Origin of the sequence: Microcoleus sp. Pol12B3 (assembly GCF_036701355.1) — a bacterium.
GTDB lineage: Bacteria > Cyanobacteriota > Cyanobacteriia > Cyanobacteriales > Microcoleaceae > Microcoleus.
Genome location: NZ_JAUBQS010000017.1, coordinates 57,672 through 115,342 on the forward strand (window position 1 = coordinate 57,672; position 57,671 = coordinate 115,342).

At 45.4% G+C, this 57,671-nt stretch carries 38 protein-coding genes, 1 tRNA gene and 1 pseudogene (2 of these 40 cut by a window edge); 17 read left to right on the forward strand and 23 right to left on the reverse strand.

What is annotated here, in order from left to right; translation table 11 throughout:
* Positions 1-81, forward strand: partial view of a peptidoglycan-binding protein gene (locus tag QUA53_RS11160; protein ID WP_333097121.1) — the 3' end only. The gene continues 822 nt to the left of window position 1, outside the view; only the last 81 of its 903 coding nucleotides appear in the window; its start codon lies off the left edge, out of view; its stop codon occupies positions 79-81.
* Positions 82-155: 74 nt separating this feature from the next.
* Here the strand turns inward: QUA53_RS11160 and QUA53_RS11165 are convergent, their stop codons facing one another.
* Positions 156-635 (reverse strand): hypothetical protein, encoded by a 480-nt coding sequence (locus QUA53_RS11165; RefSeq protein ID WP_333097120.1) that lies wholly within the window; start codon positions 633-635, stop codon positions 156-158.
* A gap of 454 nt (positions 636-1,089) precedes the next feature.
* On the opposite strand from QUA53_RS11165, the gene QUA53_RS11170 reads away from it, so the two are divergent.
* Both QUA53_RS11170 and QUA53_RS11175 read left to right on the forward strand, forming a co-directional pair.
* Positions 1,090-5,055, forward strand: coding sequence for an nSTAND1 domain-containing NTPase (locus QUA53_RS11170; protein WP_333248848.1), 3,966 nt, complete (start codon positions 1,090-1,092; stop codon positions 5,053-5,055).
* 88 nt (positions 5,056-5,143) lie between these two features.
* On the forward strand, positions 5,144-7,249 hold the full coding sequence (locus QUA53_RS11175; protein WP_333097118.1) for a caspase family protein: 2,106 nt from the start codon (positions 5,144-5,146) through the stop codon (positions 7,247-7,249).
* Between the two features lie 31 nt (positions 7,250-7,280).
* Here the strand turns inward: QUA53_RS11175 and QUA53_RS11180 are convergent, their stop codons facing one another.
* The 4 genes from QUA53_RS11180 to QUA53_RS11195 all read right to left on the reverse strand — a co-directional run bounded on the left by QUA53_RS11180 (position 7,281) and on the right by QUA53_RS11195 (position 13,916).
* Positions 7,281-10,829: a WD40 domain-containing protein gene (locus tag QUA53_RS11180; protein WP_333097117.1), complete on the reverse strand. Its 3,549-nt coding sequence runs from the start codon at positions 10,827-10,829 to the stop codon at positions 7,281-7,283.
* On the reverse strand, positions 10,829-12,547 hold the full coding sequence (locus QUA53_RS11185; RefSeq protein ID WP_333097115.1) for an AAA-like domain-containing protein: 1,719 nt from the start codon (positions 12,545-12,547) through the stop codon (positions 10,829-10,831). Before QUA53_RS11185 ends, QUA53_RS11180 begins: the two co-directional genes overlap by 1 nt.
* 292 nt (positions 12,548-12,839) lie before the next feature.
* Positions 12,840-13,571 carry a WecB/TagA/CpsF family glycosyltransferase gene (locus tag QUA53_RS11190; protein WP_333097113.1) on the reverse strand — a complete coding sequence of 244 codons (732 nt, stop codon included), beginning with the start codon at positions 13,569-13,571 and terminating at the stop codon, positions 12,840-12,842.
* Positions 13,572-13,778: 207 nt separating this feature from the next.
* Positions 13,779-13,916: a hypothetical protein gene (locus QUA53_RS11195; protein WP_190657693.1), complete on the reverse strand. Its 138-nt coding sequence runs from the start codon at positions 13,914-13,916 to the stop codon at positions 13,779-13,781.
* 111 nt (positions 13,917-14,027) lie between these two features.
* On the opposite strand from QUA53_RS11195, the gene QUA53_RS11200 reads away from it, so the two are divergent.
* On the forward strand, positions 14,028-17,237 hold the full coding sequence (locus tag QUA53_RS11200) for a glycoside hydrolase family 15 protein (protein WP_333097111.1): 3,210 nt from the start codon (positions 14,028-14,030) through the stop codon (positions 17,235-17,237).
* 289 nt (positions 17,238-17,526) lie between these two features.
* Here the strand turns inward: QUA53_RS11200 and QUA53_RS11205 are convergent, their stop codons facing one another.
* Positions 17,527-17,709: a hypothetical protein gene (locus QUA53_RS11205; protein WP_333097110.1), complete on the reverse strand. Its 183-nt coding sequence runs from the start codon at positions 17,707-17,709 to the stop codon at positions 17,527-17,529.
* Positions 17,710-17,756: 47 nt separating this feature from the next.
* On the opposite strand from QUA53_RS11205, the gene QUA53_RS11210 reads away from it, so the two are divergent.
* The 3 genes from QUA53_RS11210 (at position 17,757) to QUA53_RS11220 (ending at position 26,425) form a co-directional block, all read left to right on the forward strand.
* Positions 17,757-18,239, forward strand: a complete 483-nt coding sequence (locus tag QUA53_RS11210) for an Hsp20/alpha crystallin family protein (protein ID WP_333097109.1) — start codon at positions 17,757-17,759, stop codon at positions 18,237-18,239.
* Between the two features lie 632 nt (positions 18,240-18,871).
* Positions 18,872-24,916: an AAA family ATPase gene (locus QUA53_RS11215; RefSeq protein WP_333097106.1), complete on the forward strand. Its 6,045-nt coding sequence runs from the start codon at positions 18,872-18,874 to the stop codon at positions 24,914-24,916.
* A gap of 9 nt (positions 24,917-24,925) precedes the next feature.
* On the forward strand, positions 24,926-26,425 hold the full coding sequence (locus QUA53_RS11220; RefSeq protein ID WP_333097104.1) for a response regulator: 1,500 nt from the start codon (positions 24,926-24,928) through the stop codon (positions 26,423-26,425).
* Positions 26,426-27,046: 621 nt separating this feature from the next.
* On the opposite strand, the gene QUA53_RS11225 is transcribed toward QUA53_RS11220, so the two are convergent.
* The 3 genes from QUA53_RS11225 to holA all read right to left on the reverse strand — a co-directional run bounded on the left by QUA53_RS11225 (position 27,047) and on the right by holA (position 30,288).
* Complete coding sequence (locus tag QUA53_RS11225) at positions 27,047-27,307, reverse strand: hypothetical protein (RefSeq protein WP_333097102.1); 261 nt, start codon at positions 27,305-27,307, stop codon at positions 27,047-27,049.
* A gap of 784 nt (positions 27,308-28,091) precedes the next feature.
* A complete protein-coding gene (locus tag QUA53_RS11230) occupies positions 28,092-29,081 on the reverse strand; it encodes a hypothetical protein (protein WP_333097100.1) in 990 nt (329 codons plus the stop codon).
* A 229-nt stretch (positions 29,082-29,310) separates the two neighbouring features.
* Entirely contained in the window at positions 29,311-30,288 is a 978-nt protein-coding gene (gene holA / locus QUA53_RS11235; protein WP_333097098.1) for a DNA polymerase III subunit delta, read from the reverse strand.
* Between the two features lie 176 nt (positions 30,289-30,464).
* Here holA and QUA53_RS11240 point away from each other — a divergent pair, with 176 nt between their 5' ends.
* Both QUA53_RS11240 and cbiE read left to right on the forward strand, forming a co-directional pair.
* Positions 30,465-31,205 (forward strand): DUF1868 domain-containing protein, encoded by a 741-nt coding sequence (locus tag QUA53_RS11240; RefSeq protein ID WP_333097180.1) that lies wholly within the window; start codon positions 30,465-30,467, stop codon positions 31,203-31,205.
* Positions 31,206-31,479: 274 nt separating this feature from the next.
* Positions 31,480-32,784, forward strand: coding sequence for a precorrin-6y C5,15-methyltransferase (decarboxylating) subunit CbiE (gene cbiE, locus QUA53_RS11245; RefSeq protein WP_333097096.1), 1,305 nt, complete (start codon positions 31,480-31,482; stop codon positions 32,782-32,784).
* Between the two features lie 31 nt (positions 32,785-32,815).
* Here the strand turns inward: cbiE and QUA53_RS11250 are convergent, their stop codons facing one another.
* On the reverse strand, positions 32,816-33,700 hold the full coding sequence (locus tag QUA53_RS11250; protein ID WP_333097094.1) for a CPBP family glutamic-type intramembrane protease: 885 nt from the start codon (positions 33,698-33,700) through the stop codon (positions 32,816-32,818).
* 293 nt (positions 33,701-33,993) lie between these two features.
* Between QUA53_RS11250 and QUA53_RS11255 the strand changes: the two genes are divergently transcribed.
* Positions 33,994-35,343 carry a P-loop NTPase fold protein gene (locus tag QUA53_RS11255; RefSeq protein WP_333097093.1) on the forward strand — a complete coding sequence of 450 codons (1,350 nt, stop codon included), beginning with the start codon at positions 33,994-33,996 and terminating at the stop codon, positions 35,341-35,343.
* Entirely contained in the window at positions 35,340-41,408 is a 6,069-nt protein-coding gene (locus QUA53_RS11260) for a WD40 domain-containing protein (protein WP_333097092.1), read from the forward strand. The genes QUA53_RS11255 and QUA53_RS11260 overlap by 4 nt, the downstream gene beginning before the upstream one ends.
* 277 nt (positions 41,409-41,685) lie before the next feature.
* Here the strand turns inward: QUA53_RS11260 and lpxD are convergent, their stop codons facing one another.
* The 5 genes and pseudogenes from lpxD to rlmD all read right to left on the reverse strand — a co-directional run bounded on the left by lpxD (position 41,686) and on the right by rlmD (position 46,422).
* A complete protein-coding gene (gene lpxD / locus QUA53_RS11265) occupies positions 41,686-42,726 on the reverse strand; it encodes a UDP-3-O-(3-hydroxymyristoyl)glucosamine N-acyltransferase (protein ID WP_333097090.1) in 1,041 nt (346 codons plus the stop codon).
* A gap of 143 nt (positions 42,727-42,869) precedes the next feature.
* On the reverse strand, positions 42,870-43,187 hold the full coding sequence (locus QUA53_RS11270) for a YkvA family protein (RefSeq protein ID WP_333097089.1): 318 nt from the start codon (positions 43,185-43,187) through the stop codon (positions 42,870-42,872).
* A gap of 248 nt (positions 43,188-43,435) precedes the next feature.
* On the reverse strand, positions 43,436-44,551 hold the full coding sequence (locus tag QUA53_RS11275; RefSeq protein WP_333097087.1) for an SPFH domain-containing protein: 1,116 nt from the start codon (positions 44,549-44,551) through the stop codon (positions 43,436-43,438).
* 89 nt (positions 44,552-44,640) lie between these two features.
* Positions 44,641-44,835, reverse strand: a pseudogene (locus QUA53_RS29185) (GNAT family N-acetyltransferase); the annotation flags it as partial.
* A gap of 174 nt (positions 44,836-45,009) precedes the next feature.
* Positions 45,010-46,422, reverse strand: a complete 1,413-nt coding sequence (rlmD, locus tag QUA53_RS11280; RefSeq protein ID WP_333097086.1) for a 23S rRNA (uracil(1939)-C(5))-methyltransferase RlmD — start codon at positions 46,420-46,422, stop codon at positions 45,010-45,012.
* Between the two features lie 8 nt (positions 46,423-46,430).
* On the opposite strand from rlmD, the gene QUA53_RS11285 reads away from it, so the two are divergent.
* Both QUA53_RS11285 and QUA53_RS11290 read left to right on the forward strand, forming a co-directional pair.
* A complete protein-coding gene (locus QUA53_RS11285; protein WP_333222927.1) occupies positions 46,431-46,808 on the forward strand; it encodes a hypothetical protein in 378 nt (125 codons plus the stop codon).
* 83 nt (positions 46,809-46,891) lie between these two features.
* Entirely contained in the window at positions 46,892-47,377 is a 486-nt protein-coding gene (locus tag QUA53_RS11290; RefSeq protein WP_293336342.1) for an allophycocyanin subunit alpha-B, read from the forward strand.
* Positions 47,378-47,504: 127 nt separating this feature from the next.
* Here the strand turns inward: QUA53_RS11290 and QUA53_RS11295 are convergent, their stop codons facing one another.
* Complete coding sequence (locus tag QUA53_RS11295) at positions 47,505-47,888, reverse strand: hypothetical protein (protein WP_333097085.1); 384 nt, start codon at positions 47,886-47,888, stop codon at positions 47,505-47,507.
* Between the two features lie 180 nt (positions 47,889-48,068).
* Between QUA53_RS11295 and QUA53_RS11300 the strand changes: the two genes are divergently transcribed.
* Positions 48,069-48,470 (forward strand): helix-turn-helix transcriptional regulator, encoded by a 402-nt coding sequence (locus QUA53_RS11300; RefSeq protein WP_333097083.1) that lies wholly within the window; start codon positions 48,069-48,071, stop codon positions 48,468-48,470.
* Between the two features lie 129 nt (positions 48,471-48,599).
* On the opposite strand, the gene mazG is transcribed toward QUA53_RS11300, so the two are convergent.
* Both mazG and QUA53_RS11310 read right to left on the reverse strand, forming a co-directional pair.
* Complete coding sequence (gene mazG / locus QUA53_RS11305) at positions 48,600-49,427, reverse strand: nucleoside triphosphate pyrophosphohydrolase (protein ID WP_333097082.1); 828 nt, start codon at positions 49,425-49,427, stop codon at positions 48,600-48,602.
* 6 nt (positions 49,428-49,433) lie between these two features.
* The gene (locus QUA53_RS11310; protein ID WP_333097080.1) at positions 49,434-50,024 is read right to left on the reverse strand and encodes a metal-binding protein; all 591 of its coding nucleotides are present in this window, start codon (positions 50,022-50,024) and stop codon (positions 49,434-49,436) included.
* 72 nt (positions 50,025-50,096) lie between these two features.
* Here QUA53_RS11310 and QUA53_RS11315 point away from each other — a divergent pair.
* Positions 50,097-50,168, forward strand: a tRNA-Val gene (locus QUA53_RS11315).
* Between the two features lie 270 nt (positions 50,169-50,438).
* Here QUA53_RS11315 and QUA53_RS11320 read toward each other — a convergent pair.
* Positions 50,439-50,696: a hypothetical protein gene (locus QUA53_RS11320; RefSeq protein ID WP_333097079.1), complete on the reverse strand. Its 258-nt coding sequence runs from the start codon at positions 50,694-50,696 to the stop codon at positions 50,439-50,441.
* 25 nt (positions 50,697-50,721) lie between these two features.
* On the opposite strand from QUA53_RS11320, the gene QUA53_RS11325 reads away from it, so the two are divergent.
* Positions 50,722-50,958, forward strand: a complete 237-nt coding sequence (locus QUA53_RS11325; protein WP_333097078.1) for a hypothetical protein — start codon at positions 50,722-50,724, stop codon at positions 50,956-50,958.
* Positions 50,959-51,020: 62 nt separating this feature from the next.
* Here the strand turns inward: QUA53_RS11325 and QUA53_RS11330 are convergent, their stop codons facing one another.
* The 4 genes from QUA53_RS11330 to QUA53_RS11345 all read right to left on the reverse strand — a co-directional run bounded on the left by QUA53_RS11330 (position 51,021) and on the right by QUA53_RS11345 (position 56,982).
* Positions 51,021-51,302 carry a flagellar alpha dynein gene (locus QUA53_RS11330; protein ID WP_333097077.1) on the reverse strand — a complete coding sequence of 94 codons (282 nt, stop codon included), beginning with the start codon at positions 51,300-51,302 and terminating at the stop codon, positions 51,021-51,023.
* Positions 51,303-51,340: 38 nt separating this feature from the next.
* On the reverse strand, positions 51,341-51,667 hold the full coding sequence (locus QUA53_RS11335) for a hypothetical protein (RefSeq protein ID WP_333097076.1): 327 nt from the start codon (positions 51,665-51,667) through the stop codon (positions 51,341-51,343).
* A 495-nt stretch (positions 51,668-52,162) separates the two neighbouring features.
* Entirely contained in the window at positions 52,163-54,853 is a 2,691-nt protein-coding gene (locus QUA53_RS11340; RefSeq protein ID WP_333097075.1) for a phage/plasmid primase, P4 family, read from the reverse strand.
* Between the two features lie 725 nt (positions 54,854-55,578).
* A complete protein-coding gene (locus QUA53_RS11345; protein WP_333097074.1) occupies positions 55,579-56,982 on the reverse strand; it encodes a hypothetical protein in 1,404 nt (467 codons plus the stop codon).
* A 309-nt stretch (positions 56,983-57,291) separates the two neighbouring features.
* Here QUA53_RS11345 and QUA53_RS11350 point away from each other — a divergent pair, with 309 nt between their 5' ends.
* On the forward strand, positions 57,292-57,671 hold the 5' portion of the coding sequence (locus QUA53_RS11350; RefSeq protein ID WP_333080559.1) for a hypothetical protein. It continues 4 nt past the right edge of the window; only the first 380 of its 384 coding nucleotides appear in the window; it begins with the start codon at positions 57,292-57,294; its stop codon lies beyond the right edge, outside the window.

Sequence of the window (57,671 nt, forward strand, 5' to 3'; positions counted from 1 at the left end):
GCCGTCAAGGAATTTCAGCAGAAAAAAGGTTTGAAGCCCGACGGAATAGTCGCTCTCAAAACCCGCGAACAAATGGCTTGAGGTGTTAGCGCGATCGAGTTCACCAAACCTGGAACAGAACTTCCTCCGCCTTCGGTGGAAGTTCCGTTTATAGCTCAGCTTGTGGGTTTGGGCAGGTTTTGCTTCCAATTGTCACAAATTGCAGTAGCGCTATAATTGGCAATCTTTTTGATAATCAACGTAGCGAGGAGAGTAGCAATAGCAGGAGCAAGTCCCAGTCCAGAGATTAGAAGAGGAGTTAACATCCCAGCAGCTTTAGTGTAATTCTGGCCGATCGCTTCATCCAGGATTTTCTGAGTCTGTGGATCGTTTCCGAGGGGTTTGCACATCAGGTCGTAAACTAAGGGGTTTACGCGATCGAACAGCCGCTGGCCAGCTTCTTGGAGCCTGGGATCGATCGATGCTCTAGCGGCAACATTCACATCAATAGAATCCAGGGAAGCTGGGTCTATCCCTCTGGTTCCAAGTCCAGCCGCATCATCCCCTATGGCTTGAGCGCGATCGCCAATTTGTGCTGCTAGCTGATCCTCATCAAGTTCCCACAAACTTTCTACAAGAACTTCAATTTCTGCCATGATTACTTGTCTCCCGACTATGGTTAACTAGAATATTGCTGATTATCCTTTGCTTGCGAAGCTGATGAGTAAAAACCCGTCAATATAGCTTAACGAATGCCTAGCTACACATCGGCAATCTTAACCATTCTTTAAAAAAGTGCGCTCGTCCCATCAAACTGCTGCTAAGTATGTAACATTTAAATCGCTAGAAAGTTACTATCGAACCGGAAATAAAGCAAACACAGTTAAATTTGTTGAAGAACTCAAGCAAATCAATCCCACTGGTTATAATAGCTTTACATTCTGTGACAGTGTAAACTTACTTAACGCGCAGCAAAAATTTTATTGCCAGCTTGGTATACTAAGACTGAACCGTATAGAAATACAAAGACCTTTATCAGTTTAACTAAAAGAACTCTCCTTAAGCAAACAGAAGTAAAAGCTCCAGAAAACCCGAGCAATTCCCGAGCTCATGACTAACAACAACCCAGTCAAAACAATTCTGATTCTGGCAGCCAATCCCACCAATACCGCTCCCTTGCGATTGGAGCAAGAGATCCGGGAAATTGATGAAGGATTGCGACGAGCAAATAAGCGAGATCAGTATAAATTAGAACAAAAATGGGCCGTGCGTTCCCGTGACTTTTACCGAGCTATTTTAGATTATCAACCCAACATAGTCCACTTTTGCGGACATGGTGCCGGTCAAGATGGAATTGTCCTAGAAGACGATACCGGAAAAATGGCGCTGGTGCAGACAAACGCCCTCGCCAGTATGTTTAAATTGTTTGCCAAAAAAGGTGTAGATTGTGTAATTCTCAATGCTTGTTATTCCGAAGTACAGGCCGAGGCAATTAGCCAATATGTTAATTATGTCATTGGCATGAATCGAGCCGTGGGAGATCGAGCAGCCCTTGCCTTTGCTGTAGGGTTTTATGATGCGATCGCTGCTGGCTACGAATTGGAAGAAGCCTACGAGTTAGGTTGTTCGCAGATGATGAGTTCCCGAGAGCAGGAAACACCTGTTTTCAAGACAAAACCGTTAATTCATTCAGAACTTGAGGATGTTTTAATCGCTGATGAAAATGTGATTCCGCCCAATCCTTACCAAGGATTGTCTGCCTTTGGGGAAGAAGATGCAGACTTCTTTTTTGGACAGGAAAAATTTGTCAGTAACTTAGTGGAAGTAACGCACAAACAACATTTGGTAGCAGTGGTTGGGCCAAGTGGCAGCGGTAAATCTTCTGTAGTATATGCGGGATTAATTCCCCAATTGCGAAAAGAGGGAAACTGGTTAATTGAATCTTTCCGTCCGGGCAAAGAACCGTTTGTGCAGTTAGCTTTTGCCTTGGTGCGGCAATTAGAACCCGAAGCAGGTGAAACTCAACAACTGCGGTCAGCGGTGGGATTGGCAAGTGATATGCTGCAAGGTAAAATCACCTTACAGCAAGTAATATCTCGCATTTTAGAGCGCAACCAAGGTAAACGGTTATTGTTAGTTGCAGACCAATTTGAGGAACTGTATACCCTTTGTCAGGTGCAGGAAGAACAGGAACGTTTTGCAGATGAGTTGCTAACGGCGATCGCCAAAGAAAATCTTACATTGGTTTTAACTTTACGGGCGGATTTTTACGGCTATGTACTTTCTTATCGTCCGTTGCGGGATGCCTTGCAGGAATTTACACCCCAGTTACTCAGTTCCATGAAACGGGAGGAATTACAACAAGCGATTGAATTACCTGCCCAAAAGTTGGAAGTACAATTAGAGGCACACTTAACCCAACACATTCTCGATGATGTGGGGTCAGAACCGGGTAATTTGCCATTATTAGAATTTGCCCTAACTCGTTTGTGGGAAAAGCAGCAAAACCGAGAGTTAACTCACCAAGCTTACGAAGAAATTGGCGGAGTGAAAAAAGCCATTGCCAATCATGCCGAACAAGTGTACCAACAACTGAGCGAAACCGAGAAAAAACAGGCACAACGTATCTTTGTGCAATTAGTGCGTCCGGGGGAAGGAACAGAAGACACCAGGCGTGTTGCTAGCCGTGCAGAAGTAGGGGAAGATAACTGGAATTTGGTGAGTTATTTAGCGGGATATCAAGCAAGATTGGTGGTAACGGGACGGCAAGAACCGGAGGATACCGTAGAGGTAGTGCATGAAGCGCTGATTCGGGAATGGGGAACTTTGCGCGAGTGGATGAATGCTAACCGTCAGTTTCGGACTTGGCAAGAACGGCTGAAGGTGGCATTACGCGAGTGGAAAAATAACAACCATGACTCTGGGGCAATGTTGCGGGGTGCGCCGTTGACTGTGGCGGAAGATTGGTTGCGTCAACGTGCCGATGAAATGACGCAGGAGGAACGAGATTTTATTCAGGTTAGCGCCAAAGAACGGGATAGGGAGAAACAGCAACAGGAACGCGGACGGCGACTGCAAATTATCGGGCTAAGTAGCTTTTCGATGATAGCTTTGGCTTTAGCAGGACTAGCTGGTGTTGGTTGGTGGAGTGCTGCTATCAATCAAATTAATTCTCTGGCTCAATATTCCGATGTGCTTTTAAATTTAGATGGGCCAAAAGCTGTCAAAACAAGTTTAAAAGCGGTTGTGCAAATGCGACGTACACCTTTGATAAATGCTTATACCCGCAACCAGGTAGAACTGTCATTATTAAAGACAGTTTCCAATGTGTTAGTACCAAACACTTTGGGCGGGCATACAAAATCGGTTAATAGTGTCAGTTTCAGCCGTAATGGCAAGCTGCTGGCCACTGGCAGTGATGACAACACCGTAAAACTATGGGATACCACCACCGGCAAGGAAATTACAACCCTCATCGGGCATACAGACTCTGTTAATACTGTCAGTTTCAGCCCCAAGGGCAAGCTGCTGGCAACTGCCAGTACGGACAACACCGTGAAACTGTGGGATATCACCACCGGCAATGTAATTAAAACCCTCAGCGGGCATACAAGCTCGGTTTGGGGTGTCAGTTTCAGCCCCAATGGCAAGCTGCTGGCAACTGGCAGTCGTGACAAGACCGTGAAACTGTGGGATACCAACACCGGCAAGCAAATTAAAACCCTCAGCGGGCATACAAGCTCGGTTTGGGGTGTCAGTTTCAGCCCCAATGGCAAGCTGCTGGCCACTGGCAGTGATGACAACACCGTAAAACTATGGGATACCAACACCGGCAAGCAAATTAAAACCCTCATCGGGCATACAGACTCAGTTAATGCTGTCAGTTTCAGCCCCGATGGCAAGTGGCTGGCAACTGGCAGTCGTGACAAGACCGTGAAACTGTGGGATACCACCACAGGCAAGCAAATTAAAACCCTCAGCCTGCATACAAACTGGTTTAAGGGTGTCAGTTTCAGTTCCGATGGCAAGTGGCTGGCAACTGGCAGTGAAGACTACACCGTGAAACTGTGGGATACCACCACAGGCAAGGAAATTAAAACCCTCATCGGGCATACAGACTCGGTTCAGACTGTCAGTTTCAGCTCCGATGGCAAGCTGCTGGCCACTGGCAGTGCTGACAAGATCGTGAAACTGTGGGATACCACCACAGGCAAGGAAATTAAAACCCTCACCGGGCGGCATACAGACTCGGTTTGGGGTGTCAGTTTCAGCCCCGATGGCAAGCGGCTGGCCACTGGCAGTTTTGACAAGACCGTGAAACTGTGGGATACCACCACAGGCAAGCAAATTAAAATCCTCACTGGGCATACAAAATCGATTAATGCTGTCAGTTTCAGCCCCGATGGCAAGCGGCTGGCAACTGGCAGTACGGACAAGACCGTGAAACTGTGGGATACCACCACCGGCAAGGAAGTTAAAACCCTCACCGGGCATACAGACTCGGTTTGGGGTGTCAGTTTCAGCCCCGATGGCAAGTGGCTGGCAACTGGCAGTTTTGACAAGACCGTGAAACTGTGGGATACCACCACCGGCAAGCAAATTAAAACCCTCACCGGGCATACAAACTCGGTTTTGGGTGTCAGTTTCAGCCCCGATGGCAAGCTGCTGGCGACTGGCAGTTTTGACAAGACCGTGAAACTGTGGGATACCACCACAGGCAAGCAAATTAAAACCCTCACCGGGCATACAAAATCGGTTTTGGGTGTCAGTTTTAGCCCCGATGGCAAGCGGCTGGCCACTGGCAGTGAAGACTACACCGTGAAACTGTGGGATACCAACACCGGCAAGGAAATTCAAACCCTCACCGGGCATACAAGCTGGGTTTGGGGTGTCAGTTTCAGCCCCGATGGCAAGCTGCTGGCAACTGCCAGTGATGACAAGACCGTGAAACTGTGGCGTTTAGATTTTAATTATTTACTCAAGGAAGGCTGTAATTTCATAGAAAATTACCTCATACCTAATCCTGATGATGCAGATGCCAGTGAAATTGAACGGGACTTGTGCAAAAAGCTTTGATAATTTTAGATTGAAAACTGCATAGAAACCCCTACTTCACTCCCCTACAAAAATCCAACTTTTCCCAAACCCTTACCCCCCAACAACCATGACTAACCAAACCCCCAACTTCTACGCCCTCCTCATCGGTATCAATTTCTACTTCCCCCATCGTTTACCAGAAGGTAACTACTACAAAAACTTGCGGGGATGCGTTCCAGATATCAACCACGTCGAAACCTATTTAAAAGAAACCTTCAACCTCACACCAGACCAAATTATTAAACTCACTGCGACTGCTTCCGACAATCCCAACCAACCCCAAGAACCCCCAGAACTCTTACCTACTTATGAAAATATCGTCACCAAATTCAAAGAACTAACCGCCAAAGCCCAACCTCAAGACCGAGTATATATTCACTACTCCGGGCACGGCGGACGGGCGAAAACAATTTTTGAAAGCCTCAAGGGTTCTATGGGTTTAGATGAAGCCTTAGTTCCCTGCGATATCGGTCAACCAAACTCACGCTATTTGCGAGATTTGGAATTTGCCCAACTCCTGGAAGAAATGGTGGCAAAAGAGTTAGTTGTAACGCTCGTACTCGATAGCTGTCATTCTGGGGGGGCAACGAGAGAAATCAGCGGAGATGACCGAATTCGTGGTGGCGGGTTTATTGACACCACTCCCCGACCAACTGATAGTTTAGTTGCACCGCTTCAGGAATTAGCACAAAATTGGCAAGCTTCAACAGAAAATAGCCGCAATATTACCGTTGTCAATGGTTTGTTACCCGAACCCAAAGGTTATACCTTAATAGCAGCTTGTAGGGATCAGGAATTCGCTTATGAAAAGGTTTTTGAAGGGACGGAACGCAACGGCGCTTTAACTTATTATTTACTAAAAGCTTTGGGAGAATACGGGACAGAGATTCCTGTTAACAACTTATACGATCGCATTTCTAATCTAGTTCACAATGACTTTCCACGACAAACACCGATGTTGATTGGCGAGACAAATCGCTCTTTTTTGGGCGCTCAATCTGTCGTTGCTAGCCGTAACTCTCCGGTGATGAAAGTAGATATTACCAAAAACCGAGTCCAATTGCAAATGGGTGAAGCTAGCGGTATTAAAAAAGGGGCAGAATTCGATATTTTTCGATTCGGGACGAGGGATTTTGAGGATAGTGAACAGCGAATTGCTACGGTTAAAGTAGTAGAACTGGGAGCATCCGACTGTTGGGCAGAAGTAACACAGCTATTTGGTTTCAGAACAATCAATCATAAATTAGCAGAAGGAATGATTGAAATTGGTTCCCCTGCTGTCTATTTGAGTCCAGGGTTGAAACAAATTCGGAAAGTTCGGGTTATTCTGCCTGACCCGTTACCGCAAATTTCTGGTGTCAATGTGGAAATGCTCCCAGATATCCTCAAAGCAAAAAAAGAGCAAGTTGAAGGTCATCGCTGGATAGAATTCTGTTCGGAAACAGAGAAAGATGAGAATGTGGATTATTTTGTTTCCCTGAATTCTGAAGGAGAATATTGGATTTTGGATGCGAATAAAGAACGTATCAAAAATCTTCTGTTTCCGCTCAAAGTCGATGAACCTGAAGCTACCAAAAAGCTAATCGATCGCTTAATCCATGTTGCCAGATATGAGACTATTTTGGATCTGGATAATGAGGATTATTCTGCTCCTTTGAATGGCAAACTTAAGGTGGAAGTGATTAAATCAGTCAAACGACAAGAGGTAGTTTTGAATGCTGATGGTCAGGTGCCGGTGTTGGAATCCGATGAAAAAATTACCCTGCGAATTCACAATGAATCTAAGCAAGTTTTAAATATTTCGGCTTTGATGCTCCAGGTCGATTTAGGTATTGTCAAATTCTACCCTAAAAGTCTTGGTGGTGAACCTGTAGACCCCGAATCATCCAAAGACTATACGTTTCACATGGAATTACCAGAAAATTATGAGGAAGGGGTAGATGTTATTAAAGTGTTTGCGACGGTGGATGCAACGAATTTTGAGTTATTAGAGTTGCCACCCTTAGACCAACGTCGTCCAGGAATTGGTGATAAAAATCCTACTACTGTGTTGGGAGAATTATTGGCGGCGGTTGTGGATGAAGATAACCCGCAGCGCAATATTAGGGTGGTGACTGATGCGAGTGAGGAATGGACGACGGAAAAGGTGGAAGTGGTGGTGAAAAAAATGTAGTGCGAGCATCTTGCTGGCTGGCTGTTTTTGCCTAGTCCTTTTTGATTGACTTTTGGTTGAGGTAATCAGAACAGATCGGTTTGTATTCTTCTGCCACTTCAGGGTGTGTTCTGAGATAATCACTTATTGACTCGCAGCCTAATGCCATCAGTTTATCAAAATCCCAAGTCCATAGTCTGATGGTCTTGTCGGCGCTTGCAGAAGCCAAGGTTTTGCCATCTGGACTAAAGGCGAGACTTCTGACTGCATCGCTATGCCCGGTGAGGGTGGCGATGGGTTTTTGGGTTTGCAGGTTCCACAGTTTGATGGTGTTGTCATGGCTTGCAGAAGCCAATATCTTGCGATCGGGACTCCATGCGACGCTATTAACCGAATTGCTATGCCCGGTGAGGGTCGGGATCTCTTTTTGGGTTTGCAGGTTCCATAGTTTGATGGTGTTGTCAGCGCTAGCAGAAGCCAATGTCAAGCCATCGGGACTAAAGGCAACGCTATTGACCCGATCGCTATGCCCGGTCAGGGTTTTGATGGGTTGTTGAGTTTGCAGGTTCCAGAGTTTGATGGTCTTGTCATCGCTAACAGAAGCCAATGTCAAGCCATCGGGACTAAAGGCAACGCTATTGACCGAATAGCTATGCCCGGTGAGGGTTTTGATGTTTTTTTGGGTTTGCAGGTTCCACAGTTTGATGGTGTTGTCACTGCTAGCAGAAGCCAAGGTCAAGCCATCGGGACTCCATGCGACGCTATTGACAAAACTGCTATGCCCGGTGAGAGTGGCAATGGCTTCTTTGGTTTGCAGGTTCCAGAGTTTGATAGTCTTGTCAGCGCTGGCAGAAGCCAAGGTGTTGCGATCGGGACTAAAGGCAATGCTATTGACAAAACTCCTATGCCCAGTGAGGGTCGCAATGGCTTCTTTGGTTTGCAAGTTCCACAGTTTGATGGTCTTGTCAGCACTAGCAACAGCCAAGGTCAAGCCATCTGGACTAATTGCGACGCTATTGACCGCACTGGTATACCTAGTCAGGGTTTTGATGTTTTTTTGGGTTTGCAGGTTCCACAGTTTGATCGTGTTGTCACCGCTTCCAGAAGCTAAGGTTTTGCGATCGGGACTCCATGCGACGCTGTTGACAAAACTGCTATGCCCGGTGAGAGTGGCAATGGCTTCTTTGGTTTGCAGGTTCCAGAGTTTGATAGTCTTGTCAGCGCCAGCAGAAGCTAAGGTCAAGCCATCTGGACTCCATGCGACGCTGTTGACAAAACTGCGATGCCCAATGAGGGTGGCCAGAGGCTTTTGAGTTTGCAGGTTCCAGAGTTTGATAGTCTTGTCAGCGCCAGCAGAAGCTAAGGTCAAGCCATCGGGACTAAAGGCGACGCTGTTGACAAAACTGCGATGCCCAGTGAGGGTGGCCAGAGGCTTTTGAGTTTGCAAGTTCCAGAGTTTGATGGTCTTGTCAGCGCCAGCAGAAGCTAAGGTCAAGCCATCTGGACTAAAGGCGACGCCATTGACCGTACTGCTATGTTCGGTGAGGGTTTTGATCGGTTTTTGAGTTTGCAAGTTCCACAGCTTGATGGTCTTGTCAGCGCTACCAGAAGCCAATGTTTTGCCATCTGGACTTATGGCGACGCTAATAACCGGATTGCTATGCCCAGTGAGGGTAGCGATGGGTTTTCCGGTTTGCGGGTTCCACAGTTTGATGGTGTGGTCATCGCTAGCAGAAGCCAATGTTTTGCCATCTAGACTTATGGCGACGCTACTAACCGGATTGCTATGTCCAGTGAGGGTAGCGATGGGTTTTTCGGTTTGCAGGTTCCACAATTTGATGGTGTTGTCACCGCTAGCAGAAGCCAAGGTCTTGCCATCTCGACTAAAGGCGACGCTAAAGACCGAACTGCTATACCCTTCCAAACTATTGCGCTCTTTTACTTCGGAAACTGCTTGTTGCAGCGAACCCATCACTTGTACTTGGATGTCTTTTGTCGTGTCGGCTGAAGCATCTAGTTTTTTTAATGTTGTTCCGGCTTTCAATGCTTCCAGCAGTGCTTGAAATGTCTGTCCAGAAATAAATGATTGATTGGAAAAAGCACTTTCCTGGATGGTATTTGATAAATTATTAGCTTGAGTGACTTGCTTCCCGGCCAAAAAAGTTGCCCCACCTGCCACAACCAAAGCCACTATAGCAAAAACTGAAGTTCCAATTGTAATTTTTCGTGCCTTTTGCTGTGCCTTGGTTAGGGTCTGATTCGCTTCAGTCAAAATTTGATTAGCTTGTCTCTGAGCTTCTAAATCTCGTTCAACTTCCCGTTGTTGTAATTCCCGACTGGCATTTAAAAAATGATAATCTAAATCGCTCAAGCTTTTGCCTGCCGCCCAAGTTTGAGCCTCTTGCAATGCCTGACCCCGCAACAGTCGCGATTCATCTTGGCAATCAGAATCTTGCCAAGCTTTAAAAGTTTCGCTGTAGGGGCGGAGATTTGCTAATTGTTTTTCTACCCAATCAGCAGTAAAAACAGATTGATAAATTCGGTTATAAACTTTAAGTTTACCAGATTGCTGAACTACCAAACCTGTTAAACGGAGTTCCATTTGTTCGGCAGTATCATCAGCCCCTATCTCATTTTGTTGCAGAATTTGCTGATATATTCCCAGCAACCTACTTGCACGTTGTTTGCTGCTTAAAATGCGGTCTCTAATCGTCTTTAAATGCTCAGGCTCATCCTGTCCTTCCCAATTCTCAATCACCTTTTTTTTGACTAAATTCTCTACCCTATCTGGAGAGTTTTCGATAGACTCTAAATCTTGATAAAGCCGGAGTAATTTACAAACTTTTTGCGTTAAAAATGGCTGCCCACCAGTCCAAGATAATATCGCTTCTAACACTGCTTGAGAATTTTCTGCTTGAGTTCCTAGTCCTACTGCTAAAGGTTGTGCTTCTGCTAATTGAAAACCAGTTAACTCAATGGCACGACCAATATTAAACGGGGTGCGAAGCTGATTGCTTATCAAATCGGAAGGCGTGGCGACCCCAATTAAAGCAAAGGTTAAACGGTTATATTCAGGCTTGTCTGCACGCTGGTTAAAACAATCACGAATCACTGCAAAAAAATCATCAATATTAAATGGCAAAGCCAATAAACTGTCAATCTCATCAACAAAAATAACGATACTTGTCTCAATCCAATTCAGCAATTCTTCTCCGATAAACTTGCTGAAACGTTGGATTGGAGACACCAGTTCGTGACTCGTCCACCATTCATATGAATCGAACTTATTGTAGAGTTCCAAACTATTAACTAGCGAGTCAATAATTCCAAAATACCACTCTTTAGGAGTAATATTTGCAGTACCAATTGCTGTAATATCAACGGCAGCACAGGCAAATCCTTCGTGCTGCAATCTAGCCATTGTTTGCACGCGCAAGCTAGATTTACCCATCTGTCGCGAGTTGAGAACGTAACAAAATTCTCCGGCTTTTAATCCGTCATAAAAATCTTGGTCAGCTTGTCTCCTAACATAAGTTGGTGCATCTACAGGTAGGCTACCACCTACTTGATATTCGTAATCTAAATCAGGTTTGTCATTCATTAATGAACTCCCAATCGATCTTTAAAATAAAGGCGGCAGAGATTGGACAGAGGAATCACATCATTACCTAGCAGCTTCACTAAACCCCTACTGCGAAGTTTAAACGCTAGATTGGCTTCTAATCGTACCGGAACCGAACTAGCAATTACTTGTTTCATTGCTGCTTCCAAATTTGGATCGGCAGTGAGATTAATTAAATGATAGCGTAAATGATCGCCGTAAATTCCTTCTTCAGTAGGCGCAGTCTGTAAAAATTCCTCTAAGGTTAAATAACCGCGAGCAATTTCATAAAGGGCTTTTCTTAACAGGTAAGGATGCCCATCTACCATTTCAATCAATTGTTCTATTTTGCGATCGGGCCAATTCAGTTGATGTTTTTGTACTAACTCAACAATTTCTTGATAGTTAAATTCTGGTAAATCAATTGGTAAACCTACATTAAAAGGCGACTGGTTGATATTCAAGGGAATATAAACTTCTTTGGAATGGGAAATTACTAAACGCAGTTTTTTCCAAGCTGGTTCGTTTTTTCCTTTTTCGTGCCACGCCCGCAGTAAACCAAAGAATTCCTGCGCTACTTGGGGATAAGGAAAAATTCGATCGACTTCATCTAATCCTAAAGTTAATGGTGTGGTAATTGTTGCTAACAGGTAGCGCTGAAAATAGTTGCCGCATTTTTGTTTGCTACCCATGCCTTGTTTCCAGTAGTCTATTACTCGGTCTTCTAAATTTAATTCATTGGTAATCTCACCACAAAACCATTGCAACAAATGATCGAGATTACTAAGAAAATTACCATCAGCAGATTGAAAGTTTAAATAGGCAGTTTGATAACCCTGTTCTCTTGAATGGTGTAAAATGCGCTGTAATAAAGAAGTTTTACCCATTTTACGGGGTGATTTAATTCGGATCAAAGCTCCTGGTTTGGCAATAGTTTGGTAGCATTCCGATTCAATGGGAGGACGAGCGATATATAGGGGTGAATCTAAACTAACAGAACCTTCTGGGTTATCTAAATTGAGGAGAGGAACAGGTGGTGAGGGGAGCGAGCGCGCATTTGCTAACGCAGAGGAAGACTCCTCAAGTATATTGTCAATAGCAGGAAAGATCTCTTGTTCTGCTGTCTCCTGGTCTGAATTTTCTGGCTTCTTCTTTAAAACCGGCGTGAGTTCTTCTGGAATGCCGGCCATTGTGATGCTGACGCAACCTGACTTATAAGCAAACTCGATAGATTCTCCGGCTGCCAGCGCATCATAAAATCCTATGGCGAATTCCCTCGCAGCATTATCTCCTACCGCTTGCTTCATACCAATAACATAGGGAATATGATGTGCGATCGCAGCCGCTTGTACGTCCGAATAGCAGGCGTTGAGTACCACGCATTCTACCCGATCCATAAACAGCTCGAACAAACGTGCTAAAGCTTTTGCATTTACCAGTTTAATCTGTCCCGTCTCATCCTCTAGAGCTAAACCCTCCTCTCCCACACCATGGCCGGAAAAATGGACAATCTCTGGTTTATAATCAAGTACAGCTCGCTGCATATCTCGTGGCGTTACCGCCCACTGTTGCTCAAGTTGAAATTTTTCACGCTTTTTAGAGCGTTGCAACCCATCGGCAATTTCCTTAACCTCTTCACCTAAACGCAAAACCGTAGAGTTCTTAGGGTTCGCTGCTAAAAACAAGATGGTTTTTTTCTTTCTTGAGGAACTACTCATAAATGGGACTTTGACTAAAGGTGATTCGCTATTACTCCCTTTGGACCCCAAGAAGATCTAGTGAAGAGGACAAGGCTTTGCTGCGGGCTTTTATAGATATTGGCTCGCGATCGCCCATACAAGATATTATTGTTTTTTCATGCCGATCTACTTACTAGATTAAGTTTAGCAGCTCTACGGGAATATACTGTATCCTGTCAGGTAAATTAACCACAATTATTGTAGCGGCGGGTTCACGCGCGATCGGCAATATCAGCCATAACTCCCGTAAACCCGATTGTAGTGGGAACTTTTACCCTCGAAAATCTCCCAAAGCTTTCAATGCAAACTGTGGCAAAGCTAACATCCTGCGCCAGCGCCAAGGTTCTTGATAAAGTCGGTACAACCATTCTAAATGATTGTCGCAAAACCAAGCCGGCGCGCGGTCTTTTGTTCCCGCCCAAATATCAAAACTACCGCCTACTCCCACCCAAATCGAATTAGGGCAAAGGTGTCGGTGTTCGGCAATCCAAAATTCTTGGCGCGGCACTCCCAATCCTACAAAAATTAGTTTGGGCTGCATTTTTTTGAGGCTTTCACGGAAGTCTTTCTCTTCATCTGGGGAAAGATAACCGTGTTGAGAAGCAATTGACAATCCGTTAACTTTTTGCTGCCAATTTTTGGCCGCAGCAGCCGCCACTCCTGGGGAACCTCCAAAGAAAAATAGTGGTTCCGAATCAGGCAATTTTCCGGCTTGTTGCAGCAGCGATTCTGCTAATTCAATCCCCGGATAGCGCTGTGCCGGTTTGCCACGCAGCCGCAAGTACAGCACCACTCCCGAACCGTCGGGAATCACCAGTTCCGCTTTGCAGATTACATCCGCTAAGGCCTGATTTTGCTCGGCTTGCATGGCCATTTCAGCATTCAGCGTCACGACGTGACTTCCTAACCCTTGATGCAGGCGCTCCATCAGCCAACCTGCATAATCATCTAATATGTGAACTGGTAGTCCCAGCACTGAAAATTGCGGGCGCGATCCATCCATATTTTTTTCTTTGAAATTCCTACACACCTAGTTATTTAAATTAGCTTAGATTGGCGATCGACGCTAGACCAGTCTTGGTCGCAAAAAAGCCGGTTTGTGCCACCAACAGTCTGTTAAGTCATCGTTCGGTGGCCCAGAAACCGGTTTTTTTGTAAGCGACGGGTCGCGCAAGTTCATTAGAGTTTGCCAGCCAAGTGCGATCGAGCATTAGTGTTCGATTTTTTTGACAGAGCCGTCTGCGTACCATTCCATCGGTACTAGCTCAATTTTACCATTAATTTTCACTGTAGAGTAGACAACTTTCACGAAAGGAACGCTGTTGTTATTGTGGTTTTTGGTAGACATGGCAATTACCTTTTTGTGTTTGGATAACTTGAGAAACGATCTAATATCTGATATATTTAAAAGTCTATTCACCGCAAATCTACTCGCATCAGGAAAAAGAAGGAAAACGAAATGGCGATCGCAAAAACCCAGCGGCAAACCAGGTTGGATTATTACTACCAGCAAATCAAAAACATCATCCTCAAGCGCCAAAATCCTATTACTGGTTTGCTGCCGGCGAGTACCGCCGTTAACGCCCACGGCGACTACACCGATGCCTGGGTGCGCGACAACGTGTACAGCATTCTCGCGGTTTGGGGTTTGGGTTTAGCTTACCGCAAAATTGATGGAGATCAGGGCAGGACATTTGAACTCGAACACAGCACAGTCAAACTGATGCGCGGCTTGCTGTTTGCGATGATGCAGCAATCGAGCAAAGTAGAACATTTTAAAAATACTCAGTCGCCCCTAGATGCCCTGCACGCTAAATACAATACTCAAACTGGAAGTATTGTTGTCGGTGATGATAAGTGGGGACATTTACAGTTAGATGCTACATCTATATTCTTATTAATTCTTGCTCAAATGACGGCTTCCGGGCTGCACGTAATTTTTACAATAGATGAAGTCAATTTCGTGCAAAATTTAGTTTACTACATCGGTAGAGCCTATCGCACGCCGGATTACGGAATTTGGGAAAGAGGACATAAAATCAATCGCGGCAATGCAGAATTGAACGCCAGTTCAGTTGGCATGGCAAAAGCAGCGCTGGAAGCAATAAATGGGTTGGATTTGTTCGGTATTCAAGGTTCTCAAGCGTCAGTTATTCACGTTTTGCCCGACGAAATTGCCAGAAGTCGCATAACTTTGGAATCCCTTTTGCCTCGCGAATCTAGTTCAAAAGAAGTAGATGCCGCTTTATTGAGCGTGATTAGTTTTCCGGCTTTTGCTGTCGAAGACCGAGAATTAATAGAACGGACTAGAAATAAGATTATTGACAAATTGCAAGGAAAATACGGCTGCAAGCGGTTTCTGCGGGACGGACACCAAACAGTTTTGGAAGATGCTGATCGCCTGCACTACGAACCCACAGAATTAAGGCAGTTTGAGCACATTGAATGCGAGTGGCCACTATTTTTCACTTATTTATTTTTGGACGCCCTATTTCAGGGAAATCAAGCTCAAGTGCAAGAGTACCAGCAGCGTTTGGAATCTCTAGCAGTCGATCGCTCTGGTGTGCCACTACTACCAGAATTGTACTACGTCCCCGCCGAAAATATAGAAGCAGAAAAGCTAAATCCCCGCAGCCAGCAGCGCTTACCCAATGAAAATATTCCCCTAGTTTGGGCGCAAAGTCTGTATTTTCTCGGTCAATTGCTGAACGAAGGATTAATCGCAGTTGGCGACATCGACCCGCTGGGAAGGCACCTGTCAGTGGGCCAACACAGAGAACCTTTAGTGCAAATTGCACTGTTAGCTGAAGACGAAGATTTGCAAGCAGAATTAGCCGCTAACAGCATTGCGGCACAAACCCCAAAACAGGTAGAACCAATTCAAGTCCGCCAGACTAAAGAATTATCAGCTATTTACACGCAAATTGGACGAAATGACCAATTAGGCTTAAGTGGCCGCCCCGTTCGCCGTTTGCGGAGTTTAACAACTTCTCGGGTGTTTAAAGTTCGCGAAGAGGCGATCGTATTTCTCCCCTCATTTTTGAACAGACAAGAGTTTTACTTAACTTTAGATTACCATTATTTAGTAGCTCAAATCAAGAGTGAAATAGCTCACATTCACCGCCACTGGTATCAGTTAGGACGCCCTACGGTAACGCTGATGCTGACTCACACAATGCTGGAAACCGGCCGGGAAGCGTTGTTAGAATTAATGAAGGAATTCCGGGATGGATATTGTAAAAACACGCCCGTCAAACTCGGAAATCTTAAGCAGTTTATGCTGACTGCTGGGACTGAAAGAATTGATTTAATGCACGATTTTGAATTTACTGAATCTCCGGTGACAGGTGCAGTAGAAACGCGCCGATATCTAACTTACAATCCTGAAAAAACTTGGCCTTTGGGTCACACGCAAGAATTTAAATTAGAGTGCGAAACTAATACTCAATTCTTGCTAACTAGCCTGCGAGATTCAGAAAATTTGTACGAACAAATTGAGTTGCTGCACACGTTGGTTCGCCTCAAAGGATTAAATTTTGATACAGGATTTGGAGGTACGGAAGAAATAGTTAAAGTTGTGGACTTGCTCAACGAAGTTTATACAAAAGCTGGAGAAAGTTCGCAGTCAAAAATCCAATGGGCAGTCATCCGCCATGCCGCAGGTTTGCTGGATAAAGTTGATATCAGCTTGTCCGATGCAGTGACAGATATTTTGGTGCGACAAAAACAGATTGCTGTGGGGAAAGCTTACAGCGAAGATTCGATAATTTCGAGACCGGGTTCTTACACGGAAGTGATGGACAAAATTCGCCAATTCTGCGGAGAAGATATTCGCGATCGAGTTCTCACCCAAGAAATTCTAATTTACCTCAGCGTTCTAATTAAAGCAGAACCGCAATTATTTAAAGGTCTGCTCACACTGAGAGTTAGCTACTTTATTCTGCTGTTAACAAGCGAATTAGCTCGCGAATTGGGAGTGACGCAAAATGAAGCTTACGAACATTTAATGCAGCTAAGTCCCTTTGAAATCAAAAATCGCCTGCGCCAAGTGTTGACAGAATACGAGGAAATGAATCAAATCCTCAAACAACAAGAATCCCTGCGCGTCAAACAGCCGGAAAAAGATATTGAATGGGTAGTAGCGCCAGTTTCCGAAGAACCGCAAATGCCTGCGGGAGGATGGCGCCGGAAGCGGCAAATGGAAGGTGGAGTCAATCGCGTACCGAAGGATTTTTATCCGAGTGTTTGGGGACTGCTGCGGCACTGCAAAGGCTTGATAATTGGCGACAAATTAGAGCGACGCAATCGGTTAGATAGCCATATCATTTTATCGGAAATGACCCCAGGTGAAAAGAATTTTGCGCTACAAATCGAGCATTTGCTGAATAAAATTGTGGCGCCGGAATACCGACAAGTGAATATTGAGGCGCTGATGGAGTTGGCAGCAATTGCCCAGCGCAATCCTGAATTGCAGGTAGAAGAATACATCGTTTTAGATGTATTAGTCGGTCACGCAGTGCGGCTGAATTGGCTAGGAAAACACCAGGAAAGAGCGGATAAATACGACGAAGATAAAGCGGCGGCTTGGCAAGCTTTTTACAATACTTCGCCTTACGTTTGCGCGAGTCATGTACTCGATGCTTTCCGATTCTTGACGAAATTTGGATAGATTGAGTGGTTAATACAAGCTACCCCCTCGATAGTTCGGCGGTTGAAACCGCAACTACATAAACTAACTCCGCCTCTGCGGACTCAGAAATAAGGGAGATATTTAAGCTCGATCGCGATTATGCGAAATCCTTCATACAGCGAGCGATGGCTATGGGAAAGAGCGATTACCTGCACGTCCTTACGCGTCTGCTACACATCATCACCCGAACCGCATTTTTGGTGCGGTTTGCAACACCGGCAATACTTCCGGCAACGCTCGTGCCGTGCAGAGTTCTGAGGCTGGAGCATCATGGCGTTGCCACAGTATTGTCGGTTTCTAGGAATAGCTTTGTACGGTTTTCTTCACTGCCAATAAATTCTGCTTCTTTCGTACTTATTCTAGCAAATACGACTAACTGAGTAGGGTTTTCCTGACTGTTCCTCCCACGCCCGGAAGCGGCATCATAATAACTGTAAGCAATGAGCTTCAACCCAAACTTTCGTTATAAAGTCTTACCAATCTTTGAGGTGACAGATTATGTTGATGCGCTATTGGCAACCATTCACAGAAATTGAAACGCTCCGCCAGCAACTCGATAAAGTTTTTGACCAACAGGCAACAACGAGAGATAACTCAGAAGCCACTTGGATGCCCGCTGTGGAATTTGCTGATGCTGGGGACAATTTCGTATTAAAAGCGCAACTGCCTGGAATTGACCCCAAAGACATTGACGTTCAAGTCACTCGCGAAGCAATTTCTATCTCTGGCGAACGCCGCTACGAAAACACAGACGAAAAATCTGGCTACGTCCGCTCTGAATTCCGCTATGGCAAATTCCACCGGGTGCTTCCCTTGCCCGCACACATTCAAAATGACTCTGTGCAAGCTGAATACAAAGATGGCATTCTAACGCTAACCCTGCCCAAAGTAACTGAGGCCCGCAATAAAGTCGTCAAGATTAATTTGGCCGAAATTGCTGGAACTCCAGCAAATCCCGCTTTGGAACAGGCTAACCAATAACATCGGCTGTGCTTAATCGAGTGAGGCAAATTTTCCCAAATTGAGCCTAATTGGATTTACTTAACAACAACGGAACTGGAAAAGTTGATACCGGGAGCTACACTTGCTCTCGGTATTCTTTATTAGGGAAAACCGAGCGAAAAACCACCTACAACTGTCCTGCACCCGCAGTGAATTCAGTAACGCTTACAAGGCAGGCTTCTAGTAAATGCAGCAGAGAGCTAGACGAGCAGAATACCCAATCGCGATCCCAGGCTTGGAAATCCCTTAGTCTTCCGTCCCACCCATTTCTGTGGCGAATAAAGAAACTTGGGCTATGTTAGACCACAGGGCGCTTTTACGGTCATCAAAAACTCTGGGGAAAAACGCTTGCGGCTATTGCATCTAATATATCTTGCAGCCGTTATGCTTCCCGCCTCATAGTGCTACAGCCTCCTCCAAAATGCGATCGCGAATGCGTTCTTTCAACATATCCACGCTCGGCGCTCTCATGAGGCCACGATTGCCAGAAGCGAAACATGAGCTCACTTTTGTTGAGTAAATTACTATGTTACGATCAGCTCCTATAATAATTAAGTTTTAAAACCGGCCTTAACCTTACGCTCCATTCCCTTGCGATCGCTAGAATAACAATGACTATCAACTTAGCTGGCTATCAATTCGTTGAAACCCTCCACAGCGGAATAAGAACTTCAGTCGATCGCGCTCGGAAGGATTCGGACTTTTCCAGCGTGATCGTCAAAACGCTAAAGGCTGAGTATCCCACTCTTTCTGACATCACCCGCTTGCGGCACGAATATCAAATTCTGCACAGCTTGAACGTAGAAGCGATCGTCAAACCCATTAGTTTAGAAAGCTATAAAAACGGTTTAGCACTGATATTAGAAGATTCAGGCTCCGAGTCTCTCAAAGATTGGATGAAGGGTAAGAAACTCACAATCATTCAATTTCTTTCTTTGGGATTCCAGCTTGTCTCTGCCTTAGCAGAAATCCATAAACATAACATTATTCATAAAGATGTAAAGCCACACAATATTATCATCAACCCAGCCACTGAAAAAGTTAAAATTATTGATTTCAGCATCGCTTCGCGTCTGGAGCGAGAAAATTCGACGCTCAGCCATCCAGATTTGCTCGAAGGCACACTCGCCTATATGTCGCCAGAACAAACTGGGCGGATGAATCGGTCAATTGACTACCGCACTGATTTTTATTCACTAGGCGTTACCTTCTATGAAATGCTCACAGGCGAGTTGCCCTTTAATTCCACAGACCCGCTGGAATTGGTACACAGCCATATTGCCAAAACTCCCATTCCCCCTCAGCAGCTAAATCCTGAAATCCCACCACAAATTTCAGCGATTGCAATGAAGTTATTAGCTAAAAATGCTGAAGACCGCTACCAAAGCGCTGAGGGAATAAAATTTGACTTAGAAACTTGCTTGATCAAGCTACAGGCTAGCGGATATATTTCCAACTTTGTTGTTGGAAGTGCGGATAAAGCAGGGCAATTAAATATACCGCAAAAGCTCTACGGTCGCGACAAAGAAATTGAAAAAATTCTAGAAACTTTCGATCGCGTTGCCAGTGGCACCACCGAATTAATGCTAGTTTCCGGTTATTCCGGGATAGGCAAAACAGTGTTGGTCAATGAAGTCCACAAACCCATTGTGCGCCAACGAGGCTATTTTATTGCAGGTAAATTTGACCAGTTCAAGCGCAATATTCCTTATGCTTCCCTAATTCAAGCATTCCAATCCTTAACTCAGCAACTTCTAACCGAAGGAGAAGTAGAAATCCAAACTTGGAAAGAAAAACTGTTATCCGCTTTAGGCGATAACGGACAAGTCATCATTGATGTTATCCCTCAAGTCGAATTAATTATTGGCAAACAGCCACCCGTACCTGAGCTAGGGGCAACTGAAGCTCAAAACCGTTTCAGTCGCGTCTTTAAACAATTCATTGGCGTATTTACGACTATTGACCATCCGTTAGTTCTCTTCCTCGATGACTTGCAGTGGGCGGATTCTGCCTCGTTGAAATTAATTCAATTGCTAATAACTGATTCTGATAGCAAGTATTTATTGCTGATTGGGGCATATCGAGATAACGAAGTTTCTCCAACTCATCCGACGATTCAAACAATTGACAAGATTCGCCAAACTGGTGCGACGGTGAATAATATTGTCCTTCAACCATTACACCTGGTTCATGTCGAAGAATTAATTGCGGATACTTTAAATGAATCTGGCGGTTCGGAATCCCTGTCTGTAAAGACGCGATATTTCGCGTCTCTACTTTTTAATAAAACCCAGGGCAATCCTTTCTTCTTAAGTCAACTCCTCAAAACTCTCTATCAAGAAGATTTGTTGACTTATGATTTATATTCTGGCGTCTGGCAATGGAATATCGAGCAAATTCAAGCGATCGGCATCACCGATTACAATGTTGTAGAACTGATTGCTAGAAATATACGCAAATTGCCAGAAGATACACAAAAAGTATTAAAATTAGCTGCTTGTATTGGCAACACTTTTAACTTAGAAGTGTTGGCGATTGTCAATCAGGAATCATCCTTAGTCACGGCAGCGCAATTGTGGGCAGCACTTCAAGCTGGGTTGATTTTACCTTTGAGCAATGAATACAAAATTCCCCTCGTATTTAGTCAGGAAGAATCCGGCGGTTTTACCTTAACTGATGTGAAGGTTGACTACAAGTTTTTACATGACAGAGTGCAGCAAGCTGCCTATTCTTTGATTCCCGATGAGCAGAAAAAAGAGACCCACTTAAAAATTGGTCAACTGCTGCTGCAAAGTACAACGCCCGAAAACCGAAAAGAAAATATTTTCGCTTTAGTTAACCAACTCAATTATGGTACTGACTTACTTACCAGTGAATCCCAAAAATATGAACTAGCCCAATTGAATCTGATTGCAGGTCAGAAAGCGAAAGCTGCTACAGCCCACGATTCCGCCGTCAAATATTTGCAAGTAGGTTTATCTCTGCTAGCCGTAGATAGTTGGGACAATCGGTATGAATTGGCATTAATGCTGCATGAGGAAGCAGCAGAGTCAGCATATTTGAGTGGTGATTTTGACGGAATGCAGAGATTCGTTGAGATAGTACAAAACTGCGCCAAAACACTATTGGACATAGTAAAAGTGTACAAAGTCCAGATTCAAGCTTATATGGCGCAGAACAAGCTGCTGGAAGCATTGAATACGGGGCTGCAAGTCTTAAAGCAGTTGGAGGTAGAGTTTCCCGACTCGCCAAACCCATCTGATATTGGGCAGGCGCTGGGGGAAACTGCGGCAATTTTGAGTGGCACCCGAATTGAGGACTTAATCGAACTCCCTGAAATGACCGATCGTTATCAATTAGCAGCGATCGGGATTTTGTCAAGTATATTTTCTGCTTGCTATTCTGGGATGCCCGTACTGGTGCCTTTAACAGTATGCAAACAGGTCAATTTATCCGTTCAATACGGCAATGCTTCTGTGTCTCCCTTTGCATATGCGGTATATAGTCTTCTTCTTTGCGGGGCGGTAGGAGATATTGAGGGGGGCTATGAGTTGGGCCAATTAGCTTTACGTCTAGTCTCAAAGTTAAATGCCAAAGAAATCGAAGTCAAGACTTGCCACTTAGTGTATGCTGCAGTTCAACATTGGAAAGAACACGTCCGAAATACCTTAGAACCTTTCCTGGCAGCTTTCTCTACTGGGCTGGAAACTGGAGATTTAGAATATGCTGGCTATGCCGTCATGGTGTGGAGTCATTACTCGTTTTTTGTTGGCAAGCAACTAATGCAGCTCGAACGAGAGATAGCAACTTATACAGATGCCCTTCATAAAATTAGCCAAGAAACAGCGCTTAATAATACAAAAATCTGTTGGCAAGCCGTCTTAAACATGATGGGAAGAAGCGAAAACCTCTGCGAGTTAAAGGGGGAAGCCTACGACGAAGAGAAAATGCTGCCGCTATACCAGCAAACCAACAATCAACTGGCAATTCATTACTTATACTTGCACAAACTTGCGCTTTGTTATGTGTTTGAGAATTACGCGGAAGCTTTAAAAAATATCCCTCAAGTAGAAAGTTCTTTCGGATCGTCTACAGGCCAGCTAACTGTTGTTATATTCTATTTCTACGATTCTCTAGTACGGTTAGCTGTGTATCCTGAAACTTCGCAGTCCGACCAACAGGACATTCTTAACCGAGTACAAGCTAATCAAGATAAATTGCAAAAATGGGCGCATTATGCCCCAATGAATCATCTGCATAAATTCTATTTAGTAGAGGCCGAAAAACATCGTGTTTTAGGCGAAAAACTAGAAGCGGTCGAGATGTACGACAAAGCGATCGCTCTTGCTAAAGAAAACGAGTATATCAACGAAGAAGCACTAGCTGACGAACTCGCTGCTAAATTCTATTTTTCCTGGGGTAAAGAAAAGATTGCCCGCACCTACATGACCGATGCTTATTATGCCTATATGCGCTGGGGGTCTGTAGCTAAAGTTAAACATCTAGAAGGAAAATACCCGCAATTAATAGGGCGATCGCCTGCGGTCATGGGAACGCCTTTCGACCCTACGATGACAATTGATCCTTTGACCATTACAGGCGCTCAACCAGAGTTGCTAGACTTGGCAACTGTAATGAAAGCATCTCTTGCCATTTCTAGTGAAATTGTTCTACCTAACTTGCTCACGAAGTTAATGAAAATTTTGATAGAAAACGCAGGCGCTGAAACTGGAGCGCTTATTCTATCAAAAGATGGTCAACTTGTTATAGAAGCGGCGGGGACTAAAGATCGAGTCCGAGTGCTGGAATCTTTACCAGTATCAACTTCTGGGCTAGTGCCTATCTCGGTACTTAATTACGTCACCAGAACTCAGAAAGATGTCGTTTTAAATGATTCGGGCCGCGAGGAAATCTTTAACGCCGACCCCTACATTACCCAACATAAACCCAAATCAATTTTGTGTGCGCCTATCCTATCTCAAGGTAAGTTAAGTGCCATCCTGTACTTAGAAAACAACGTGATTGCTGGCGCTTTCACACCGAAGCGGGTAGAAGTGTTGCGGATGCTATCGGGACAAGCGGCGATCGCCTTAGAAAATGCCAACCTCTATCACACTTTAGAAGTCAAAGTAGAAGAGCGAACCGAGGAATTAAAAGCCAAAAATACGAGCCTAGAAGTGGAAATTCAAGAGCGACAGCGAGCCGAGCAAGTGGCCGAAGCCGCAAACCGCGCCAAGAGCCAATTTCTCGCCAACATGAGCCACGAACTTCGCACACCCCTCAACGGCATTTTAGGTTATACCCAAATCCTCAAACGAGACACAGGTTTAACCAGTCAGCAAAATTCTGGTATTAACATCATTCATCAGTGTGGCGAACACCTCCTAACTCTGATCAATGACGTTCTAGACCTGTCCAAAATCGAAGCCGGAAAAATGGAACTCTACCTCACCGAGTTTCACCTGTCAGACTTTCTCCAAGGCATCACTGAAATCTGCCAGATTCGCGCCCACCAGAAGGGAATCTCTTTGATTTACGAACCGCTAACTCCACTTCCCACTTGCGTCCAAGCCGATGAAAAAAGATTGCGGCAAATTCTCATCAACTTACTCGGTAATGCCATAAAATTCACCGAAAAAGGAGGCGTTACTTTCAAAGTAGACAGACTGGAGACTCAGCAATCTTTGTCATCACCAATCGCCAATCCCCAATCCCTAACAGCGAAATTTATTTTCCAAGTAGAAGATACAGGCATTGGCATCGCGCCGGAGGAACTATCAAAAATATTTTTGCCCTTCGAGCAAGCCAGCGGTTCAGTTAGCCAGATAGAGGGAACAGGATTAGGGCTGCCAATTAGTCGCCAATTAGTGGAGATGATGGGTGGCGAACTGAAAGTACAAAGCTCTTTAGGTAAAGGCAGTATTTTCTGGTTTGAGTTAGAGTTGCCTATTACCGAAAGCTGGGAAGGGTATAAAAAAGAACCTGAAAAAATTATTAGGAGTTTCTCAGGCGATCGGCGGAAAATTTTAGTCGTTGACGATCGCTGGCAAAATCGCTCTGTTCTAGTTAATCTTTTAGCTCCCATTGGGTTTGAATTGATGGAGGCAACGGACGGTCAAGACTGCGTGAATAAAGCGCTGTTATTTCAACCGGACTGTATTATAATTGACTTGGTAATGCCAGTCATGGACGGCTTTGAAGCGGTGAGGCGGATCAGAAAAATCCCTCCATTGAAGGATGTAATCGCGATCGCAACTTCTGCTAGCATTTTATCCGGCGATCCCCAAAGCATTTTCCAGGCTGGTTGCAACGCTTTTCTCCTCAAACCTATTCGAGCAGAAAAGTTATTAGAATGCTTGGGCAACCATTTAGGTTTAGAATGGATTTATGAGGAGCGAACAACTTTCAGTTCAGAAGGTATCTTCACCGAACTCCCTTCCCAAATCCAAGACCAACAACTGATTGCTCCCCCTTCGGAAGAAGTTGCAGTCCTGTTCGATTTAGCGATGAAAGGTGAACTCCTCAGTATTGAGAAGCGAGCCAGCAAGCTGAAGGCAATAGATATGCGTTATGCACCTTTTGTCAATCAGTTGCTTGAATTAACCAAAAACTTTGAAGAAGACAAATTAGTAGAATTTGTTCAACAGTTTAGATGAGGACTAAAAATGACTAGCGAATCTTTAGACAGAGGAACCATTTTAATTGTGGATGATACGCCCACTAATCTGGGTTCAGTATTGGATTTTTTGAGCGCATCTGGCTTCACTGTTTGGGTAGCTCGCAGCGGGTCTAGCGCTATCAAAAAAGTGCAATATTCTCAACCCGATTTAATTTTGTTGGATGTTCTGATGCCAGAGATGGACGGGTTTAAAACCTGTCAACATCTAAAAGCAAATGACTTAACTAAAGATATCCCAGTCATTTTTATGACCGCGCTGGACGATACAGAGAGCAAAGTCAAAGGCTTTAATGTGGGGGGAGTTGATTATATCACTAAGCCCCTTCAACAGGAAGAAGTTTTAGCTCGGGCTATCACACACCTGAATCTGCGAAATCTAACTAAAAAGCTTCAGGCGCAAATTGTCGAGCGCGAGCGAGCGCAAGCCGACCTACAAGTTTTGACGCAAGAACTAGAGACGCGAGTAGAACAGCGCACCGCTGAACTTTCCAAAACGAACGAACGCCTCAAGCAGGAGGCTGCTGAACGCAAGCTTGCACAAGTAGCTTTGCAAGCATCGGAAGCGCGAGAGCGACACAAAGCCCTACAGCTCGAAAATTCCCTGCACGAACTCAAGCAGGTGCAAAGTCAGCTCATTCAAAGCGAAAAAATGTCGGGGCTAGGTCAACTCGTAGCTGGTGTAGCTCATGAAATCAATAATCCAATTAATTTTATTTATGGAAATCTTTCCTATGCTATGGAATATTCAAAAGCTTTGGTCACTATCATTGACCTGTACCAAAAGCACTATCCTAACCCGGCTCCAGATATACAAGCAGAAATCGCAGCAAGCGAGCTAGATTATCTCAAAGACGACTTGCCTAAAATGTTCAAATCGATGTACTTAGGAGCCGATCGCATCCGCGAAATCGTTTTATCTTTGCGCCTCTTCGCACGGCAAGAAGGATATGAAATGAGATCGGTCAACCTTCACGAAGGTATCGACAGCACGCTGATGATTTTACAGAGCCGATTAAAATTTAAGTCAGACCGCCCCTCGATTGAAGTGGTGCGGGACTATTGCCCAAACCTGCCCGAAGTGGAGTGTTATGGGGGAGAAATGAATCAGGTATTTATGAATGTACTTGCAAATGCGATCGATGCTATTGATGAGTGGAACAAGCAGAGATCGCTAGAAGAAATTAAAGCGAATCCTAGCGTGATTCGGATTAGCACAGAAATAACAAGCAGCAATTGCGTAGCTGTCCGAATTGTGGACAATGGGCCGGGGATATCGGAAGATGTTCGTCGCCATGTATTTAACCCGTTTTTTACGACAAAACCCCCCGGTAAGGGCACAGGGATTGGGTTATCGATTAGCTGGCAAATTGTAGTGGAAAAACACCGGGGAAGCTTGGGGTGTATTTCTGCACCAGGCAGAGGAACAGAGTTTACTATTGAGATTCCGATTCGGCAGGAATCTCCTGTCTTGTCGCTGTCAGCTTGATGTTCTGCAAAAAAGTTAGTGAATTCATAGGGTTAATTTTTAAACTACTCCCCAATCTAGCAAGCTTAACAAAAGTTGTGTGGCCGCTGCTTGTCAAGTTTCCTCACCAACGATCGTCATCCCAGGGCTCACAAACTAAAAAACCCAGGGGTCGCCGGGACTGTGTGCGATCGCTGAAGGGGTAACAAGAGAGCTACGACGTAGAGCGCATAATGGTTCCCACCCTTATACCTCTCTGATAAAAGCGGCGTTTATGGGGGGATTTACTGGTTAATTCGGCAGTCCATTGGTGATATTGTTCCCAGTTTTTAACGCACTTTTCTCCATTTAAATCCACACAAAATGTACTGCATCTTCAGTAAATTCTCCCGGATTCTTTGAGACAACAGACATATTTTTTTCCTGATGTCAGTTGATTTCATCTCCTGGCAGTGTTGACTTTAAATAAGCCAGAGACATCACCAAAATCCTTGAGTTCAATCGGTTTTCTCTTAATCCACTGCCTCCTAGATTATAGCCCCCACGTTTACAGTCTCGGAACATTGCTTCAATCCCAATTCTTTTTTTATACGCTTCAATGGCGACGATTAAACTTCCCCGATCAGTCAAGATATACCAAGGCTATTTTGTGTTTTGATTGCGGTAGTTTATTTTCCATTTAGCTGCCACGACAAAATCCTGAAAATGGCCGATTTTACCGATTTTATTCCCTTGATAATATAAGGCAACTCCCGGTTTAATTGGTAACTCATCTAATCGCTGCAAAATTTTATTTTTTACTTCTATAAAAATCGTTTTTTTAAAGCTTAAACAACATCTGACATTCCTTGTCTGGAGCGAGGTGGCTAAATCTAGGGAACAAAACTCGCGGTCTCCTAGCACCACTATTTGATAATCTTTGAATATTGCTAAAACTGAAGAGAGTACACTTTCTTGTTCCTCCTAGTTACTATTTCCTATGTGCGGCAGTAATATCCAGGCTAAGGGAATGGCTTTTCTTGACCAAATCACACGGACCATTAGTAAATTGAGATTTTTTCCCTGGCTGCGGTCAATCGCTAGGTATAACTTATGTTTCGACTTTTTGGGTACCGATTTCTCTAGGCAATAACTGATGATAAGCCACAATAACCTACTAATCGTTAAGCTACGTAAATCCAAGAATCTTTGTAAATTTCTGCCTCTTCCTTCACAAGTTATCCAGATTGGAAAGACTCTTGCTATTGTTTCTAGTTTGACTTTTTTTTCGGTTTGAATCAAGTTGAGCCAGAAGCAGCAACATCAGGAAGTGGGCGCAGCCCAATTTTTTTTCTAGATGCTCGTGACTAAATTCCATTAGTATTTTTTTGATTTGTGGGTTTACTTGTCACTATAGTAGACCCATCTTGTTTGGGGAACCCAGCTCTCATCCCTTCTGTCTCAAGGTTTTAGCTCCCTTGTTAACCCCCAGAAATTGTCTGTTAAAAAGCAATCAAACAATAATTGGGGTCGGCGTCCCGCCCGCGGAGAATATGCAATTTAAATGCGCGACAGCTTAAATGAAATTTTAATAAAATTGAAAAAAGTCAAAAGTAAGAAAGCTTTCAGTAAAAACAAGTTTTTTTACTTTTGGCTTTTGACTTTTGACTTTTAGCACATCGAGTATTCCACTCAAACCTCAAAACTCTTAAGGCGCTGCTGCTGCCCTGCGGTTGGCAACAATCAGATTAGCCTGATACTCTGCGGCTTTTTGCTGAGCCTTTTGGTAGTTCGGGCTGGTTGACGGTACGGCTCTCATGAGCTTAACCGCTTGCTGCCACTCGCTTGCTACTGCGATCCACTCATTTTGAGACTGAGCCTTCTGGGCCGAAATTGCTGCCTTCTGAGCTGTGTTAACGGCTTCCCTCCAAGAGTCAGGCTTGGGCGCAGCGGCTTTTGGTGCAGGAGAAGCTGAAGCTGGGCTTGCTGGCGCAGCAGCAGTAGGAGCGGGTTTTGGTGCAGGGGAGGCTGCCTGTGGGGTGCCTGGAGATGCGGCTGGAGAGGATACAGCGGCTTTAGAAGGGGGAGATGAGGGTTGGGGGGAGGGGGAAGCAGCTTCGGGGGCGATGGGTTCTGGGTTAGAGTTGCCGAAGGGGAAAGTTTTAGTAAAGAAAAGCCCTGCGATCGCCGCCAGAGGTACTAAGATACCCACAGGTATTACCCATTTGGGAAATTGTTTTTTCGGAGGCGGGGCTTGATCTTCGTCTTCGTCTTCGTCTTCCTCGTCGTCATCTCGATCGAATTCTCCTTCTTGATAATAGTCTCCGCCTTCGGGTTCGACATCATCTAAACCTACAGAGTCGTCAGGCATTCCACTATCCAAGGGGTAAGGCATGGAACCTGCAGGCATCAGATCAATTTCATCTTCCCACGCAGGCGATCCGTCACCTGTTCGACGCCCGTAAACCTTTACAGTGTGAATTGATTCGAGTCCCAGCTTCGTCATGCCGGTGCGGATGAAATCGACCAATACCATTTGATCCGGTACTTTGTCTGCCTCCAGAATTATGTGGAGGCAGCCGTTGTCGCGCGTCACATCGGCGTTGATGCCTTTGGGTTTGAGTGTACGGTTGATGCTAGATGCGATCGCTTTTGGATCGCCTTGCTTGAGCAGTTCCCGCGGGTTCTGTTGTGTCATGGGTAGCGCTCTTTTTTTGGGGGGGGTGGAGAGCCGGCAAATAATATTAACCGATCGGCGTTCGGCGGACAATATTTATTTACCACATTAACTTCTACTTTGCCATTCTGAGAGTATTTCTAGTATCTATTGACCTTTTGACCCGTGATCCGGCATCAAGCACATAGCCTCTATCGAAATTTGTTGTAAAAATTTACAGTAAGGGGCCGATCCTGTGCGCTGTCGCGCATCAGCGAAACAAGCTAGAAAGTTCTATAACTTTGGTTTGCAGGGTTGAGATTTCTTCCCGGCCCCGCTTTAAAGAAGCTTCTAACTCTAGCAGCAAAGGCAAACTTTTTTGCAGTTTTTCTAAGCTGGCGTTCTTGACTTCTTGACGAAAATAGTATACTCGTTTCGGATTGCCGAGATCTAGCGCTTGAGCAATTTTATCATCGCGATCGCCCGCTTGGATCATTGCCTTTACCCACAGCCAAATCCGAAACTTACCAGTCAAGCCAGCCGTAATCCTCAAACCAGGTTCGCTGCGGCCAGTTAAGCCGGCCAATAAATCCAAAGCGGCGGAGGTATTGCCCTCGCGAATCGCATCGGCTAGCTGGAAAGTATTCTGGGCGTGACAGTGTACCAGTGCCGCAACTTCTTCCGGGTTCAGAGGTTGGCTGCGGTTGCCCGCAAACAGCAACAATTTTTCGAGTTCGCTGTATAGCTGGCGGGTATCGCTACCAATGGATTGGGCCAAAAGTTCGATCGCTGTGGCGGTCAATTTTACGTTCATTTCGCCGGCGACTTGGCGCACCCGCTGGACTAATTCTTTGTCATTCCAAGGTGGAATCGGCGAAAATTCCCGCACTTGGGCGGACTGGACAAGTAACTTGGTAGATTTGAGCCGGCTGTCGGGTTTTTTGACGGATGTCAGCAGCAGCACGGTGGTAGGGGGAATCACTGGCAGTGTTCGTTCCAATTGCGCTAACAGTTCTGGAGAACACTGCTGCGTAACAGTCGTATTTGCCAGCCAGACAAAACGGCTGCCGGTACCGAAGGGGGGCGTTAAGGCTCGATCGAGCCCTTCGACCACAGTGTCGGGTCGATCGGCAATAATCTTGTCATAGTTAAAACTAGCCCAGTTGGGGTCGAGGACTGTTTGGCGCAAACTTGTCACAGCCTGCGCCATCGCAAAGTCGTCTTCCCCCCAAAACAGGTAAATTTGCATGAAAAACGCTCACTAGCCCAAAAAATCAGAGTTGCACGCGAGGCTTGTCCAACATATCCTGAATTGGGCTGTTGGAAGCCCGCGCCATAATATAAAATTTGGTGTGGGAGTATGTCACCGCGAGGAAATCAAGATTGGATGATACTTATCAAGCTTACGTAAATCGGGTGGCGCGAATGACGCTGCTGGAGTCTTACAAGTCCCAGGTGGAACACATTCAGGAATCTCCAAAATTTAAGCCGGACGAAGCTGGTCACAGAGATCCTGTACCTTTTCCGGGTTATTCGGTGATTACGCCGCCGGCTGGGGAAGATGCAGAAAATGCTGCACTTTATAGTAATTTGCACTCGATCCAACAACGGCTATTGCATGAAATAGCGGACGGTGCGATCGTGGCACTGCCTCCTGATAGCTTCCATTTAACCGTAGCCGATTTGATTTGGAGCAGCGCTTTTCGAGATGCCTCTGATAAAAATCCCGAATTTGAGGAGCAACTGCGCTCGCGCATGGCCGATCGTTTTGCCGCCTGCAAACCCTTGGCGGGGGGCCCTCCCATTCGCTGGATAGTGCTGGGGTTGATGGTGATGACTAGAGCTGTGGGTGTTTGTTTAGCACCGACGGACGAAAACTCTTACAAGCAAATTCTGGAGTTTCGCCGATCGATCTATCAAAATCCCGATTTAATGGCTTTGGGAATCGAACAGCAATATCATTTTACGGCCCACATTACTCTGGCTTATTTTGGGGACGTTGGGCCGAACCTTGACCGCGATCGCTTGTGCGCTTTGCTGTCAGAGTTAAACGAGCAATGGCTGGACACGCCGCAAGAACTGTCTGTACACCGAGTGGAACTGCGGAAGTTTGACGACATGACCACCTACCTCCGGCAACCGGACTGGCCTGTGTTTGAGTTTTAACGAAGGAAGAAGGAAGAGGGAAGAGGGAAGAAGGAAGAGGGAAGAGGGAAGAAGGAATATTTTTTCCCATCTCCCACTCTCCCCATCTCCCACTCTCCCACTCTCCCACTCTCTCGCCCCCCTCTCCCCCTCTCCCCCTCTCGCTTGTGACAATAGTCAGGATATTGGCTATTAAATGCTTTAATTATTTTTGTTTGACAGTAAAGTCAAGGAAAAAATTTATGAAAAACCAGGAAAAATCAGTAATTCTGGTTTTTTACTTTTTGCTTAAAAAGTGACAGTACACGTTGTTGGTATCGGTTTAGATGGAGCTGCTGGGCTGAGCGAATCGGCGCGGCAGGTTGTAGAAATGGCCGCTCTGCTAATAGGGAGCGATCGCCATTTGAGCTATTTTCCCCAGCACGATGGAGAGCGCTGGGCGTTGGAAGATTTGACCGAAGCAATTCTGGAAATTCGGCGGTGGTGGGCGACTGAACCCGAATTAGAACCCTCAGCAGGGACGGTGGAACCCCGCGATCGACCGATCGTAATTTTAGTGGCCGGCGACCCGCTGTTCTACGGCTGGGGAAAGTTGTTAATTGCCCAATTGCCGCCAGAAAAATTAACTTTTCATCCCCATGTCACTTCGGTGCAGTTGGCTTTTAATCGCTTGAAAATCCCTTGGCAAGATGCTCATTGTGTAGGCTCTCAAGGACGCTATTTTGAGGAGCTGACGGCGAAGCTGAAGCTCGGTGTGGAGAAGATTGCGGTGCTGGCGGACGAAGCTCACACTCCGGCTGTACTGGCAAGTTTGGTGAAAGCTCTAGATTTGCCGACACGCTACGAGTTTTGGGTTTGCGAAAACTTGGGGGCGGCCCAGGAACGGGTAAGCCGCAAGTCTCTGGAAGCTTTGCTGAGAGAGTCTTTTGCACCGCTGAGCGTGGTTGTGATGCTGCGGGAGTCCCCGCCGAGGGCAGAACCTTTGGATCTGGAAAAGTTGCCTTTGTTGGGAATACCGGATGCAGCTTTTATCGGTTGTGGCGACAAGCCGCGTTTGACGGTTGAACGGGAAGTGCGGGTGTTGGTGCTGGGACAATTGGCTTTGCAACCGGGACAAGTTGTCTGGGATGTGGGTGCTGGTAACGGTTCTGTGTCCATCGAGATTGCTCGTTTATTCCCGCAGTCTGAGGTTTACGCGATCGAACAAACGGTTTCTGGTACTTCTGCGATCGAGTTCAACTATGGCCGTTTTGAGCTGCAAAATGTGTTCTCGATTCACGGAACCGCCCCGGAAATCTTGCACCGCTTGCGTCCTCCGCACCGGATTTTTATTGGCGGTAGTGGCGGAGGGTTGACTAAAATTTTGGGCGTTTGCGCGCTGCGGCTGCTCCCTGGAGGCTCGATCGTGCTGGCGTTGGATACTTTTGAGGATATTGCTACTGTTTTTAGCTGGATGGGCGATCGGGTGCGCCGGGAACCGCACTGGAGTTACCGAATCGTGCAAGTGCAGTTATCGCGTTCAGTAAATGCGGGCAATTTGACTCGTTTTGACTCGCTGAATCCGGTTTCGATTGTGACGATCGATCGACACTTGAATTAATGTCGGAATTTTTATCGCTGATTTAAGCTGATTAGCGCTGATTAACGCTGATTTGAGTCAAAAAGAGTAAGGTTGCGGTTGCTAGTAGCAATAAAATGCCGGCTGCACCTGCTAGCGGTTTTGCTGCTATTCCTGTAATCCATTCTGGTGCCCGGCCTGTCGGATTAATTGCGCCCTCTGTATCTACGGTAGTTATACCCCAAATCCAAGCTGCGTGAATGCCGATCGCCAATCCTAAACTGCCATTGTCTGCGATGCGGGCTAATGTTAAAACCATCCCCATCAGCCACAATCCGGGCAGTTGCGGTAGAGTTTCTTTGGCTGCCCAAATTAGATGGGCGATCGCAAAAATGAAACTGGCGATCGCTGCTGCGATTAGCGCTGAGTAATCTTGCTGGAGGATTGTTTGCAAGCAGCCGCGAAAGATTAACTCTTCTGTGGCGCTAATCCACAGTCCTAATAACAGAGTCAGCAGACTAGCAGGGTTAAAAATTAAATCCCAAAAATTAATTTTTTTTTCGCCTGTTTCGGTGGAAGTCTCGCTTTTTTTTAGATCGAGCCAGCCTGCTGTTAATTGCAGACCGAATAAAATTACTAAGCTGATTATTCCTAATCCTAACCCCCGCATTAATGACATCAAAACTGCCGGTTGCCAATCCCAACCCCAGTTGGCAAAAGATGTGTTTTCGATCGAAGTTGTCGCCCATAAAATGAAGGGGACAATCGCATAAAGGGAAGCTAGTAAAGGTAGTTTTTTGTTTCCCAGTGGTTGGGGCGGATGCCATTTGAGGGCGATCGCCAGCACAATCGCTGCGGGAAGCCACACAACAATCCAAGTTGAGAAAAACAAGATTATTTTGACAATTGCTGGTATTGACGGCGACAGCAGTCGCAGGTTGTTTATGCTATTCCACATTTAACGGGTTGAGATCGGTACGCTTCTAATCAGTTATAAACTAGACATTACTGGACAAATGGCAATAAAAGTAACCATCAAAATGGTGAAGGGGCGTGGCAGGGTTTCCAACGAATACTCTGCAAGCATACCTTTTCCACCGTCAAATCAAAAGCACCCGCTTTCCTGACGGTAACTTTCGACACTTGGAGTTGGAGGGGTGTAAGTGTCCCCACAGAGCCAGCAGGGAGCCAGTGACTGCTGAGAACCTAAATGCAGAATATAATCGAGCATAATATATAAGTGAGGGTTTGATGGCACTAGATTTACACAGATTTTTTAAAGCATCCAATCCCAGCCGGACTCTTGATATCAGCCAACCTGAAGATAGACAGTATTACATCGATTTTTCAGCAGTGCGAGGGAGCAATCTGATCAAAGAACTGGGTCGTGCTATAATCTTCTCCCAAGATGAGCCAACTTGTCAGTTATTCACCGGACATATCGGTTGCGGGAAATCCACTGAATTATCGCGACTAAAAGCAGAGTTAGAACAAAAAAGTTTCCACGTAGTTTATTTTGAGTCTTCTCAAGACTTCGATATGGGAGATGTGGATATCAGCGATATCTTACTGGCGATCGCCCGTCAAGTGAGCCAGAGTTTGGAGGCAGCTCAAATCCCACTCCAACCAACCCGTTTCCAGAATTTACTCCAAGGAGCTGCCAACCTTTTAAACTCAGAAATCACGGGAATCAAAGCTAAAGTTCCTGTCGTGGGCGATATCGGCATAAATGCAGAACCAGGAAAGTTTTCCCTAGCAGTAGGAATAGGAGAAATCACCACCAAAGCAAAGGATAGTAAAGATATTCGCTCTCTGTTAAGACAACACTTAGAGCCGCGAGTCAATAATATCTTAGAAGCCATTAATCAGGAACTAATTGAACCCGCCCAAAAGCAGCTCAAGCAGCAAGGCAAAGCCGGAATGGTTGTGATTGTTGACAATCTAGACCGGATTGATAGCAAGCCAAGGTCATCAGGAAGAACTCAACCTGAGTACCTTTTTGTAGACCGAGGAGAACAACTCAACAAACTCAAGTGCCACGTTGTCTACACCGTCCCCTTAGTTCTAGCTTTCTCCAATGACAAAGAAAATTTGACTAATCGCTTTGGCTCAGATCCTCAACTGTTGCCGATGGTGCGAGTGCATGAACGAGATGGCAGTCAATGCTCTGAAGGCATTGCTTTGCTCCGAAAAATGATTCTAGCAAGAGCATTCCCTAATGTAGATTCAGAGCAACGCATCAACTTAATCTCAGAAGTGTTTGACGCATCAGAAACGTTAGATTACCTCTGTCAAGTCAGCGGCGGTCATGTGCGAAACTTGTTAGTGCTGCTTAATAGCTGTATGAAAAAAGACGACCCGCCTTTTTCCCGCGATTTGGTAGAGCGAGTCATTAGTCAGCGGCGCAGCGAACTGAGTAAAGCAATCACGCCCCACGAATGGGAACTGCTACGGCTGGTAGCGCAACAAAAAACTGTCAGAGGTGAGGAAGAATATCAAACTTTACTGCGGAGTTTGTTTGTCTTTGAGTATCGCGATGCAGATGAAAGTTGGTTTGATATCAACCCTATTTTAGCAGAGGCAAAGGAGTTGCAATTATGAATGATTCGTCACCCGAGTTAATACAGATTAATCAAGAGTCTTTGAAAACCCTGATCCGGGGAATTACTTGCTTTCAAGAAGAGTTTTCCTTAATTTTAGCGGTTTGCAACTACAGAACATTGCGGGAACAAATTGTGCAGCAGTTGCGGGAACAATGTCCGGTTCAGATGCGGGAATTGGTGCTAGAAAAGTCCGTTCAAACTCTCTACACCAGGATTACAGAAGAACTGGGTACAGAACAACCTAATGCACTAATGATAGTTGGTCTGGAGTCAGCGCGCGAACTCGACCCGGTTTTGACGGCGACCAATCAGATTCGAGAGGAGTTTCGCAACTTTAACTTTCCTGTAGTGCTGTGGGTGACAGATGCGATCCTGTGCAAGCTGATTCGGTTGATTCCAGATTTCCACAGTTGGGCAACGACGGTGGAGTTTCTAATGACCGTGGACGAGTTGATTCAATTCATTCGGCAAACTGTTGATGAGGTGTTTGCTAAGGTTTTAAATTCTCGCGAGAACGTATTTTTAGATAATGCTGCACTAGATCTTGAAAATGGTTCTCCGCGTTGTGCTGAGCTCAAGTCAGCTCGTGAAGAATTGCAAGGTCGAGAGGTAATGTTAGATCCAGAGCTGGAGGCTGGTTTGGAATTTATCCTGGGTCGAGTCGCTGATAATTCCCATGTTGCATCTCGCGAGCATTACGAACAGAGTTTGGCTTTGTGGCAGCAAACAGGCGATCGCGCTCGTTGTGGACTTTTACTATTTTATATTGGACTGTGGTGGCGTAATTATGCAGCACGACATCGCGTGGAGTATCAGCAAGCTGCTGAGCGCGCCCGAGACTATTTTCAGCAGTCAATAGAGGCTTTTGAACAAGCTGATCGCTCCGACTTAGCGGCTAAATTTATCAATTTCTTGGCAGAGGTGCTGCATCGGCTGAAGCATTGGCGCGAACTAGAGCTCGTGGCGAAAAAAGCCTTAGTTCTCCATCAAACCTATTACGACCAATTCAGACAAGCCCGAGTTTATGGCTTTCTCGCTGAAGTGGCGTTGTCTAAATCCTTCTGGATTGAGGCAAAACAAGCGGCCGGGCAGGCTCTGTTTCTACTAAATGATGCTACAGAGACTATATCAAATCCATCCCCGGAACAAAGTGTTTTATTGGATTTAGAACTTTCTTTTCATCAGGGTTGGTATTTATTTTCGCTAGCGCAAGCACAACAGCAACTCGGTCAGGTATCGGAGGCAATCGCCACTTTAGAAACTGCCAGAAGTCAAACCAAAGCTCAATACGATCCTGAGCTTTACATCCAGATTTTGATAAATTTGCGAGAATACTATTTCCAACAAGGACAATACCTCAATGCCTTTCATATTAAACAAGAGCGACAGGCGATCGAAAGTCAGTTTGGTTTTCGAGCTTTTATCGGTGCAGGGAGGTTACAGCCAAAACAACAGATTGCCAACCCAGCGTTACCCTCTGCTGAACCGCAAGACGAAGTTGCCCTGGAAATCGCCTCTTCGGGACGGTTGCACAGTGTCGAACGCTTGCTGGAACGGATCGAGCGAGATGACTGCAAACTGACGATCATCCACGGGGAATCAGGGGTTGGTAAAAGTTCAATTGAACAGGCTGGACTAATCCCTGCTTTAAAACAAAAGCCGATAAATGCCCGCAGTGTTCTGCCAGTTTTACAGCAGGTTTATGCAGATTGGGCTGATGAACTGGCTAAGTGTTTGAAAAAGGAACTGGTCAGTATTCAAAAAGGATTTTCTTTAACCCTTTTTAGTGTCGAAGAAAGAGAAGAGCGCGAATCTGATTTTGGGCTTAACTCTCCTACCTTGAGTTTAACAGAGTCTCTGCTCGCTCAGTTACGGGAAAATGCGGAGCATAATCTGTTAACTATTCTGATTTTTGACCAATTTGAAGAATTTTTCTTTATTTGTAAAGACAGCGTAGACAGAAAAAAGTTTTATGATTTTTTACGCGCTTGTTTAGATATCCCTTATATCAAAGTAATTCTTTCCCTTCGAGAAGATTACCTGCATTATTTATTAGAGTGTACGCGATTTACCAGATTTGATGTAATTCATGATAATATTTTGGATAAAAATATTATTTTTTACTTAGGTAACTTTAAGCCAGATGAGGCAAAGTTAGTTATTCAAAATTTAACTGAAAGAACTCAGTTTGAGTTAGAACCGGCTTTGATTGACGAACTTGTCAAAGATTTAGCAGGAGAAGTTAACGAGGTGCGTCCAGTCGAACTGCAAATTGTGGGCGCCCAATTACAATCTGAGAATATTACCACCCTAGCCCAATATCAAAAAAAAGGGCCGAAAGCAGCACTGGTAGCGAGATTTTTAGAAGAAGTTATTAAAGACTGCGGTTCAGAAAATAAGCAGCTTGCTGAACTTGTTTTGTGGCTGCTAACAGATGAAAATAGCACTCGTCCCCTCAGAACTCGTGATGATTTAAAAAAAGGTTTAGAAGACTTACTAACAGAGATCAGTAACTTAGAGTTAGTTCTAGAAATTTTTGTAAAGTCGGGGTTGGTATTGCTGTTACCTAGTTTTCCAGACAATCGCTATCAACTGGTTCACGATTATCTGGCTGATTTCGTGCGTCGCCAAAAAAATAATGAACTGATTGAAGAATTGGAAAAAGAAAGAGCGCAAAGAAAGCGCAGTGAAGCTGAGTTAAATCGGGTGCTAAAACGACAATTAAAACTGGCAATGGCCGGCGGGGCTATCATGGCAGTTCTCGCAGTTCTCGCAGGTGTATTTGGAGTTGAGGCGAAAATCGGTCAAACTAATGCTGAACTCAAGCAAATTAGTGCTAATTCCGAATCTTTATTGGCTTCAGATAAAGAGTTAGAGGCGCTGGTAGAAGGTTTAAAAGCTGGAAAGAAGCTCAAACACGGATGGAGAATAGAACCGAATACTAGGAATCAAGTGGTGTCGAGATTGCAGGAGGTTGTTTATAGCGTAAAAGAGCGCAACCGATTGGAGGGTCATACCGATACTATCAGAGATATTAGTTTTAGCCCTGATGGCAAATTTATTGCTTCTAGTAGTAAAGATAAAACGGTGAAACTTTGGAACCGCGACGGTAGCGAGAAAAAACCTGCTTTACAAGGAAAATATAGGAATGAATTCACTAGCGTTGCCTTTAGCCCAGATAGTCAAATCATTGCTGCTGGAAACAAGGATAATAAAATCTACTTGTGGCGTCTTAATGGCACATTAATTACAACTTTAGAAGGACATCGCGACTGGGTGACAAATATTCGATTTAGTCCTGACGGTAAGACAATTGTTTCTGCTAGCCGGGACAATAGTGTAAGACTTTGGAAAATTGATGGCACTCCCATTAAAACGCTGGCAGGGCATAATTCTACTGTTAACATCGTGCGTTTTAGCCCGGACGGTCAAAGGATTGCTTCAGCTAGTGAGGATGGTACTATCAAACTGTGGAGTTCAGATGGAAAGCAACTTCAAACTATTAATAGTCCTGGCGTTCTTGACCTGGCATTCAGTCGAGATAGCCAAACTCTGAGTGTAGCTAGTAGGGACAATACCCTCAAAATCTGGAAAATTGATGATCGTATTTTACTCACAACATTTAATAATATAGCAGATTTTTTTATTCCTGTTTTCGCTTGTTTCAGTTCTGATGGTAAGTGGCTGGCTGCTGTTAACAAATGGAATATAGCGAGTCTTTGGAAAATAGAAGGTAGTAAAATTGAACAGTTGAAAGATTTAAGCCTTCCCAATTCGACAATTGGCAGCTTCAGTCCTAACGCTAAAACTATTGCCGTAGCTAGTAAGGACAATGTAGTGAAACTTGTGAGGCTTAATTCAGAGACTTTTGATAGCCATGAAAATCGAATGAAGAGAACCAAAATTGTCGGCTTCAGCCCTGACAATTTTCCCGTTTCTATTGATGATAACCAGTTGAATTTTTGGAACAGCGACGGAACCGTAAAAAATTCCATAGAACTTGCCGATCGCATGGAAAACGCAAGTTTCAGTCCCGACGGTAAGGTAATTGCTTTAATGGGTACTCAGGCGACGACAAAACTCTGGAACAGTACAAACAAATTACTGAATACCTTCGAGCTGAATTCGTCATTTCCCGAAGTCAGTCCTGATGGTAAGCTCATGGTTACTGTAGAGAGAAATAATACAGCCAAGCTGTGGAGATCGGATGGCCAGCTAATTGGAAATCTGCCCGGTCACGAAGCACGCATTACGAAGGTAATTTTTAGTCCTGACAGTCGGCTGATTGCTACTGTCAGCCAAGACAATATAGTAAAGCTGTGGAACCAAGATGGCAAGTTCATAGGCACTTTGCAAGGCCATACAAAAAAGATTTCAGAAGTTATTTTTAGTGGTGACAGTCAGCTTATTGCTACTGTGAGTTGGGATAACACAGTGAAGCTGTGGAATCGCGACGGTTTACTGATTCAAACAATTGAAAAGTCGAGTGGCAGCTTAAATCGGAGGATTTCTTCCGATAACAGTCAAGTAAGATTTAGCCCCGACAGTCAGAGGTTATTTGTCCCTAGCAATTACAATGAGGTGCAACTCTGGGGTCGGAATGGAAAAGTGATTCAAACTCTCAAGGGGCATGATGGGCTAGTTTATAGCGCGATTTTCAGCCCCAACAGTCAGATCATTGCTACCACGAGTTCCGATAGCAAAGTAAGACTTTGGATGCACAAGCGGACTTTGATTACCACTTTACCGGAAGAGTTCTATAAAGCTGATGTCAGTTTTAGCCCTGACAGCCGATTGCTTGTCTCGGTTAATTATAATAATGTCAAACTTTGGGGTAGTGATGGCAAAAAAATCACGACTCTCGCAGCCAATAGCGAGGATTCCCCTAAAATTAGTTTCAGTCCTGACAGCGCAACCATTATATTGATAGCTGAGGATAACGTCAAACTTTACAACAGAGAAGGTCGGGTAATTAGAACTATTAAGAATGACGGCGATGACGTTCCTAAAATTAGTGTTAGTCCAGATGGAAGACTAATTGCTTCTGTCGAGCGGAATAATGTAGTAAACCTTTGGAGCAGTAATGGCAAGCTTATTCAATCTCTCAAGGGACATCGCAGTAAAATTACTTTAGTCAATTTTAGTCCAAATAGTAAGATGCTTGCCACTGCGGACGAAGATAATACTGTCAAGCTCTGGCAGAGCGACGGTACGCTCATTCTAAATCTTAAGGGACACGGGAACCGGGTTGAAAGTGTGCACTTTGGAGCGGATGGCAAGACATTTGCTGTTTCCGGTGTTGAAGATGTGGTGCAACTCTGGAACAGCGATTACAAAAAGATAGTTGCTACTTTAAAAGGACACCGCGATCGCATCAATAGTGTCAGTTTTAGTCCTAGCAGTCAAATCCTTGCCTCTGCCAGCGATGATAAAACAGTGAGACTGTGGGATTTTGATGGTAATGCACTGCATATTTTAGAAAAGCATATAGATAAAGTGAATCGCGTCCGTTTTAGTCCAAACGGTAAGATACTTGCATCTGCCAGTGATGACAAAACCGTAAAACTTTGCAACTTAAAAGGTGGATTGATTAAAACTCTTGAACAACATAAAAGTCCTGTTCGGGATGTAATTTTCAATCCGAATAGTTCAAAGATCGCCTCAGCTAGCGATGATAGCACTGTTATCCTCTGGGATTATCAAAGTGGCAAGCTTGAGCATCGCCTATCAGGACACAGTGCGTCTGTTAAAAGTCTTAGTTTCAGCCCAAATGGTGAGATGCTTGCCTCGGCTGATGATAGTGGTGCAGTTAAAATTTGGAGCCGTGATGGGATAATGCTAAAAAGCTTTAAACAGGATAGTTTTGCTGGTGATAACATCAGCTTCAACTCTGATGGGCAGCAGATTTTTGCCTGGATTCGGGACAAAGAGAATTACTATTACGGTAAACCCTTGCTTTGGAGTATGAATCTCGATGATCTTTTAGGTATCGGTTGTCAGAAAGCAGGGGATTATCTGAAGAATAACCCGAATTTACAGGACGATCGCTCTCTTTGCGACTAGCTCTGAAATGGATAGTCAATAATTTCGGTATACTGAATTAAGTGTACCCTGTCAGGCGCGCGTGAATAAGACCCTCAAACCGTCGAAAAATCCTTGCGGGCGATCGTTAAATCTTCTTTTTTTAACAGGTGATATCATGTACGGTTGATGCGTCCTTATATGGGGGGCGGCTCGATCGAGCTATGGGCATTAAAATTAACAATACTCGTGAATCCGCCCCTACACAACTTGACATTATACAAGAATGAATCAAGATGCTTAAGTATATAACTAATGACTACCGATCGAGCTTGCGCTGAATTTGCCTCAAAGATTGGTACATTTCCGGCAAGCGGTTGTAGACGGCTGCGGCTTTGAGAAATAGTTTGTGGGAAATTGCTGGAACTCCCGTCACGATCGCACCTGCGGGCACGTCGCTGTGAATTCCGGCTTTAGCAGTGGCGATCGCCCCATCTCCGATTTTGGCTTGATTGGCAATTCCCACTTGACCTGCCAAAATTACATTGTTGCCAATTTTGACCCCGCCAGCCATGCCAACGTGAGCGGCAAAGGCGCAATTTTTCCCTACTTGACAGCCGTGACCTACGTGTACTAAGTTGTCAATTTTTGTATTCTGGCCGATGCGGGTTTCTCCGACAGCGGGCCTGTCGATCGTGCTGTTGCAGCCAACCTCAACGCCCTCTTCTAATACAGTGCAGCCAGACTGCTCCATTTTCACCCATCCTGTGGCTGTCGGCACGAACCCAAAACCTTCGGAACCGATCGCCGCACCGCTGTGAATCACGCAATTTGCCCCGATGCGAGTACGTTCGTGAATGACACAATTAGCGTGTAAAACAGTGCCTGCGCCTATTTCCGCATCTGGGTAAATTACGACATTTGGATGAATGCAAACGTTGCTGCCAATTTTGACTTTTGCTTGAATAACGACGTGGGGGCCGATATAGACATTTTCACCAATTTCTGCTGAGGGGTGAACGACGGCTGAGGAATGAATTTCGGATGCTGGGCGAAACGGTTGATAGAAAATGGCGATCGTTTCAGCAAACAGCAATCGCGGATCTGCTACGGCAATCCAAGCGATGTTGCGATCGGTACATTGAGCTTGGAGGTTTTCATCTAAGGGTAAAATTAAAGCCGAAGCATTTGTAGTGGCTGTATGAACGGCAAATTTAGCACCTTCTATGTAACTGATAGTACCCAGTGCAGCTTCATCAACAGGGGCCGCCCCTGTAATTTCCGGATCGGTAGCAACCGACGCTGTGAGGGTGCGACTGGTGGCTGAGTTAAGTTTTTGTACTATTTTGCTAAACTTCATCTATAAAAATTTGTTTTTAGCACAGATGGATCATAGTTAAAATTACCAGCTTTGGAGCACGATCTGAGCAGTTGGCATTTAAAAAACAAAAACCCCAATTTCTTGAAGAAGTCGGGGTTGTAGCGCTCGATTATTTTTGGCAATTATTTTACAGAAACTGCATCTACGTCAACGGTGCTGCCGTTGGCTTCAGAATAATTGGCACTGGTGGCTTCGGATGCTGAAGCTGTCTCTGTTTGGCGGGATTTAAAGTAGTCGATCGCCATTTGCGACACTTCGGAAATCAGCAAGACAGCAATTGCCACATCGTCAATTTGTCCGATGACGGGGAGAAAGTCTGGGGCAATGTCGATCGGGCTTACCAAATATGCCAGCGTTCCCAGAATAATCCACCAGCGGTATTTGGGGTTGCGGAGGGTGTCGCGGTACCAGTTGTAAACAGATTGTATAGAAAAGCTCATGGGGTTGTCCTCTACTTATATTTTCAATCTTGACAAATTGTCGCTCGAAATGCTTGTGGAGATATCCCCCCTAGGGTTGGCAAGAGACTTCTACCTGGGAGTATAGGGAATTGGGAACGGAGAAGTTGTCAAGCTGTATTGAAAGGGCGGCGACTCTTGACAACTCCCCTACAGAAACCTGACAGATGAAAGCCGATGAAATTAATATGTGTTTATCTGCTGTTTTAAATAATATTCATATCTATCACTCACGAATTTTGAAAGATCCATTTTTGGTCGCCGATCGCAATTTCGCAGCCATTGGGCAGCCAAAAAGGCTCGTTAGCCGCCAGCCTCTGCCCACCCACAAAAGTGCCGTTGGAACTGCCGCTATCGACAAGCTGATATCGCTGTTTGCCAAGTTCGTCAGTGGCGCGGCGGATTTGAGCGTGGTAGCGCGAACTTTGCGGATCTTGTAATACTAAAGTGTTGGTTGGTTCGCGCCCAATTGTAAAGGGATTGGCTGTTAGGGCGATCGCCTCTCCAGAAAGTTTGTAGATTAAATATGCGGTTGTTTTGCGATCGCTGCTTGCGAGTACGGTTGGTGCAAGCTGGGGAGGATTTCTCCCAGCAGGGAGGCTGTTTTGAGCAAGTTGTTGTGTTAGTTGTTGTAAATCTCGATCGAACGCTGCTGCTGTGTCCGAAGCTGGAAGACTCGCAGGAGAATTACCTGAAATTAAGTTTAACTGCTGTACGGGAGATTGAGGAACAATCGGGCGGCCGGCTTCGGCAATTCTCATTTGCAGGGCGGCGGCATTTTCTGCTTCCTGTCGGGCACTCATTCCCTCAACTTGGCGAATAACTCCGTTGGTTTCGGGAAAGCTGACATCGCCAATTCGCACGTCTTCTAAGTTAAAACCTAGGGTATAAAAATCTTGGACGCGATCGAGCAAATTTTGGCGCAGCAACAGCCGTCCTTGACTGATAAGCTGTTGTAGGGGTATTTGCCCGATCGCTAATCCCATGCAATCCTTAACTGCACTTGCTAAAGCACCTATAGGATCGGACAATTCCAAAGCTACCCGTTTCGGATCTATAACTTGATAAATAACGGTCAGAGTGGCATCAATTAAAAATCGATCCTTAGACAAAAAATCTCCGTGCGACTGCACCTCCAAATTGCGGAGTTTGGTGTCTACGAGGACAATTTGAGCCTGTTCCAGCAGGGGAAGGGCGAAGCTGAAATGTCGCCCGGATTTTAGGATACGCACGGCGCGGCCGTTTTTGACCAACACACCCGTGTAACCCGCCCCTATAAAGTCCATACTAAACCCGGCCCAGCGTTCTGGAGTTATCGTTTGAATTAGGGGAGAAGTGTTGTTCATGGGAGAGAGTTGAGGGAGGGAAGATTCTATTTTTAGGGTAACAAATTGCTGGGGGCGAGCGATCGGGCGGTGTGCCGGTTTCGCAACCTCTATTCTATACTTCTAGACTCTCCTTGATTCAGGCCGGACTGGATCGAGTTTGCACCCCAGCAATCCACCTTCTGTTTGTACTGGATTCCCACTTTTGCCATCACCCACCGGGAAGCTATATTTTCCGGTTTAGAAAGCGCTACAATCCGATCGAGTCCTAGAGTTTGAAACCCGTATTCTAAGATAGCAAACGCTGCTTCATTTGCTCAACCCTACCCCAAGTTTATATTTATTTGTACTCACTTACTCACTAGGCTTAAAGTGCATACATTCGCAAAAAATCTTTAAATTATCTGCGTTGCATCTAGGGTTTCCCTATTAATCAAAGATTTATGCAATAAGTCTAGTAGGTCGATCGCCCTTTTGATTCACCGCACCAAAAAAGCCACACACTCAACATGAGAAGTCTGAGGAAAGAAATCCGCCGGCTGCACTCGCGCTAACTTATAATCCCCATTTTCGCACAAAATCTTGAGGTCGCGAGCCAAAGTAGCAGGCTTGCAGCTAACATAAACAATGCGATTTGGTTTGATTTCCTTGATAGCTTCCAAAACCGCGCGATCGCACCCTTTCCTCGGCGGATCTAACAGCACAATATCCGGTGTCAAGCCCAAGGAAGGCAGCAAACTCTCTACAGTCCCCGCTTGAAAATCGACATTTCTCAAGTCATTTAACTCAGCATTTAATTTTGCTTGTTCGATCGCCGCCGGTTGAACTTCTAAACCTATGGCTATTTTTACTTGTTTTGCCAGGGGTAAAGTAAAAGTTCCAATTCCGCAGTAAGCGTCAACCAAAACCTCGTTTTCCTGCAAATTCAATTCCCCTACTATCACTTCTAACAAAGCTTCAGCCGCCTCTGTATTTACCTGAAAAAAAGTATCAGCTCTTAGCTGAAATTTCAAACCAGCAAAACTTTCTCGCAGATAAGAACGACCCGCAATGCAGCGAGTTTCAGCACCAAAAATCACATTAGTTTGAGCGGGGTTTATATTCAAACAAACACCTACCAGTTGAGGATATTGTTTCAGCCACTCTGATGCTTGCTCTTCGAGTCCCGGCAAGTCTCCAGTGCGAACTATTAAAGTGAGCAGCATCTCGCCCGTGCGCCGTCCGATTCGCAAGGACAAGTGACGCAATTCTCCTGTATGTTTCTTTTCGTCGTAGACTTGCCAATCCCGCCAGTGGATGTCTTCTTTGACCTCTTTTAACAAAGGATTGAGGCGCGGGTCTTGCACCGGACACTGATTGAGATTGACTAATTTGTGGGTGCTTTTTTGATAGTAACCTGCTTGGACTTGACCTGTTGCAGATATTGCCACGGGATAAGTCGCTTTGTTGCGGTATCCCAAAAATTGAGGAAATCCCTCGATTTTTCCCGTTAAAATTTCATCAACTTGCACATTGCTAAATCCGCCAATCCTTTCTAAGGCTTGAATGATTTGATTTTGCTTGGCTGCAAGCTGATATGGATAATCTACGTGCTGCCACTGACAGCCACCGCACTTGTCGGCGACAATGCAGTTAGCTCGGATGCGGTGTTCGGAGGCTTCCAGAAGTGTGTCCAGCTTGCCTTTAGCATAGGTGGATTTGACTTGCACGAGGCGGACAAGGACTCGATCGCCCGTCACTGTATCAGGCACAAACACTACTAACTCACCAAAACGACCAACTCCATCGCCGGTGTCGGTCAAGGCGGTAATCTCTATCTCAATCAGTTGACCTTGCTGGCAAGGGTTTGCCAATTTCGTCGAGTTTGGGGTGGGGAATTTAGATTTGGTCACAAGTAGTCATGGTAGGATTTAATATGGTAATGCAATATCGCTCTCTCTTTCCTGAGATAAGTCGTAGCGAAGCGGGGCGTAAGCCATCGCACTCAAGCTCAATTGCAGGCGGTCTTCCTGCTGCTGAACGTATTGCTGCTAAAGCCAAGCTTCAACCGGGGAGTCAAGCTTGTCGCGAGTTGCCTCGATCCCGTCGGTGCGATCGGCTGTTGGGGCGATGTAGCAAAAACTCGTTAAACAGTCACAGTGTCTGCCGACATCCAAACTTTCACTCGCAGTTTTTGAGTTTTTCCCGCAGTACCTTGGAACACAAGGAAACTGGCTTGAACATCAAGCATAACGCTTGGGGAGATTTACCCTCTACTTCTAGGATTGATAAATGTTAGGAGCAAGGCGAGTCTGCGAACCAAGAATCCCGTCGCCAACAGATGGGAATGTTTATTAATGTTATCCTCAAATTTGAATAACAATGAGCGTAGTTAGCCAATTTATTCTCCAAGCCGACGACGAACTTCGTTATCCCAGTACCGGCGAACTCCAAAGTATCAATGATTTCTTTAAAACCGGAGAACAGCGGGTGCGTATTGCTACTGCGCTGTCTGACAGTGAGAAGAAAATTGTTGAAGAAGCTAGTAAAAAACTCTGGAAAAAACGACCTGATTTTATCTCTCCTGGGGGCAATGCTTACGGCCAACGCGAACGGGCTTTGTGTCTGCGCGACTACGGCTGGTACTTGCGCCTGATTACCTACGGTATCTTGGCGGGTGACAAAGAGCCGATCGAAAGCATCGGTTTGATTGGTGTTCGGGAAATGTATAATTCTCTCGGCGTTCCTGTTCCTGGCATGGTCGAAGCTATCCGCTGTTTGAAGGAAGCTTCTTTGGCTTTGCTCAATCAGGATGATGCTAAGGAAGCAGCTCCTTATTTTGATTATATCGCTCAGGCAATGTCTTAATTGCTTTGGTGATTGCTTTCATGGATGTGGCGGAGCATTCGCGGGTGATTTTTGGGGTGATTTTATCTCGCAATTGCTCGCAAATGTTTCGCTTCTGTTTTTGGCAAGGAAATCTGCCTAATTTCTGCTAGGCAGCAATGCTGTTTAAGCTTTCCCAGATGTTGAGTTCGTCTTGTCTTTCCATACACATTTGATTTAAAAAGTCAAGTGTTTTTTGGAGACATTGTTTTTTGAATTTCCGGCTGTCGTAGTGAATGGATGTTTTGAGCTGCGAGAGTTCCGAAAGGCTGGGGCAGGTTTGGATATGATGAGCGATCGCATTTTGCCACTCTTCCAGCTTCCGGTAGCTGAGAAATTGTCCGCCTCTGTCCCGCCGATGCACGAAAACCACGAAAGCCCAGGATTCGACTCGCTTAATTTGATTTTGGCTGATTTTGAGCAGTTGGGCGATCGACCTGACGGTGATGCGGAGCTTTTTCGAGGGTTGGATGCGGCGAAACAGTGCTGTCATGGCTGTATACTCAGGGCTTGAGAGGCAAGTTCTGTTTAGAGTCAATTACATATTACTATATCAGACTCTTATTGCACAAGTGCAAAGAGACTTAATTTAAACTTCTTAAGCTCAGATGTTGCTCGTGAACCCTCAATCATTGATGCTGTGCTAGTTTGAGAGTTAACGTAGGTGGGAAAAATGTCAGGACTCTCTAACAAAGCTGTGGTAGACAAAGAGCAGGAATTGCGTCCCGTTCGCTTCACGGAAACGGGGCGGATGCGTTTGGGCAAGATTTTAAAAGCAGCAAGACAGACAACAGGCTGGTCTGTCAGCGAAACAGAGTTCAAAACAAAGGGATATGAAGAGGCGCTGTTCACGGCTACAAATCAACCCATACCCAAAGATGTGGGTATCAGTGCCGCAACAGTCAACCGTTACGAACGTGGGAAGCTCGATAATTTGGATTGGCGATCGCTCTCTCTGTTATGCTTTGTGCTCAAGCCGATCGATCCGGTGACTGGGGAAGCCCTGGAACCGACAAATGCGCTTTATATCGCTTGCGAACATCCGCCGTACAATGACGCGAATCTTTACGAGTAGTTCATTGCTGACATCTGAACTGATGCAACCAAGTTCTTGAGATGGGGAGTTTTGAACCGCAGATATTAGCGGATGAACGCGCTATGAACGCGCTATGTCATTTTATCTGTATTTATCTGCGGTGATTGATTACTGATCGCCCTTTTGTTTAGCAATTAAAGCTTTAGCTTGCTGCCACAGAGATTCTAACTCTTCTGGGGCATAATCTGACAAAGGTCGATCGCACGCAGCCTCTACCTTCGCAAACCGCTGCACAAAGCGATCGTTTGTTCCTTGCAAAGCAGCCGACGGATCTAAATCGTACCAGCGAGCTAATTGAATCAACACAAACATAATATCTCCTAATTCCGACTGCTGCGCTGCCTTATCCTCGTGTTTGAGAGCGTGTTCAAACTCGGCCATTTCTTCGTGAAATTTATCCCAAACGCCGTCTACACTGTCCCAATCAAAACTCACTTCCGCAGCTTTTTGAGAGATTTTCATCCCGGCGGTTATCGGCGGCAAAGTGCTGGCATAACGGCTCATTTTCGAGGCTAAAGTTTGCGGCTTTTCCGAAGTTGTTCCTTTTTCTGCTGCTTTGATTTTTTCCCAGTTTTCGTTGACTTCATCCACGCTGTTGAGTTCGACATCGCCGAAGACGTGGGGATGTCGCCGAATTAGTTTTTCTGTAATGCCCGCAGCGATTTCGGCGAAGGTAAATTGATGGGATTCGCTGGCAATTTGAGCTTGCAGAATTACCTGTAACAGTAAGTCGCCCAATTCTTCCACGATCGCATCTTTATCTCCTTTGCGAATCGCGTCGGCGGTTTCATAAGCTTCTTCGATTATGTGAGGAACTAGAGTTTGGGGAGTTTGGGCTAAATCCCAAGGACATCCGCCGTCTGGCGAGCGCAATTTAGCCACAACTTCTATAAGTTCTTTGAGTGCTGTGAGCGATCGACTGTGGGAATTAGACATCGGAATTTACCTTTTAGATTTGCTGGAAATGCGGCGGGGAGGTTGGCGTTTGCGCCTCTTAATTGTGCCAGGAGGCCGCAACCCGCTCAATCCTTTCTTTTTGAATTTTTTGTAAGCCGAGCCGCCCCAATCGCTCAGATAGTGGCTCATCGCGCCCAATTCTAGACCGATGTAAACGGCTAAAATTTCGATGCGGTGTTCCCAGGTCGATCGCCCGTAACTCAAAACCACATCCTGCCAATTCCCGCCTAAGTTCCCGACTTTTTCGGCAATTGCCAATCCCAGCATTCCGAAAACCGCAATCCAGATAGCGAGGTACAAGATTCGCAGAGCAGTGCCGATGAGAGGGCCGTGGGACAAAAAAGAGCGGTGGCGCAGGCTTTTTTGGTACGGGAGCCAAATCGCTTTGAACCATCCCCAGCGCTGATACTGGCAAGAGTAGATATCCAAGTCGGGGCCAAACATCAGCCCGCCGAATAGGAAGCTGCCGGAAACGAGCAAAGTCAGGTTGCTGCTCTGAGTCTGGCCAAAGGTGAGGGCTGCCACAGCGGGCAAACTCCACATGGTTATTTGATCGTGGGTGCGGCCAGAGGGCATTTAGAGTTTAGGATTTTTTTTACTTGATCTTTCTGAGTTACTGTGATATGATAAATCCCGGTGAGTGCAATTGGGTGATTAGCTCAGTGGTAGAGCGCCTGCTTTACACGCAGGATGCCGTAGGTTCAAATCCTACATTACCCATTCTTGGTAGTCTGCATACTGTATGGATTTGACCTACTTACATCCTGCGTGTAAAGCAGGGTGTTCTCAATTCTCCCTCAAATTATCCCCATTATGCCCCGCTGGGCTATTATTGGTGAATAAATTTTGAGTAGCCTTTCCCGTTTACTGTTACCGAGAGAATAAATTAATCGGATTGATGTAGGGTACAGGCCAAGGATGAGCAGGTTTAAGCCTATCATAGTGACCACAGATTACCCCTAATATTCTTAGGGGTAACTTTGGCGTGGCTTAGTCGTCAACTTCTTCCTTGAGGGCTTTACTACCACCCGCAAGCGTCCGTCTTAATATCTTTCGGGCGCGTGCTAGACGGACTGATTTGATGGCATTCCAATGCCGATCCGGCGGCTGCGGATGCCCCACAATTGGCGTAGTGAGAGAAAGCAGCGAGAGTAACTCTCGCAGGGTTTGTCGCGAGATAAGGATTTTACCTCGTGGCAATGTTAAATCTTGCGGCGTACTTGTTTGAGCGCCGTTAAGTTGTGTCATTATTATTAAGCTCCAACTGTTGATAATGAACTGTTGGGGAAGTCGTAACTATTCGGTGTTAGTAGCACCGGGTAGCTGCGCCTATCAATCTTCCTTACCTCTTACGATCGCAGCATTTGAGGGAAAATGCAACCCTGTGATTGTAAAGTTTTGTGTTGTCGATACCTCAGTAACTGCACTAGCTGTGGAATTGTTTCGAGCTTACAAGTTGCCTCAGTACGAAAAGATGGCTACTGAGAAGCTTCGCAGCGTTACCCCGTGACCAGTTACTGCTCAGGAATCGCTAGCTCTTTATTCCTGATTCCCCCTTTTGGGGTTTACACTTCAGTCCTCCCCTAAAATCTCCTCAAGTTTTGCTAGTAAGTTAGCTGGAACTTTCTTTACCAGATAGGGACGGATGAAGCTGAGAACTTTGGCCGCCTTATCAGATAAGTCGCTGGCAACGCCGCTGGCAGGCGAACTTTTTTGATTTTCTTCCCGGTCGCAAGTGGCGATCGCCAACTGTTCTTTCAGATTTTGCACCTCAAGTCCCAAATCACCGTTCCGCTCGTGCAGTTGATTTAGTTCTTTATCCCATTCAGCTAGCTGCTGATTAGCCGCTTTCAATTCAAGCCTGAGCGATTCAGTTTCGCTGTTGTCATCGCTCAGGCTCTCAATTTTCCCAGGCGTTCCTCCAGCGCTGCCAAGCGTTCAAGTACGGGGTCTAACTTAGCGGCTACCTGAGTGTCTACAGTTTCAACAATATTTGTAGACAAATCTGTAGACATCAAACTATCATTGCTTCGTGTAGACATCACTGTAGACATTACTGTAGACATTACTGTAGACACTTCTATGTCTTCCCCAGTAGCAAGCGCTTTGAGGACGCGCATCGCAGCTTGGCTGGGCGATTCCCCTTCCTCCCTTTGGGCTTCTATCCAGTTTAAAAAGTGACCGGAGGCACGAAAAGATATAACCTGACTGTTACTCATTGTAGACACTTGTAGACACAATATGTCTACATTAACCGATGGCTGTCTACAATGTCAACACCTTTGTCTACAAGTGTCTATAATCTGATTTGAGCCTAATTCAAATAGGGTACAGCCGAGATACAGGCAAAATGAAGTTACCCTAAAAGTTATACCTAAAATGCTACAATCAAGACGGGGCAAAGAATTGCGCGTTTTACAGATTGAATTTAATCGATTTTTAAAAACCGCTCGGATGCAAACCGGGAGAAACACAAAATCTGTTTTTAAAAATCGATTATACGATGTTCACGGGGAAATTTTTCGGCGGTCGCAACGAAGATTGTAGATTGCAGCCGATGGCGCTGAGGTACAAGCTTATACAATGTTCGCGACCAAAAAAGTTTCAGCTCCGAACGAAGTTTGTACTTCCTAGCCATCGGCACATGGGGGATACTAGATGATATGTGAGCTAGGCGGGAAAATCCATATTTCCCTACCTAACCCCCGCAACCGCTACAACTTCAGAACAGGAACATTTTGAGTGTATAGAACACTGATAACAACTTTTAGGGTAGGCAAGTCATCCAGGGCAATATAATAGTCCTTTTCGGCGCGACCCAAGCCCACATCAGTGACTTCCCCGTAACTTCCGTGATATTCCCCGTCATCCAAAATCTGCACCCGGTCGCGAACCTTAAGCTCTTCATGAGTTACTCCAACACTTAAGGAAGTCGGTGACGGATTCTGTGACGGGTAGTGTGACGGATTCTGTGACGGGTCAGGTTCCTTTATTGATAGGGTTTCTGGCTCCAGTGACGGGTGTGACGGATAAAAGTCTATAGCGCTCTCGATATTTTCGGTTTTCACTTCCTCACAAGCTTTATCGGTGGTCGGAATGTCATCAATTAATTTTTCCCCCTGAATAAGAGGTTTATCCGTCACACCCGTCACAATCGTTTCTGTGACGGAGTTCTGACCCGTCACAGAATCCGTCACCGACCCGTCACAGAATCCGTCACAGCGAGAGTGAAGCTCATAATCGTAAGTTGGGATATACTCATCAGCTTTTGTCCGCAGTCGGAGTCCTTTGACTATTTTTCCTACTCTCGTGTGGACTTTCTCTACCTGCCAACCGAGAATCGTACTTGCTAGCTCAATCAGGTTCGGACTGAAGTTCTTAATCGCCTGTGGCTTATGACCCTGCTCAGAACAGTAAAGGTCATAAGCCTGGTAAATTGACCCCTCGGCGTAAGCTGAATCTCCGATTGAAGTTTGGGCTAGTGGGTCATAGATGAGTCTGTCGTTTAGGAATCCGGCGATCGGGTTATCTCTGATGGTGTTTTCCCAGCCCTGCAAATTTATTTCTGGGATATCAACTACCCCCCGCAGGATACGCTCTACCCAGTCGTCATCCAGCGATAGCAGGTAATTGGTGAATGCTGCCAGTTCTGGTTCAAAGGTTTCTCCCAGCTTGAGGTTGACTGACCCTACTACTGCATCAAATGGCACTGTAATCGTTCGCCGTGCCATACCGCTAGAGTTGTCGGCTCCAAAAATAGGGAAGTTTGAACCAAGCACTACCATTCCTTCAAATTGGAATTTAAAGGGCTTCTTGCCTTTCTCTTCAGCCCTAAGCCAATCGCCACCAGTTAGCTGCTTAAACTTACCGAGTTTGCGCGTCCCTTTATCTTCATCGGGGAAAACTACCAATCGCTTTTTGTACGCCTGTGCTGCTTCAAAACGGTTGCTGCACCAATCATCGAGAGTAGTGCTGTGTGTGTTTTCCACTCCTATGAGCGCAATTATTAGGCGCATCAGCGTACCTTTACCGCTGCCACCAATTCCAATCAGGTGCAAGAACTTCTGAATGTCAGCACGTCCCTTTAGAACGGCGTTACAGAACGCGATTATCAAGTCTTGTATGTGTTTGTTGCCTTTGGAGACAAAGTGCAGCCAATCGGCAATTTTTGACCAATCTGACGCTACAGCGGAATGTTGACGCGGTAGCGACCAAGTGAAATTGTGTCCCGGTGAGTGCGGTAGCAGTTTGCTTGTGGCAATTTCCAGTGCTCCATTTTGGAATGGCAATAGGTTTGGAAGTTCTCTCCAACTTCTCTTAATAAGTTCGTGTCGGAGAAATTTAACCACAGCCGTGACATACGCTGGCGGGATGTCTTCTAGTCCTTGCGACTTCAGCAGTTGATACACAACAGACTCAATGTATTCGTCAGTTTCGGGCGACCAAACGCCCGGTGTATCTGTCTCGTACCGATACCAGCACAGCACTTCATTGTTGAAAGCTAAACGGTCGCGGTAATCTTCAGCTAATTCTCGTGCTTTCGCGTCAGCGCTGGGAAGTTTGCTCTTTTTCCTCAAATCGCTTGTGTCACGCGACTGAGTGATGCTGTTTATCTGTTTTTCGATACTCTTAAGCCATTGAGCATAGGGGAGTGCATCAGCCATAATTTTCTTCACCATCTCCGGGCCGTGTTTGACGAGCACATCGTCAATCTTTAAGCCTAGCTCAGGATTCCACATTGCCACCAAAACGTTACAGCCTCGCTTTTCCAGTACCTTGGCAAGCTTTTTGACTTCAAGCTTTACTTCTTTTTTAGTCAACACGTCCATATCAAAGCGGATGCGGAACGTCCGGCCCGGAGCTGCAAGTGTAGCTAGGTTGGGAACCAATTCCCCCTTAATTTGCCACATACTGACACCACACAGTGCCAGCGAGGGGAATCCGCAAGTCATCCCCGCGCCTGACTTTTTCGCCCCTTCATCAATATCAACAGGGATTGAGGAATCGTTTAGAACGCGCTGCCAGTAACCTTTATCTGGGTGTTGAAGTGCGATAGCGTCGTATGGATGCCCTTTGTCAGAGAGGTATTTTCTGGGTTTTTCGTCCCCTGGTAGTAAAATTTCATCGTTAGGCTTGAACTGTCCAAAATGTTGAGGCTGCATCGTTGTAAGGTCAATCCCAGATGCAAACCAGCCTAAAGGATAATCGTCGGGATAATGCTTCCAGCCGATGCGATGGGCTACAACCTTGCGATCTAGCAAGCTCTTGACACTAAGTAGGGTGATACTAAAATCGACACCGCTACCCTCTACCCACTCCCGATGGTGTGGCGATGATTGTAAATATTTTGCAACTTCTACTGAATCTACTGTTGCCGTATCAGAATTGCGTGATAAGCTAGTCATAGCGGTTAAGCCTTACGTGAAGGTGGGTAAACCGCTATCCCTAGTATTGAAGTCGTTCGTTGAGGGCAATGCTAAAATTTAAAACCCTTACTGTGAAAGGATTTAAGAAACATTATGGCTAATCTTTATATATAAATTTCAGCTTAATGCTACGATCGGAACAACAATTATTTCGCATTGCCTCGCCGAACCTTCTAGACAAAGGATAGCGGGCTTTTTTTTTGGAGAAAAAGTCACAAACTCACTCTGATTGCTCAGGGCGGGGCAAGCTCCAAGCACCTCAAGGGAGGTAATTTACTTGCCCTAGTTTTACTGTACACCAAAACTTTGCCAATATTTTAAATTTCACTCCGTAGCAGGATGACAAGTGGTGCAAAGTGTGGTAATAATCCCAGCCGGAACCCATATGGTTTCGTGACATTTTGCGAAGTATACTAAGTGAGAAAACTTGTATATTTCTTTAGCCCGAAACACTACGTGTCTCGGAATATTTTGGCTTATAGAAAGTGAGGCAGAATATCACCGTAATCTTCCCCGAAACCCGTAGGGTTTAGTGCGGTCATGCACGGTCACGATTAAGTGACAAACAAGCAAGAAAAAATTAGCGAAACCCTACGGGTTTGACTAACTCCTTTTGCGCTTACTCGCTCTTAAATTGGCTAAGCAGAGTTTGTAATTTCACCTTGCCTTCAGCAAATTTCCGCCACTTCATCTTGAGAATATTCTCAATAATCCACGCTTGGGACTTCCCTCATCACCCTCTCAACACTCACCCCGTATATCTCGCTCACTAACGCTATCGCTTCCGTCGTACTTCCCACTCGCTTCAACACAGCGATAGCACCCTCTAAGGGCATCATTCTAGTGTGCATAGCATCGATTGCAGCGAGTCTTGTGTTAGTCGCCTCACGCTTCAAGTAGGTGCTGCTATTCATCGCTGCACTATGTCCGAGATTGGCAGCCCTATCCTCCAAACTAATACCAGCTTGCTTGCCATTTTGATTGCACAAGTGCCTGAGCGCGTGAGTCTGAGTAATGGGTGCGTTCCACCGCTTAAGGACTGTTCGCGCACTGTGGTTGTACTTGTCAACAATTACTTTTGGGTTATTAGATCTAATGACTAACCCAGGTAGCTCTCCATCCCTGATAGCCAATTCATTTATCAAGTTGGGGTGACTGGGAGGCAACATGGGGGCTGTTAAACGATAGCCTGTTTTGGTAGTAGTACCTAGCTGTGTTAGTTCACTCACTACAGCTATCATTCGATGATTATTTAAATCACGTAACGCGGGAATAGTTACACCATCCTTCGTGACAAAAGGTTTATTTATGTTCTGAATAGCAAACACCTCGTGTACTCGCAATCCATAGATTAACTGCATCGAGAAAACCCATAGCCATTGCCTGCGTCGATGTGCATACCGTTCATTGCTGTCATTCTTACAGTTTTGCATCCAAAGCAAAAAAGTTTCTAATTCAGCATTCTGAAGCTGTCTAAATTCGGTTTGTACGTGTATGATTTTCTCTAGTTCTTCATAGGTTGATGTATGGTTAATAGTTAGAGCTAATTTTTTGAAAGCGTACAGGCAGTCACCGAATACCTTAGTACCGCCCATCTTGGTATACAGAGCGGCTAGTACATCCTTGGTACTAAAAAGCTTGTCAGCGGGCAACAGCGCATAAAAGCGCCCGTAAACCGACGTGTATGTTGCCTGCTGACTCACTGAAGTACGATCGCGCTTGTTGCGCTTCTTGTCCGTACCGCCCCAATAAAGTGCTTCTACTTTGGCTATTGCCTCACCAAAGGTGAGTAAATCATTACGAATGACGTTTACTTTGAGAATCTCGCGATCGTACCACGCCAGAAACTCAGATTCAGTGTGCAAGCGTTTGAGAGCGTCTGCTACTTGTAGGGCTTTTGCAGCAGCGCTGGTGATACCCTGCATGGTGCAAGACTCCCCCACCGTCCTCTCAATACGCTTGGAACCGACCGTAATCTGAAACGACAGGTAAGTATTTGTACCCTTGCGGGTTTGCTTGATGCTTACACCTTTAGGTGCTGCCTTCTGGCACTCCCTCAGATAAGCGCGGATGCGCTCGTGTCCTATATCGTGATTTTCTTCCCTCAAAGTTCCCCCTCTTGCTGGTGAGTATGGTAATTTGAGAGAGGTTGAGAGACCGGAGTGACTTACCTATAAATGTTAGGGCTAACTCTTTGGTAGTAGGTTCAAATCCTACATTACCCATTCGATAACTCAATATCAACAGTTCCAGCCGTTTTTAGCCGTCAAGCCGAGAACGGCTTTAACTTTTGCTGCTGACGGCTGACTTTTGAATTTGGTGACGACTAAATTTAACATTCTGTGGCGGATATCTCAAAAGTTGGCACCCCATGCTAGAAAATTAATTTATTGATTTTCTTTTTTAGAACCCTGTATATGAAGCCTAAAATAACCAGCCCGATCGCCTGGCAGCAAGCTGAACTGCTGATGCAGCCAGCGATGATTCGAGTGCTCGACAACATCCGCAAACAATTAGAGGAGTCTGTGTGGACGGGCACTTATCAAGAAGTGCAGATTCCAATTCCGGGCTATCAACTAATTTTAGAGCTTCAAGGCGAGCAAAGATGCGTCGATATTTGGGAACTTTGCTATCGAGTCTGCTTTGTCAACTACCAGCCCGCCCACACTCAATTGCAAAGCCAGGAAGTTGTAATTGACACTAGCTTGATTGACGATGACACTGGCGATGTAGATTGGAATCGTCTTGATGCCAAAGCCAGTCAATTAATACAAGAAATATTCGCCAATTTGGGCAA

Bases quoted from the DNA above. Each gene is read 5' to 3' on its own strand.
- QUA53_RS11165 (WP_333097120.1), bottom strand. From the start codon at position 635: ATGGCAGAAATTGAAGTTCTTGTAGAAAGTTTGTGGGAACTTGATGAG.
- QUA53_RS11170 (WP_333248848.1), top strand. From the start codon at position 1,090: ATGACTAACAACAACCCAGTCAAAACAATTCTGATTCTGGCAGCCAAT.
- QUA53_RS11175 (WP_333097118.1), top strand. From the start codon at position 5,144: ATGACTAACCAAACCCCCAACTTCTACGCCCTCCTCATCGGTATCAAT.
- QUA53_RS11180 (WP_333097117.1), bottom strand. From the start codon at position 10,829: ATGAATGACAAACCTGATTTAGATTACGAATATCAAGTAGGTGGTAGC.
- QUA53_RS11185 (WP_333097115.1), bottom strand. From the start codon at position 12,547: ATGAGTAGTTCCTCAAGAAAGAAAAAAACCATCTTGTTTTTAGCAGCG.
- QUA53_RS11190 (WP_333097113.1), bottom strand. From the start codon at position 13,571: ATGGATGGATCGCGCCCGCAATTTTCAGTGCTGGGACTACCAGTTCAC.
- QUA53_RS11195 (WP_190657693.1), bottom strand. From the start codon at position 13,916: ATGTCTACCAAAAACCACAATAACAACAGCGTTCCTTTCGTGAAAGTT.
- QUA53_RS11200 (WP_333097111.1), top strand. From the start codon at position 14,028: ATGGCGATCGCAAAAACCCAGCGGCAAACCAGGTTGGATTATTACTAC.
- QUA53_RS11210 (WP_333097109.1), top strand. From the start codon at position 17,757: ATGTTGATGCGCTATTGGCAACCATTCACAGAAATTGAAACGCTCCGC.
- QUA53_RS11215 (WP_333097106.1), top strand. From the start codon at position 18,872: ATGACTATCAACTTAGCTGGCTATCAATTCGTTGAAACCCTCCACAGC.
- QUA53_RS11220 (WP_333097104.1), top strand. From the start codon at position 24,926: ATGACTAGCGAATCTTTAGACAGAGGAACCATTTTAATTGTGGATGAT.
- QUA53_RS11230 (WP_333097100.1), bottom strand. From the start codon at position 29,081: ATGACACAACAGAACCCGCGGGAACTGCTCAAGCAAGGCGATCCAAAA.
- holA (WP_333097098.1), bottom strand. From the start codon at position 30,288: ATGCAAATTTACCTGTTTTGGGGGGAAGACGACTTTGCGATGGCGCAG.
- QUA53_RS11240 (WP_333097180.1), top strand. From the start codon at position 30,465: ATGACGCTGCTGGAGTCTTACAAGTCCCAGGTGGAACACATTCAGGAA.
- QUA53_RS11250 (WP_333097094.1), bottom strand. From the start codon at position 33,700: ATGTGGAATAGCATAAACAACCTGCGACTGCTGTCGCCGTCAATACCA.
- QUA53_RS11255 (WP_333097093.1), top strand. From the start codon at position 33,994: ATGGCACTAGATTTACACAGATTTTTTAAAGCATCCAATCCCAGCCGG.
- QUA53_RS11260 (WP_333097092.1), top strand. From the start codon at position 35,340: ATGAATGATTCGTCACCCGAGTTAATACAGATTAATCAAGAGTCTTTG.
- lpxD (WP_333097090.1), bottom strand. From the start codon at position 42,726: ATGAAGTTTAGCAAAATAGTACAAAAACTTAACTCAGCCACCAGTCGC.
- QUA53_RS11270 (WP_333097089.1), bottom strand. From the start codon at position 43,187: ATGAGCTTTTCTATACAATCTGTTTACAACTGGTACCGCGACACCCTC.
- QUA53_RS11275 (WP_333097087.1), bottom strand. From the start codon at position 44,551: ATGAACAACACTTCTCCCCTAATTCAAACGATAACTCCAGAACGCTGG.
- QUA53_RS11285 (WP_333222927.1), top strand. From the start codon at position 46,431: ATGGTAGGATTTAATATGGTAATGCAATATCGCTCTCTCTTTCCTGAG.
- QUA53_RS11290 (WP_293336342.1), top strand. From the start codon at position 46,892: ATGAGCGTAGTTAGCCAATTTATTCTCCAAGCCGACGACGAACTTCGT.
- QUA53_RS11295 (WP_333097085.1), bottom strand. From the start codon at position 47,888: ATGACAGCACTGTTTCGCCGCATCCAACCCTCGAAAAAGCTCCGCATC.
- QUA53_RS11300 (WP_333097083.1), top strand. From the start codon at position 48,069: ATGTCAGGACTCTCTAACAAAGCTGTGGTAGACAAAGAGCAGGAATTG.
- mazG (WP_333097082.1), bottom strand. From the start codon at position 49,427: ATGTCTAATTCCCACAGTCGATCGCTCACAGCACTCAAAGAACTTATA.
- QUA53_RS11310 (WP_333097080.1), bottom strand. From the start codon at position 50,024: ATGCCCTCTGGCCGCACCCACGATCAAATAACCATGTGGAGTTTGCCC.
- QUA53_RS11320 (WP_333097079.1), bottom strand. From the start codon at position 50,696: ATGACACAACTTAACGGCGCTCAAACAAGTACGCCGCAAGATTTAACA.
- QUA53_RS11325 (WP_333097078.1), top strand. From the start codon at position 50,722: ATGAACTGTTGGGGAAGTCGTAACTATTCGGTGTTAGTAGCACCGGGT.
- QUA53_RS11335 (WP_333097076.1), bottom strand. From the start codon at position 51,667: ATGAGTAACAGTCAGGTTATATCTTTTCGTGCCTCCGGTCACTTTTTA.
- QUA53_RS11340 (WP_333097075.1), bottom strand. From the start codon at position 54,853: ATGACTAGCTTATCACGCAATTCTGATACGGCAACAGTAGATTCAGTA.